The organism is Streptomyces sp. NBC_01717 (genome assembly GCF_036248255.1).
Classification (GTDB): domain Bacteria; phylum Actinomycetota; class Actinomycetes; order Streptomycetales; family Streptomycetaceae; genus Streptomyces.
On record NZ_CP109179.1, the window covers coordinates 229,316 to 286,986 of the forward strand.

At 67.5% G+C, this 57,671-nt stretch carries 15 protein-coding genes and 1 pseudogene (1 of these 16 cut by a window edge); 4 read left to right on the forward strand and 12 right to left on the reverse strand.

What is annotated here, in order from left to right; all coding sequences use genetic code 11:
- On the reverse strand, positions 1 to 35,946 hold the beginning of the coding sequence (locus OHB49_RS43115; protein WP_329167035.1) for a glycosyltransferase. It extends 54,114 nt beyond the left edge of the window; 35,946 of the gene's 90,060 nt are visible here — the first part of the coding sequence; it begins with the start codon at positions 35,944 to 35,946; the stop codon falls past the left edge of the window.
- A 331-nt stretch (positions 35,947 to 36,277) separates the two neighbouring features.
- Between OHB49_RS43115 and OHB49_RS43120 the strand changes: the two genes are divergently transcribed.
- Positions 36,278 to 36,454, forward strand: a complete 177-nt coding sequence (locus OHB49_RS43120) for a hypothetical protein (protein WP_329167037.1) — start codon at positions 36,278 to 36,280, stop codon at positions 36,452 to 36,454.
- A gap of 1,124 nt (positions 36,455 to 37,578) precedes the next feature.
- Positions 37,579 to 38,616, forward strand: coding sequence for a hypothetical protein (locus OHB49_RS43125; protein ID WP_329167038.1), 1,038 nt, complete (start codon positions 37,579 to 37,581; stop codon positions 38,614 to 38,616).
- Positions 38,617 to 38,682: 66 nt separating this feature from the next.
- Here the strand turns inward: OHB49_RS43125 and OHB49_RS43130 are convergent, their stop codons facing one another.
- The 8 genes from OHB49_RS43130 to eccD form a co-directional block, all read right to left on the reverse strand.
- A complete protein-coding gene (locus OHB49_RS43130) occupies positions 38,683 to 39,027 on the reverse strand; it encodes a hypothetical protein (RefSeq protein WP_329167039.1) in 345 nt (114 codons plus the stop codon).
- Positions 39,017 to 39,589 (reverse strand): YbaB/EbfC family nucleoid-associated protein, encoded by a 573-nt coding sequence (locus tag OHB49_RS43135; RefSeq protein ID WP_329167040.1) that lies wholly within the window; start codon positions 39,587 to 39,589, stop codon positions 39,017 to 39,019. The genes OHB49_RS43130 and OHB49_RS43135 overlap by 11 nt, the downstream gene beginning before the upstream one ends.
- A gap of 28 nt (positions 39,590 to 39,617) precedes the next feature.
- Positions 39,618 to 42,737 (reverse strand): AAWKG family protein, encoded by a 3,120-nt coding sequence (locus OHB49_RS43140; RefSeq protein ID WP_329167042.1) that lies wholly within the window; start codon positions 42,735 to 42,737, stop codon positions 39,618 to 39,620.
- Positions 42,738 to 42,799: 62 nt separating this feature from the next.
- On the reverse strand, positions 42,800 to 43,252 hold the full coding sequence (locus tag OHB49_RS43145; RefSeq protein WP_329167043.1) for a type VII secretion system-associated protein: 453 nt from the start codon (positions 43,250 to 43,252) through the stop codon (positions 42,800 to 42,802).
- A 206-nt stretch (positions 43,253 to 43,458) separates the two neighbouring features.
- Positions 43,459 to 43,779, reverse strand: coding sequence for a WXG100 family type VII secretion target (locus OHB49_RS43150; protein WP_329167045.1), 321 nt, complete (start codon positions 43,777 to 43,779; stop codon positions 43,459 to 43,461).
- A 140-nt stretch (positions 43,780 to 43,919) separates the two neighbouring features.
- The gene (locus OHB49_RS43155; protein ID WP_329167047.1) at positions 43,920 to 44,261 is read right to left on the reverse strand and encodes a WXG100 family type VII secretion target; all 342 of its coding nucleotides are present in this window, start codon (positions 44,259 to 44,261) and stop codon (positions 43,920 to 43,922) included.
- A 397-nt stretch (positions 44,262 to 44,658) separates the two neighbouring features.
- Positions 44,659 to 46,140 carry a type VII secretion protein EccB gene (gene eccB / locus OHB49_RS43160; RefSeq protein ID WP_329167048.1) on the reverse strand — a complete coding sequence of 494 codons (1,482 nt, stop codon included), beginning with the start codon at positions 46,138 to 46,140 and terminating at the stop codon, positions 44,659 to 44,661.
- Between the two features lie 14 nt (positions 46,141 to 46,154).
- The gene (gene eccD / locus OHB49_RS43165; protein WP_329167049.1) at positions 46,155 to 47,555 is read right to left on the reverse strand and encodes a type VII secretion integral membrane protein EccD; all 1,401 of its coding nucleotides are present in this window, start codon (positions 47,553 to 47,555) and stop codon (positions 46,155 to 46,157) included.
- 352 nt (positions 47,556 to 47,907) lie between these two features.
- On the opposite strand from eccD, the gene eccCa reads away from it, so the two are divergent.
- Entirely contained in the window at positions 47,908 to 51,897 is a 3,990-nt protein-coding gene (gene eccCa, locus OHB49_RS43170; protein WP_329167051.1) for a type VII secretion protein EccCa, read from the forward strand.
- 107 nt (positions 51,898 to 52,004) lie between these two features.
- Here the strand turns inward: eccCa and OHB49_RS43175 are convergent, their stop codons facing one another.
- A complete protein-coding gene (locus OHB49_RS43175; RefSeq protein ID WP_329167052.1) occupies positions 52,005 to 53,234 on the reverse strand; it encodes a S8 family serine peptidase in 1,230 nt (409 codons plus the stop codon).
- Between the two features lie 272 nt (positions 53,235 to 53,506).
- Between OHB49_RS43175 and OHB49_RS43180 the strand changes: the two genes are divergently transcribed.
- The gene (locus OHB49_RS43180; RefSeq protein WP_329167054.1) at positions 53,507 to 56,848 is read left to right on the forward strand and encodes a right-handed parallel beta-helix repeat-containing protein; all 3,342 of its coding nucleotides are present in this window, start codon (positions 53,507 to 53,509) and stop codon (positions 56,846 to 56,848) included.
- Between the two features lie 70 nt (positions 56,849 to 56,918).
- Here the strand turns inward: OHB49_RS43180 and OHB49_RS43185 are convergent.
- A pseudogene (locus tag OHB49_RS43185) lies at positions 56,919 to 57,183 on the reverse strand (zinc ribbon domain-containing protein); the annotation flags it as partial.
- Between the two features lie 147 nt (positions 57,184 to 57,330).
- Positions 57,331 to 57,570: an acyl carrier protein gene (locus tag OHB49_RS43190; protein ID WP_329167056.1), complete on the reverse strand. Its 240-nt coding sequence runs from the start codon at positions 57,568 to 57,570 to the stop codon at positions 57,331 to 57,333.
- Between the last annotated feature and the right edge of the window lie 101 nt (positions 57,571 to 57,671).

Genomic DNA, 57,671 nt, shown 5'->3' on the forward strand with positions numbered 1-57,671 from the left:
CCGAGCGGCGGCGATCACCGAGGGTTTCTCGGCCAGCGCCCGGCCGAGCGCGTCCTCGTACGAGCGGGTCAGCTCCTCCCACCGCTTGGTGCCGTAGAAGGCGCGGAACCTGGCTGCCTGTCCGGAGAAGTCATGGACGGCAGAGCGGGCAGCAGCATCAAGTGCCGTCCATTTACGCGGTTCGAACGGAACCCAGGTGGGCGTAGGATTGCCCGGCTGAGTGTATAGGAAGAGCTCCAGCTGGCCCGGAGCAAAATGGATCCCCGAGTCAGTTTCCGGGGCGTAGGCACCGTGGCTGCTGCGGTCAGCAACGGCCTGGCCCACCCGTTCGGCCCGCGCAACCTGCCCCCCCGAAGAGCAGGAATGCAGCACCAGCCGTGTAGTCGCGGGCACGCGAAGGCCATCGAGCACCCGCCCGAGGTAGTAGCCGACCTGCTCCGGGGCAACGATCTTCGTGCCGTAGCGCGACATCACCCGCATGTTGCGCTGCGAGCCGTGCGAGGTCCACAGGAACACGCTCTCGCCGAGCCAGGGCACGGGTTGCGGGCCTACCAGCGCGGAGGTCTTGTCGTCCTCGACCATGTAGGTGCTGTTCTCGAAGAACCGGGGCAAAAACTTCTTGCGTCCGACTAGCCAGTCCCGACCGTTGTGACTGGACACCCCGATCTGCCGGCCGTCTTTGTCGATAACGGGTCGGGTGATGATCTCGCGGTTCCACGCTTTGCGCGACAGTTTCGGCTTGCGCTCCCTGAGCCTAATGTGCACGTACCGGCGGCCGGTCGTGCCATCCACTCGGATCTTCCGTTCCTTGACGCGGAACTCACTCTTCTCCGGGTAGAGCGCCTGCCTCTCCCCAGGATCACGGGCGAACATGGCGATGTCCCGCGCGGTCGACTCCAGGACCTCCCACAGCACCGGATAGCCGGTCAGCTTCGTCGGGGCGAGCGCGGCGTCGAGCGCCGATCGGGCGTTGAGCGTCACCGGGTGAAGCGGTGCCCGGGTGATGGTCTGCTCAGGCTGACCCACCGCTGTGTCGCCCTCCATCGGGCCGTTCTCCATACTTACCCACCAGGTGCGGGCTAGCACCGGGGGCAGCTGCTCGACCGCCTCCATCGCCATGTCGCGGTGCTCGCGCAGCTCCTGTGCGAGCCCTTCGACCAGTTCGGCCGCTCGGTCGGCGAGTTGGGCATGCACGTCGCTCAGCCGGGCGTCGCGGTCAGGCGCGGAATCGGACACGGTCCTGGCCAAGTCACCCAGTGCCCGGAAGGTCGCGTCCCGCAGGAATAGCAGTGGTAGGGAGAAGCGCAGGTCACCGAAGTTGAATGCCTGAGCGACGAGAGAACGGGCAAGCCGACGCCGCCACAGCAAGCTCTCCGCATCACCCGTGACGGGCGCGTTGAGCAGAAGGACATCGGAACCGCTGGCCAGGTAGAGCGCGGGCACGAGCTCGACTTTGACGTTGAAAACCAACTGCTGGTCTCGGTGGCGCAGCAGCCAGGCACGCCATGCCTGCCTGCGCTGGCCCCCTGTCACCTCCGCGGGTGTGTCCGGGGACGCCTCGTCGAACTGCGGGTAGTTGTCAACGGCCCCATACAGGCCGTACAGGCTCTTGATCGTCCTAAGCGCTGAGCCGTCATGTGTGAGCTGTGGGGTGAGCCAGGTCGTTCGCTCGGCGTAGAGCCGTCGGTGCGGCTGCCACAAGTCCTGCCAAAGGTCCCCGTGCTTCCCGGTCCCGCTTGTCCGTCCAGCAATGGATGGCCGGTCGAGCGGGGCGAAGAACGCGGCGGCCCAGCCGTAGAGGCGCGAAGCGTCGATGACCTCCGGATCAGGCTCCGTTGCATCGCGCACGCCTACCCGCTGGGAAGCCTGGAGGATCTCCACGAGCGAGTAGGTGCCGGCGGGCAGTAGCCACCCGAGCAGCGCATCGCGGAACGGCATCGGGTCCTCGTCAGGAGCGATGCTCTGGTGGACCTGCAGCAGCCACTCGGCCAGCGGGGAGGACCCGTGGACGATCCGGAAGCCACGATTGCGCGTCATGACTTGGTGCCAGTCGCCGGTTCTCGGTACAAGCGTCGGCTCCAGCGGCAGGCCCTTGGTGTTCAAGCTCGGGTCGGCAGCCCACAACCGGCTGAGCGTGTTTGGCGTGGTCGGGTTGGCGTAGGCGGCTTGGTGGAAAGCGGTCATCAGCTCTGCCAGGCTCGCTCCGCCCTTGTCATCGACGAGCCGGGCCAGGGATTCGGGCGGGTTGGGGACGTTCCCAAAGAACGCGCTCGGGGCGCTCGGGCCCACCAGGCTGCTGAGGTACCGGTGCAGGTACCTGACAGCTTTCCTGGCCGCATCGATGACGGCCGGGTCCGCGGCCAGCACCTCGCCCAGGGCGTTCTCGTGTCGGCGGCTGAGCTCTTCCCAACGAGGGTCGCCGTACATGTTCGACAGCCTCGGCGGGTGACGCTCAAGCGACTCAGCTGCAGTGATCGGCGCGGTGCGCCGGGGCGCGTTCCAGTCTTCAGGGGCCGGGTAGAGCGGGGCTTCCATTCTGTCGCGGGAGTGGGCGGCAGCGCTCTCCTGGACGACGTCGGGCTGGCTGGGGAGGACGGCAGTCTCTGATGTGCCTTCAGCCGCGTTGAGTTGCGCGGGCTGCGGGCGAGCGGGAGCGGCGGAACTCTTCCCAGCCTCAGGGTCGCGGGCAGCTTCATCCCCGGGAGCGGCAGGTTCCGGGGAGGTCCGGTCACGTCCGTTCCGCGGGTGGAACACCAGCCAAGAGCTGGCTTGGCCCTCGTCATCCTCGAGGAGGTGGATCCGCCGCTGCCCGGTGTGGGGGTCCTCAAAGAAAGCGAACTCTCCAGTCGGGGCGTAAACCGCCAGGCCGGTCTCGTCAGCCACATGCTGAGCCGGCGCGGCCTGAGCGACGGAATCGACGCCCTCGTGCGTCCTGCCTGTGCTGCAGGCGATCAGGACGATGCTGTTGAAGCCACTCATCTGGCCTCTGCGCTCGGCAAGTTCGCGCCCGCGCTGCGCACCGTCGACCCGCAGAAGATTGCCGCTGACCGTGGCCAGACCAAAGCCCGTCGCGGAGCCGTGAGAGCCCACGAAGTAGGAGGAGCCCCACTGCGCGGGGAGCGGCTGCTGGCTGGAGACCTCTTCCCCGTCTGCGTTCCTGCTCCACTGGGTGTAGTGGGTCTGCTCTGCCAGATGACCGTAGGTGTTCCTTCGGATTGACCAATCCTCAGCTTTGTACGAGGCATCTCCCATCCGCCTGCCCGTGGCGTCGACGATGGGGAGGACCAGCACTTCACTGCCCCGGCCGCTGGTCTTCCCTGTCAGATGACCGTAGGTGTTCTTTTCGATGGACCAGTCCTCGGCTTTGTACGAGGCATCTCCCATCCGCCTGCCGGTGGCGTCGACGATGGGCCGGACCAGCACAGCGCTGTCCCGATGACCTCCGTCTTCGGGCTTCGAGCCGGCCGGCTCCTGGCCGGGGAGCCCGATCTGCTCCCACACATGCTCATCTGGGAACTTGCCATCGATGGCGACGTACTTGCGCAGCTCGTCCTCTGAGAGCGGGGCCACTTGCCAGTAGCGTCCCCAGTTGTCGTGGTAGTTGAGTTCCGGAGATTCCGGCGTGCCGTTCTCGGCCAGTGCGTCGAAGACCAGTTGAGCGCCGCGCATCACTTCGTGGAAGGTGTGGTGTCGCATGGCCAGCATCGAGCCGAGCAGCGCCAGGCGGACGAGACCGAGGTCCACGTCGACCCCCCACTGCTCCCGCATGGCGGCCGCCTGGAGCAGAGGCCGGTATGTCGAGCTCGACGTACCGGCGGCCACCAGTGCGCCGGAAGACTGGGCGGCCTTGTGGAAGGCACCCCCCATCGGCAATTCAAAACGCCGCGATCCCGACTTCCATGCGACAGAGTCCCCCTGGACCAGCCGCCGCTCTGCCTCGCTCAAAGGCGGCCGGACACGGTCCACCGGGATGCTCGTTAGCAGTCTCGCCTTGGCCTCGGCCAGCCGCGCCTTCTTCTGATCGTCTGGCAGGTCCGACGCCTCGATCTGCGCGTTCACCGTCCGGCGCCAACGCGTCATCTCATGTGTACGGCGCTGGCTGCGCTCGGTCTCGATTGCTCGCGGGTCCCTATGGCTGAGCCCGAGGACCTCGTGGATGAGCTCCCATCCGTTGAACAAGATCGCTATGCGCTCCCGCAGATTTCCTGCGTAGACGACCTGCTCCAACGCGTCCAAATCCCGGCCGACAGCACCGGGAATAGCAGCATCGTCAGTGCCGTACTCGTCCCGCCACTCCTCCGGCGTGCGCTCCCAGACGGCCTGGACCATCCGCCCCAAGTGCTCGTTGGCGGCCGCATGTTCCATCAAATGCCGGCCAAGGGAATTCTCAAAGCGAGCCGCTTCCTTCTCGAACAGGATGCGAGCGTTAATCCACTTTGGAACATCCTCAAAAGCAACCCCGAACCCGCCGTCAGCCGGGTTGAGATGCGCGGGCTGCGGGCGAGCAGGAGCAGAGCTGGTGGCCATCGGGAACGTGCTGTGACCGACTTCGGCGGTCTGCGTCTGCTCCTGCTCCTGCTCCTGCTCCTGCTCCTGCTCCTGGACGTCGCGGTCGGTGGGAGAGGACCGGTCCGGTGTTGCGGTCTCCGACTCAGCCTGGACGACGCGCAGGTGCAGATACGGCCGTCCGAATTCGTCGTCCTGCCGTTCGCGGCCGACTATCCGGAGCTCGGTGTCCTGCGGGAACATTCCGATACGAGGCCCGGCCTGGCCTGCCTCCAGGGCGGCGGTGATGTCCCGCACCGACAAGGAGTCCACCTGGACGAGCACCCGCTGCCCTGTGTTCGGTGTGTCGGGGTCGGAGAGGTCCGTCAGCGCCTTTCGCTGATCGGTCGTCACCTCGTGGAAGCGGGGCACGGTGATGGCGTCCAGCGCCACCGCCAGCTTCCCGTCTACTCGCATGCCCCACCACACCGGGCCGTCCAACGGCGGCATCGCCCGCACGGCTTCGGCCGCCGCATCCAGGTAGCCGGTGATTTCCTTACTCAGGTCGGCAGCGATTTCACGGGCGCGAGCGGCCACGTCCGCGCGGATTTCCTGGAGCTTCTCTTCGCGGCGGGGATCGCGCGCTGGAACCGCGTCGGCCTCATCGAGGAACCAGCGGAGCGCCGCATCACGCAGGAAGAGCTGCGGGTAGCCGGAGTTCCGCCTGTCGAACGAGGCGAAGGCCAGCTTCTCAGCCTGGTCGCGCAGTTGCACAAGGCCTTGCGTTCCGGCGGTGAACCGGTCGCTGAGCAGTGGGCGGTCCAGGCCGGTGAGCAGGCGCAGCGCGGCGATGTGGGTTTCGTCCGGGCCGTGTGTCTCCAGGGGCCCGGCCGCTGGGACCGTTTCCCGCCCAGCGGCACCGGCGAATTCCGTACCGCCTGCCGCAGGGAGTTCCGCCAGACCCTCACCGCGCAGGCCGCGGACCTGCGTGCCGGAGAGGGTGGGGCGCAGGGCTTGGAACACTTGGTCGCTGCGCGGGCCGCGGGCCCGCTCCGCGTCGAGCCGGGCGAGGGCGGTGGGTGCGTCGCCGCTGACGGTGCCGATCCGTGCCTCGTCGTCGTGGGAGTGCACGTCCTGGGTGGTGACCGGACGGTCCCACACCGGTGCCGACCGGAACGGGATTTCCTCGGCGGTGACATGGGCGTAGGTCAGTCCGGACCGCTCGTCGTGCACGAGCCTGCTGTCCGTGATCCGCAGCTGGACGCGCTCCGGGTACAGCACGGGCCGGGTGCGCGGGTTGCGGGAGAACGGCGCGAGGGAGCGCCCGCTCGATTCGCGCACCTCCCACAGCACCAGGTGGTCGTCGCCCAGTGCGGCTCCGTGTGCCAGTGCGGTGTCGAGCGCCACTGATTGGTCGGCCGTGGCCGTGTGCAGGCTCGGCAGAATGGCAGGACGCTCCGACAGCGCGGATCCGCCGGCATGGTCCTGCAGCGCCCCGGGTTCGCGGGTTGCCCACCACACAGAATCCACCACCGATGGCAGCTCCCTCACCGTGGCGACGGCTCGCTCGCGGTGGTCACGCAGTTCCTCGCGCATACCCGAGACGAGTTCGGAAGCCCTGTCCGCGAGCGTCCTCCGGATTTCCTGGAGGCGTTGGTCTCGGCCGGGCAGGCCCGCGATCTGCGCGGCTTCCGCAGCTAGGTCGGCGAAAGCCGGGTTACGCAGGAACATCAGAGGCAGGTGGTCGGTGATGCCACCGCTGCCGAACGCACGCTCGACGGCGATCCGGGCCTGGCGTCGCAGGTGTGCGAGGGCCTCCTCTTCGCTCCCAGCGGCCCGCTCCTGCAGAAGGCGCGCGTCGGCTCCACTCGCCAAGTACAGGGCCTCCAGCGCGGCGAGATCCAGGTTCGCCAGTACGGCCTCGGCCGTCGGCGCGCTCTGCGGCTGGGTGACGGAGCCGTCCCGGTGGTAAACCTGCCAGGTCGCGCTGGTGGTGCCAGAGCCTCCGTCCAAGCCCTGCGTCAGTGCGACGACCGGACGTCGCAACTCCTGGGCCAGCAGGACCGCCGTCGGGACGCCCTCCTGCCGGGCGTCGCTTTCAGTGCCCGCCAAGTTCAGGACCAACGGTCCTGTCCCGGGCAGCCCCGCATTTCTCAGCGACTGCGCCAGGAGCTTGATCTCGTTGGGGGTGGCCCGCCGCAACCTCTCCGGCACGTCCACCAGGAACGCCTTGGCGTCCCCAGCGCTCCGGACCGCCTTCGCGATCCCCGCCAGGTCCGGAAGGCCCCACGTTCCCAGGGACTCGGCAGTCGGTCGAAGGGAGACGGCGCCCTCGAAGAACGTCCCGTCGAAGGCCGGCCTGCGAACGACGTCGATAACCGCCGTCCGACGGTTATCCCCCGGTGTGGCACCGTGTTGCGGTGCGGCCCCTTCGTAACCGAGCGTGGTGGATACGATTTTGATGCTTCCTAGAAGCGGAACGGTCGGACGCAGACTGCCCGGCTCCACTCCCCTGTTCTGGACTTTCAGCCATCGCTGCAGCTCTTTTTCGAGGTATTTCTCGACGCTGCGAGCCCGCTGTTCACCGGCCTTCATGCCGGTCCGCTCTGAATTACCGAATCCGGTGATGTAGACCTCGGGCAAGCGGTAACCACTTCGGTGGTTGCGCACCGCCTCCTCGGCTATTTCTCGGGCGACGTCGAAAATTTTCATCTCGGCTTGGGGGGTGAGGGTCTTCTTCCCCTCGCCGAAACTGATGACTGACTGCCACGGCCCACTCGATACGGGCTCGAACGCGGAAGCCGTGGGGCTCTGCGACGTGACCGCGTTCGGCACGACGAGCGCGGGTGTCAAGTGGCTGAACGTTGACAGGAACGCCGACTCACCGTCGCGCGGCGAGTCCGTGGTGGGTCTCTCGCCTCGCCCGGCTGCCGAGATCGCGTCCGCGCCGGTCGGCTTGGGAAGGTTCCACCAACCGCGCAGGGCGATGAAGTAATCCTTGACTGAGTCGACGGCCTCGACGGATTCCGCAGCCGGCAACATTGTCAGGATGCGGACGCCTTCCACGATCGCTTGGAACTCCTGCGGCAGGCCGTTCACGGAGAAGAGGATCTCCTCCCGCACGATGCCGGAGACCCGGGCGGCCAGAGCGTCGAAGGCGTCGACGCCCATCGCCTCAATGATGCCCTTGGCCAGGGCGTAGGATTCACGCACTAGCTCCGTGACCTGGCCGATTTCCTGATGGAACGGGATCGCCTGGGGGACGGAGTCGTCCGGGCGGTGAACCTGCCAGGTCGGGCTGGTGGTGCCCGAGCCCCCGTCCAAGCCCTGCGTCAGTGCGATGACCGGACGTCGCAGCTCCTGGGCCAGCAGGTCCGGGCTGCTCCCCTGCCACGCGACGCTTACCGCGCCCGACAGGTTCAGGACCACCGGTCCGGTCCCGGTCAGCCCCGCATTTCTCAGCGACTGCGCCAGGAGCTTGATCTCGACGGGGAAGGGCCACCGCAACCTCTCCGGCACGTCCACCACAAACGCCCTGGCGTCCCCAACGCTCCGGACCGCCTTCGCGATCCCCGCCAGGTCCGGAAGACCCCACGTACCCGGGAACTCGGCAGTCGGTCGAAAGGAGACGGCGCCTTCGAAGAACGTCAAGTGGGCGTGCGGCTTGCGAACGACGTCGATGACCGCTTTCCGACGGAAGTCTCTCAGTTTGTCACCACGGTGTTCCGGTGCGGTCCCTTCGTAACCGAGCGTGGTGGATACGATTTTGATGCTTTTCAGAAGCGAAACGGTCGGGCGCAGGTTGCCCGGTTCCAATCTATCGTCCAGGGCCTCCAGCTTTTGCAGCAGCCATTCTTTGAGGAACTTCTCGACGCTGTGAGCCCGCTGTTCACCGGCGTTCATTCCGGTCCACTCTGAATTACCGAATCCGGTGATGTAGACCTCGGGCAAACGGTAACCACTTCGGTGGTTGCGCACCGCCTCCTCGGCTATTTCGCCGGCGATGTCGACAAGTTCCGCCCTGGCGTGAAGGTTGAGGTCCTTCCTCCTCTTGTCGAAACTGATGGCTGACTGCCACGGATGACTCGATACGGGCTCGGACGCGGAAGCCGTGGGGCTCTGCGACGTGACCGGATTCGGCACGACGGACTGCGAGGGGAGTTCGCTGCGATCCGACTGTGGCGTGGCGGGTCCGAAGGCCGCCGCCCGGTCGTCGGTGGAGCCGTGCAGATTGATGTACGGGGGGGCCAGCAGCTCGTCGAGGAAGGTACTTGTCCCGTTGGAGTCGGCCGTCGACTCGCTCTGCGGCTGGGGGAAGGAGCCGTCCGGGCGGTGAACCTGCCAGGTCCCGCTGGTAGTGCCAGAGCCTCCGTCCAAGCCCTGCGTCAGTGCGACGACCGGACGTCCCATCTCCTCGGCCAACAGGACCGCCGTCGGGACGCCCCCCTGCCCGGCGTCGCCATCGGTGCCCGGCAGGTTCAGGACCAACGGTCCTGTCCCGGGCAGCCCCGCATTTCTCAGCGACTGCGCCAGGAGCTTGATCTCGACGAGGGTGGCCCGCCGCAACTTCTCCGGCACGTCCACCAGGAACGCCTCGGCGTTCCCGACGCTCTGGACTGCCTCCTCGAGCCCCTCCAGGTCCGGAAGGTCCTGCGTTCCCTGGAACTCGGCAGTCGGTCGAAGGGAGACGGCGCCCTCGAAGAACGTCCCGTCGAAGGCCGGCCTGCGAACGACGTCGATGACCGCCGTCCGACGGTTATCCCCCGGTGTGGCACCGTGTTGCGGTGCGGCCCCTTCGTAACCGAGCGTGGTGGATACGATTTTGATGCTTTCCAGAAGCGGAATGGTCGGACGCAGGCTGGCCGGTTCCAATCCCTCGTTCAGCTCGTCCAGCCGGCGCAGCAGCTCTTCTTTGATGGTCTTCTCGACGCTGCGAGCCCGCTGTTCACCGGCCTTCATGCCGGTGAGCTGTGAATTTCCGAATCCGGTGATGTAGACCTCGAGCATCGGGGAACCGCTTCGGTGGTTGCGCACCGCCTCCTCGGCTATTTCGCCGGCGAGCTCCCGAATTTTGGCTTCGGCTTCGGAGGTGAGGTCCTTCTTCCCCTCACCAAAACCGATGACTGACTGCCACGGACGACTCGATACGGGCTCGGACTCGGAAGCCGCGGGGCTCTGCGGCGTGACCGGATTCCGCACGACGAGCGCGGGTGTCAAGTGGCTGAACGTTGACAGGAACGCCGACTGCCCGTCGCCCGCCGAGTCCGTGGTGGTCCTCTCGCGCCGCTCGGCTGCCGAGAGCGCGTCCGGGCCGGTCGGCTTGGGGAGGTTCCACAAATCGCGCAGGTCGCTGATGTAATCCTTGACGGAGTCGACGGCCTGTGCGGATTCCGCCGCCGGGAAGCTTCTCAGGATGCTGATGCTTTCCACGATCGCTTGGAACTCCTGCGGCAGGCCGTTCACGGGGAAGAGGATCTCCTCCCGCACGATGCCGGAGACCCGGTCAACCAGAGCGTCGAAGGCGTCGACGCCCATCGCCTCAATGATGCCCTTGGCCAGGCCGTAGGAGTCACGCGCTCTGTCCGTGACCTGGCCGATCTCGTGGTGGAAGGCAATCGCCGCGGCTTCCGTTCCGCTCGCGGCAGCGACTGCCTTACGCGGCCAGGAAAAAGTTACCGCGGCGTCCGCTCCAACTCCCGGCAAGTAGTTGACCATGAGCTGCCACTGCCCGGTCTGCGGGTTCTTCACCTGCCGCAGCCGGCCACCGAGCCCCAACACCGGACCATCCCAGAGGTCGGCCAACTCGTCGGCGAACGAGTCCCCCCAAACCTCGGGATCCCTGTCGCTGCCGCTCTCGATCAGCCTTTTGAATCCGAAGCCGTCCACCGCGAGGAACAGCGGAGCCTTCTTCGGCACCCGGTCTTTCTGGCTCAGCCAGTCGGCCAGCTCCTCCGGGCCGAGCAGGGTCCGTGTCTCCACCTCACCCGTCTTGTCGTAGAGCTCTACCTTGTTTCCGACGCGCCGCCCGAGGACGACGTAAGGCTTACCACCGAGTTGGGCAACCAAATTCTCGATATCGGCTTCCGATCCCGAATGGGCGTGCTCGTGCCGCAGTCGTAGATCTTCGCCAGCCTTCCGCAGTGAGACGGCACCGGCGAACTGGGAAGGATCTCCGATCGTCACCGTCTTGCGACCGTTGAGAACCGAATCGTCCACCACGGGCGGGAAAAACTGTTTGAGGACATCAGAAACGCCGCTCCGCGGCGCCAGCACTCCGAAATCCCCGTTCAGGCCACTTACGACCTTGTAGGGGCTTGCCCACACGCTCGCCTGGCCCGCGGGAATCTTCGCGGCGGCTTCTTCGGCGAACGAGGCATCGATCAGGTCTTCATTGCCGACATTACAAGACCAGAACAGGACGTTCAGCTTCTGCCCCTTGCCCTCGGCCATCCTCAGCGCCTTGGCGTAGGTCTTGGTCTTCATAACCGTATCGACCAGGTGGGCGGGGGCGAGTATGACCTCATTTGTAGCCTCTGACGAGTCGTTACTCCGAGAGTAACGGCCCTTTAGGCCGAAGGTTACATGGTCCGGTTCCCCATGCCCGCTGATAACGAGAATTGGCTTTCCAGCCAACCCTTCAGGCAGCGGATACGTGTTGTCGCCGTAGATGTTGAACTGGCCGTCGGCGGACTGATCAAAGTGATAGAGAACGCCACTCTCACTGAGGTCGAAGGTTTTGAAGAATTCCTTGAACTTCTTTTGTTCGTGGGAAGGTTTGCCGATCAGCACCAGCGCGTTGTCGCTGCCGGTCTTCGCCTCGACCAAGTCGAAGACTTCCGGCCCTGCTGCGCCGAATACCTTGCCGTCGGTCTTGACGGTGAGTGCCTCGGAGAGCTGCTGACCAGGGGCGAGCTCCCTGTTCAGCCTGAGGATCGGGAGCAACAGCTTACCCAGCGTCTCTTCCGGACGGCTGGGCACGACGACATTCTTACCCTTCCGCCACCCGGCAGCCTCGGCGACCATTTCGGTCAACCGCTGGTGGAACGGCGAGGATGTGACGTTCTCCGTGCTGCTCCACACCAGGATCTGAGAAAGGTCCGCATTATACCGACCCAGCCCAGTTCCAGCGGTGTGGCGGAACAACTTCTCGCGGATGTTCTCCTTCCGAAAAGCGGAAAGCCCCGAGTCGGGAAGCAGTTGTAGCAGTTCTTTGACGCCGTACAGGACATGGAACTTGAAGTCGTCGATGACCTGCGGATCGACAGTCCCCTCTTCCCGTCCGAGCTCTTCCTGAGTGCGAACCGAACGGTTCAGCGCGTCTGAGCGGTGAGCCTCGTTGACGGCGACTCGCATCAGTCCTTGAACGAGCGCGGCAAGCTGCTCCTGCGGAGTACGCCCCATTGCGTACTCGATTTTGTAAGCACCATCGCTGAGGGCGATGGTGGAACCGCCGGTCGTTTCAGGGGTCCGCTCATACTCAGTCACCTTGTCGGCCAGCGGCGTCAACTCGTCCAGGAGCGCTCGGAGAGTGGGATCCTTGGTCTGGCGCCGATAAGCCTCAAGGAGCGTGGTCTCGGCCGGACTCCGCCAAAAGCGTTCGATTCCCTCCAACGCGGCATCGACCGTGCCCTCGAGCTCATTGACCGCGGACATCCGCCGACTGGCGCCACGCTTGGAGATCCGCCAGTACTGAATCTGCGCTTTGACCTTTTGCAGAGCGTCTCGCTGCTGTTCCCACCGTCCGGAGACAAACTCGATTCCTGTCCCGTTCAGCCACTCCGCAACAGCCTGGTCAATTCGTTGCAACTCCATCGAACGCCGTGTCACCTTGTGGGATGAAATCTTCATCCAGTCACGTGCCAGGTTCTTCAGGTTGGAGGTGGCTTCAACAGGGCTGAGCTCTTCGCCTGTTGACGGCTTCCCGTGGAATACCCAATCCGTACCGGAGAGGTCGAAGTCGTGGGTAGAGACGTCTGTCGCAGCGGTGAGCCAGGTCGCGTGGGCTGCCTGATCCGTCTCAGGGCGCGGCGACTCCGATCCCGCCTGCGCGGCAACCGACTCCACCACCGCCGAAGCCTGATCCGTCTCACGGCGCGGCAACTCCGATCCCGCCTGCGCGGCAACCGACTCCACCACCGCCGAAGCCTGATCCGTCTCACGGCGCGGCAACTCCGATCCCGCCTGCGCGGCAACCGACTCCACCACCGCCGAAGCCTGATCCGTCTCACGGCGCGGCAACTCCGATCCCGCCTGCGCGGCAACCGACTCCACCACCGCCGAAGCCTGATCCGTGCGCAGAGCCTGAACCAGATCGGCCGTGGGCACACCGCTGGACAGCGGGGTGGCCTCGGTCAGCGTGACCTCCACGAAGGACCGACCATCCCGGCTGGCCATCACCCGGGCGCTCTCCACCTGGAACGCCATTCCCGGCGGGTAGCTCAGCTGGGGCTGGGTCGGGCGACTGGCGAACAGCGTGGTGTCACGGGCGGTGGAGCCAGCCAATCGGTAGACGCGCAGGTGGCGGGCGCCCTCGGCCGACAGATTGTCGGCGTTGATCGGACGTGCGAACGCCTGCTGCGCCTGCGGACTGGTGGTGAGGAATCGCGTCGCGTCCACGACGATCCGCGTGCCGGGGGCGGGCAGGTTCCCGGCCGGGGCCTCCCCCGGCACCAGCTCGGTCCACCACACCTCGCGGCCGGACGGCGGCAGCGTCTCCAGCGCCTGCACCGCGGCCCAGGCGTGGGCGGGGAGCATCCGCACGGTGCGGTCGGCGTGCTCGTCGAGACGTTGCCGCAGCCGCTGGGCTTCAGGATCGGGCCCGCCGAGTTCCGTGTGCGCCGCTACCTCGTCGAGCAGGCTCCGGAAGCCGGGGTCCCGTGCGAGCAGTTGTGGGAAGGTCCGAGCGTCTCCGCCGAAGATGCCCTCCGGGCTCGTTGCGGCTCTCCACGCCTGGTGAGTCCACCAGTTGGCCCAGTTCGTCAGCCACTGCCCGGTCCGCTGGTCCACACCGGATTCCGCGAGCAGTCCGTTGAAGGCGGACATGCCTGCCTCAGCGGCATCGCCCTGCAGCTGAAGCGCTGCGAAGTGACCAGCCGTCAGCCGGCTCAGCGCCGAGGTGTCCAGTCGGCCGCGCCGGGAGTAGCGTTGGTGCCAGCGCTTGATCCCGTCGAGTCGTTGCTGGATGTGCTGGGGCAGGCCGGAGGCCGGGTAGCCGTCGGGGGCGAGAAGCATGCGCCGCAGTTCGTCCGGGGAGACGGTGCCGGGGGGCAGGGACATGCCGCTGACGAGCGCGTCGTACGCCTTCATATGCGGCGGAACCAGCAGTGTGGCCCATGGGCCTTCTGGGAAGTGCCTCCTGGGATCGAAGGTGCCGTCGACCCAGGCGTACAGGACGCGGGCGTCGGCCTGGAGGGCGGCGGCCAGTTCAGGCGATACCGCATCCTCGTTGACGGCATGCAGCACCTCGAAGAGGGTGTGCGTCTGCGAGCCGAGCGCGTGCGCCAGCACGGCCCTGGCGAAGTCCGTGGTCTGTCCAGGCACTCCCAGTGTCCGGTGGACCCGAAGCAGCCAGAGCGCTTCGACCGCAGGGCGTTCGCCTAGGAGGATGCCCCGGCGGGCCATCTCGTCGCGGATGGCGTAGGTGTGCTCCGGAACGGTCTGCGGCCGGGCGGGCAGGCCGTGGGGGCGCAGTTCGGGCCTTTGCTCCCACAGGTGGCTGAGCGTATGCGGCACGTCGGGGTTCGCGTGCGCAGCCCGGATGAACGCGTCCATCAGCTCGTGGAGCGAGGCGCCCGAGAACTCGTCGAGGAGCGCGCTCAGTGCTCCCTTTGCGTCGGTCCCGAAGACCTCGGGGGAGAAGAAAGCACGGGCCGCGTCGTCAGGCCCGTATGCCTCGGCGAGCACCTGGTGCAGCCGGGACGCCGCCCGCCTGGCTTGCCGCGCCACGGCGGGGTCGGCGGCCAGCGCCATGCCGAGGGAACTCTCGTAGCCCCCGCTCAGCTCCTCCCATCCCGGCTCGGCGAAGAGGATCCCGAGGCCCGTGGAGCCGGTGGCGGGGTTGATCACGCGGTCGAGCTCGTCCAAGACCGACTGGGACTTGGCGAGCTTCTCCCGGTGCTGGTGCAGCAGGCGTTCGGCCAGCAACGCACGGTCCCCCTGCGCCCTCCGCAGGAACTCTTCATGGTGTCCCTCAGTGGCCTGGTGGCTGACGAGGAGGGCTGCGAACCGTTCGCGCAGCTTGGCTGCCCTGCCCTTGGTCTCCACGTAATTGTTGAGGGACAGGGGACCTTGAAATGACTGCAGTTCCAACTGCAACTTCGACCAGTCATCGTACAGCTGATAGGCCATTATGTCGGTGCTTAGTGAGCGCTTGCTGACGGCCATTCTGGCCGGTTCCACGGTGCCGTCAGGCAGGTAGCGGCCGTCGCCGTCCGGATTGTGCACGACGATGGGCCGCGGCCAGCCGGTCGGCTGCTCCGTGAGTCCGAGGTCGATCGGCAGCCCGGAGGCGAACTTCGCCTCGGGCCAGTACAGGCGTGAGACGAGCTTGCCCAGGCCCTCCTCGTCGAGGCCGAACGCATGCTGGGGGAAGTCCCCGCCGATCCGCGCCACCTCGCGCAACACGGACAACACGATGCCCTCGCGCACGCCCGCACCGTGGAAGACCTCCTCATCGAAGGAGACCAGGACCGACTGCCGGCCGGCCGGGGCGTCTGGGTAGGTGTTGACCCACTGGGCTCGCCCCCCGTCATGGTCGTTGCCCTCCAAGACGCTGGAGGAGCGCAAGGGCCGATCGCGGCCCGGCATCCACAGCTCGCCCAGGGTCCCCCCCTCATTCGGGTCTAGCTGGTCGTGCAGGGTCACCCAGCCGCCGAGCCGCTCCAGCTCGTCCAGGTCGAAAACGAGGGTGGTGGGACCGTACTTCGTCGGCATGGGGTCGTCGCCAACTTGGACCCGGAGGAACGCGAAGTCCGTATTACCCAGGGCCCTTTTGTCCACGTCGAAGGTAAAGCCCGACGCGAGGTGGGAATTTCCATCCCGCTGCATTTGCGCGAGGGAGACCATCACTCCGCTGTTGGCAATGGCGTGATAAGCCCGCGTGGCGTGCTTGAGCCTCAGCGGCAGGGCCACCAATCGGTCGTACAACGCCCGCCACCGAGGACGGTCAAGAAGATCCGCCACGTCGGCCCGGAGACGGTCCAGGTTCGCGTGCGACAGGTCGTGGATGAAGGCCGACCGCTCCTCGTGGGTGAGGGAGTCGATGTCCGGCCGCAGCTGGCTCCATTGGGTCCCGGTGGGCAGCAGCGCGTACGCCTTGCGGAGGCGGAAGTCGCGCGCGTGGCCGACCAACTCGCTCAGCGTCTGTGCCGAGGCCAGGCGCGGGCCGTCGTCGAGCCATACGCGGCCCGAGGCCACCTCCGCCGCAAGTCCGCGGGCAGCGGCCACTACAGGTGTGTATGCGTTGCGGAGCCAGTAGAGGCCCCCGACACCGGCGGCGTTTCGAACGAAGCCGGCCAACGCACCAGCCACCAGATTCGCCGAGTCACGGACCCCGGCGGCCAGGTCGAGCGCCGTCTCCCGAGTCTGTGCGGACTGCTCCGGGTCCGCGAGCAGCTGCTCCAGTGCGTTCAGGGCGCCTTCCAGCTCCCGGTACCGGGCCTGGACCTCGTCACCTGTCCAGATCATCCGGGCGGGGTCGGTGACCCCGGCCGCACGCACCGCGCTGTCGAGCCGGAACGCGTACGCGCGGACCTCGACAGCCGTGACGACGTCTCCGGCGCTCGCCAGCTGATCGACCAGCAGGTGGAGATCTCGCTGCGCCGACATGCGGCCGTCGATCACGTAGGGAGCGCCGAGTTGTCGCCACCGAGGCAGGTCCCGCCACTCGTCCCACGAAAGCGTGCCCGTGGGGGCATCGTCGGTGGATTGGAGCCGCTGAACCGCGCTCTGGTCGAACAGCAAGTACAGGGAGTCGATCTCGACCGAGGGGTCCAGCACGCCGAGGACGCCCTGCTCCGTGCTGTCGGGGGCAGCGGGTTCCGTGCCGAGCTGGCCCGGGTTGTCGAATTCGTCGGAGAAATCGCCGTCGTCCTCGGCATCCGACAACTCCGGAGTATCCACGGAGAAGTCCGTGGCGTCGGAGTCACTGTCCGTCCCGGAGAAATCACCTTCGTCCTCGGCATCCGACAACTCCGGAGTATCCACGGAGAGGGTCATGACACCGGAGTCGCCGGCGGCCTGTGCCCCGCCGACGAACGAGCCCTCGGGGGAAGAGGGCGCGTTCCACTGGTCGTCGGCCGGGAAGGCGAAGGGGGCCGCGGACCTCACCGTCTGGGGGACGGGAGCGGTCTCTGTGAGCCGAACGTGCTCGTACGGCCGCCCTGCCGCGTCCTGCCGCCATTCCCGCTCCATCAGCTCCAAATCGGCCGACTGCGGGAACAACACCGTCTGGTGCGCCGGATCAGCCGACAGGAACGAGACATCGCGGGCCGAGGCGTCCACCACCTCGTAGAGCACCGGATGCCCGCCGGGCTCGCCCGACAGCGGCATCTCTCCCAGGGCGACCAGTTCGTTGAGCGACCCTGTGTGGAACTGCGGCACGATGACTGCGGCGGAGTCCGCCGCGTCCTGCGACGCCCAACCGGACCACCACACCGAGGCGCCGGCCCGGGGAAGGAATGCCAACGCCTCCTCTGCCATGGCCAGATGCTCCGGGGCCTCCTCGGAGAGGTAGTCGGCCCGTCCCTCGACCATGCCTTCCAGCATGCGGTCGAGGGCGACTGCTCGCCGGGTGTGGAGGTCGGGCGAGGTGGCAGACATTCGCTGAACGGTCTGTACCAGGTCGCGGACGACGTCGTCGCGCAGCAGCGTGCGCGGGAAGCCGAACGCCCCGTCGACGTGCATGTTTTCCACGGCCTCGCGGACGACAGCTCGGGCCTCGTCTCGCAGGGCGTTCCGCCCGCGCTCCCCTGATCCGCCGGTTGCCGCGACGGTCAGCAGGCGTCGGTCCGCCCGGCCGCTCAGCAGATACAGCGCGGTGATGTGCCCGGGGGTCAACAGGTCGGTGACCGAAGCGCCCGGGTGACGCTGTGCCCACTCAGCCAGCGCCTCACGGCGATCGGCCCAGCTTTGTGCCTGCGGATCGTCCGCGGCCGGCAGGGTCGGGTTCTCGCCCAAGGTGCGGACGATGTCGTCGGGCGACTGCCCGTCTCCGGTGACGGGGGGGACGAGCCAGTCATGTCGTTCCATGTACAGCGCCTGATAGGGCGTCATGAGTGGCGCGGCGAACTGTGTGTCAGCCCAGGCGTACAGATGCGCTGCGTCCTGGAGCAGCATCGCGCGCTCTGCCGCTGGGAACCGCGCAGCCTCGTGCGAGTCGGCGAGAATCTCGTACAGGCTGTCCCTCCCCTGGGAGAGCAGCCAGGCGGTGAGCGCCGCCCTGACGGCGGGCAGCGTCCGGGCAGGGGCCAGGTCCCGGTAGATCTCCAGCAGCCGCATGGCCACGTCGGTGCGGCCGCTCACGAGCGGGAAACCGTGTCCGTCATGGAGGATCTGCTGCCAAGCGGGGCCGCGCGACGAGGTGCTTATGGGCGTCCCGTCGTGGAGCGCGGCCTCGGCGACCACGTACAGCAGTTCCCACACCTCGAGGTCGGCCGTGCGGTCGGGGGTGCCGTCAGCGGCCGTGTTCCGGCGCAGCATCTCCAGCAGGCGCTGGGCGGAGTCACTGACATCGGGATCGGCGTCCTGGGTCAGCCGGTCTTCGATGACCGGCTCGAACCTGCGGCCCAGCACGTCCACGAGGTGCCAGGCGGCCTGCACCACATTCGGGTCCGCGGCCATGTGCTCGCCGAGGTGCCGCTCGTACGTGCGGCTGAGTGGTTCCCAGTCCGGGTGGGAGTAGAAGGCACGGAAGCCGCTGGCGTACTCGGGGAAACCGGGCTCGCTGGGGCGTGCGGCGGCACGGGTCCGGTCCCGCGGGGTGAACTCGACCAGGCGGGGCAGCTCCTGCCCGGCCTCCGCGATCAGCTTGACGGACGGCCGCCCCTTTGCCAGATGGAGCACGACGCGTGTGCTGGGTGCGGTGGTCCGGTGTCCGCTCCAGTCGGCGGTCTGCTGTCCGACGGGATCCCCACCAGGCACCTCGGCGCCCGTCGAACAGGAGTACAGGAGAATCCGGGCTGCCGCCGGCAGGCCGTTGCCGTCCAGGAGCGCCTTGAGGTACTGGCCCCACTGCGGCCCGCTGACCCTCCGCGGACCGTAGCGCGATACGACTTCCACGGACTGCGGACTGCCGTGTGTGGTGGCCACGAACCAGTCGCCGTCCCGGTTCAGTGGCTGCGGAGCTCCGACTGCCTTCATCGAGCCGGCGTCCACGGGCGTCCAGCTGACTGCCTCGCGCACGCGCGCCGAGGCTTCCCCACGCCGTGTCCAGTCCCGGGCATTGAAACTGGAGACACCGATACGCCGTCCAGCCGACGGGATGTCCCGGGTGACGATCGGCCGGTTCCATGACTCGCTCGGCTGGACGAGGGGCAGCTCACTCAACTCGACCCGCAGGAAGCTGCCACCGGTCGCCGCGTCGTGGCGCAGGCGTGCCGACTCCACGCGGAACCTGGTCCTGGACGGGTAGACGACCGTGCGCAGCTCCGGAGTCCTCGACAGCGGGGAGACGTCGGGGGCTGTGGCGCGGTCCACCGACCACATCACCGGCAGACCCTGGCCTCCGACGAGGTCGTGGAACTCGCTGAGCGCGGCTTCCTGGCTGGTGGTCGCGCGGTGGAACCGGGGCAGTTCCAGTTCCGTCCCCGGCTTGGGCACGCCTTCGCCTTGCGCCGGGTCCGGTAGCCTGCTGGTCCAGTAGATCCGGGTGTGGACGGAGGGCAGCATCTCCAGGGCCTCGGCGGCCAGCTCGCCGTAGCCGATGAGTTCGTTGCTCAGCCCGTTGGTCAGCCGCTCGGCCTGGAGCGCGAGCTGTTCGACGCGGCCCCGCACCAGGCTGGTCCAGTTCCGGCGCCTCCCCTCGCGGGCAAGGGAGCGGAACGCGTCGTCCCGCAGGAACAGCAGCGGGAACTGCGGGTGTTCGTCCGCCGACGCGGCCGTCACCAGTGCGCGTGCCTCGTGTCGCAGACGCTCCCGGCTTCCGCCCCCCGCGCCGTCAGCTGCCGTGATCAGCCGCGCGTCCGGTCCGCTGACCAGGTAGATCGCCTTGGCGTAGGCGTCGTTGACGTTGTCCCGCAGGAGGGCGATGTGCTGGTGACGGCGCAGCCAGTCGGCCAACGCCGCGCGGCGCTGCCGCCATTCCCCGGCCGCCTCGGGTGACAGCTCACCCTGCCCGAAGGCTGGTGTCTGCTGCTCGGTCAGGGCGAGGATGTCCTCGATCCGCCGGCCGGGTTCCTCCGTGATCCCCGCGGTGAGCGAGGACATCCGTCGGGCGTACAGCTGAAGATGCGGCGGCATGAGGCGGGCCGCCAGGTGAGGGTCGGCGTCGCGGAGCTGGTCAGAAAAGGCCCTGCGCAGCCGGTCCCGGGGGTCCAGGACACCATCGACCCAGCCGTGGAGCCGGGCCGCGTCGACCCGCGTGGCGTCGGGCTCGACCTCGTCGCGCACGCCCGCCCGCTGGGCAGCTGTCAGGATCTCCGCCAACGAGTGCGTACCGCGCGGCAGCAGCCAGCCGAGCATGGCCTCGCGGAACAGCAGTGCATCGCCTTGGAACTTGTCACCGACTCTGAGCAGCCACTCCACGGACGTCGCTGGTCCCTGTGTCATCCTCAGGCCGCGCTCGCGCGACTCCCGCAGGAAGGACTCGCTGTGCGGTTGGGGGGTGGACGGTGCCAGAGGCCGGGCTCGGAGGTTCAGTTCCGGGTGGTCCCGCCACAGGTTGCTGAGCGTGATGCCGGACGGGCTCGGCTCGGCACCGCGCGCGAACATGTCCATCAGCGAGTACAGCGGGGCGACGGGGAGGCGGAGTCGCCATGCATCCGTCGTGGTGAAACCATGGCCCTCGAGTCTGGCGACGTCCTCAGTGAAGGGGTGGCCCGGCGGAAGGAAGTTACGCGTCACGCTGTTTGGGTCGTAGCGCTGGTCGGACAGCGCCTCTCCCAACAAGTAGCCGTGCAGTGCCGTGACCGCCTTGCGGGCTTCCTCAACCACAAGTGGGTCGGCGGCCAGCACCGTCCCAAGGTCCTTCTCGTACTGCTCAGCGACCCGATGCCACTCGCCCGAGCGGTAGAGCGCCGGGAAGCGGGGAGTGAGAGCGGGCACGGCCTCGGCCTCGGTGGGGGCGGAGTTCCAGCCCTCGGTCGGGAACTGCGGCGCCGCGGCCTCTTCGGGGGCGGTGACGGAGAACCGCGTGCGTATCGTCTGGGCAACGGGGGCGGTTTCGGCGAGCCGGACGTACTCGTACCGCCGCCCTGCCGCATCCTGCTGCCAGAGACGCTCCACCACCTCGAAGCCCGCCGGTTCCGGGAACAGCACCGCGTCAGGCCCTGGTTCAGCCGACACGAACGACACGTCACGGGCCGAGGCGTCCACCATCTCGAACACCACCGGATGCCCATCGGACGTGCCCGAGAGCGGCATCTCTTCCAATGCCGCCGACTGATTCAGCGACCCGGCGTGGAACCGCTCCACACCCACCGCACCGAACGCCGCCGCGTCCTCGGAAGCCCAACCGGACCCCCATACCGAAGCCCTCACCGGCCGCAGGAGAGCCAACGCCTCCGCCGCCATGGCCACGTGTTCCGGGGCGTCGGCGAACAACTCGTCGAGCAGGCCCTCGTCCGACCGCGCCAGGAGCTCATGGCGGATCTGGCCGAGGTGGGCATCGTGGTCCGGCGTGTGCGGTGGCACCGCCTGGGCCTCCTGGACGAGAGCGTGGAAGCGGCGGTCGCGCAGCAGTGTGCGCGGGAAGTCTGCCGGACGGCCCGCACGCACGCGGTCCACCGCCTCGCTGACGACGGCGTGGGCCTCGCGCCGCAGCGCATCCCGGGCGCGCTCCCCTGGTCCGCTGGCGACCGCTGCGGTCAGCAGTCGCCGGTCCGCTGGGCCGCTCATCAGACGCAGCGCGGCGATGTGCCCCGGCGCCAGCGGAGCAGTGGGCGAGGATCCCGGATCAGTGTCGTCCAGGGCGATCCAGTCGTGCCGCTCGGCGTACAGCGTCTGGTACGGGGTGCGCGGGCCGTGCCCGGCGGCCAGTTCGGCGTCGGCCCAGGCGTACAGGTGGGCGGCGTCCCCAAGGAGAACCGCACGCTCGACGGCGGAGGAGGCCGCCGTGTTCCGTGTCTCCTCCAGGAGTTCGTAGAGGGAGTCGTGCCCCGCCGCCAATCGCCAGGCGAAGACGGCCGTGCGGGCCGCCGTCAGCCGGTCGGCGGGAGCGTGCTGCGCGTACTGGGCGAGGATTCGCTCGGCGACGGCGGTCCGGCTGTCGGCCAGGTGGAAGCCGCGCTCATCGCGCAGGTCGCGGTAGCGGTCGCTTCCGGTCTTCGCGAGCTGCAAAGGCAAGGTCTCGCCGCGGGTGGCCTCGAGGGCGCTCGCGCGCATGAGCCCTGCCAGATCCGCGTCCTGCGGGAAACCCTCCGGGAGGAGGGCGGGCACCGCGTCCGGTCGTCCGCGCAGCACGCGGAGGATGTCACGGGCGGCGTCTATCACGGCGGGGCGGGTTGCCAGGCTCCGGCCGAGTTCTGATTCGTACCGGCGGCTCAGCTTGGCCCAGCGCGGGTCGGAGTAGTGGGAGCGGAAGCCACCCGCGTCGGGGGCCGGGGAACGGCGGGCGGCAACTGGGTCGGTCGTCGCGGCCGGTGTCGCAGACAGGCGCGGGACCGGGAGGTCCTGCCTCGCCCATCCGGACAGGTTGGCGGGCGTGGTGCGGTGCTCGGAGAAGGCGGCGAAGCCGATCATCCGGTGGTCGGCGGCCACCGTCCGGACGGTCCCCTGCTCCCCCAGCTCACGGTTCGGCGGCGGAGCGACCTCGGTGAGGACGATGTGCTCGTACGACTCGCCCGTGGCCGCGTCATGGTGGACGGTCGACGATTCGACCTGGAACACCGTGCTGCGGGGGTAGAGGAACGCGCGCTCGCCAGGGTGTTGGGATAGAGGTGAGACATCACGGGCGGAGGAGCGCCGCACGGTCCACACCACTGGGTGGCCCTCGCCCGCCTCGGCTTCGCGGGCGCCCGCGGTGCGCAGGGCGTCGAGCGCGTGCAGCGCGGCGGTGGGGTTCGCAGCGGCGCGGTGGAAGCGTGGCAGCCGGAAGTGGTCCGGGGCGGAGTCGGCACCACGCTCGCCAGCCCTACCCGGCTCCCAGGTCGCCCAGTGCACTGCGGTGTCCACGGCGGGGAGCGACTCCAGCGCTTCCTGGGCCATCGAGGCGTGTCCCCGCAGCTCATCGCGGAGTTCGTATACCAGTCGCCGGGCGCGGTCGGTCAGTTCAGCACGCCGGATGTCCTGCCATTCCTCGGCCGCCCTGCGCTCTTCGGGCGTGGCGTCCTGTGTTTCCAGGCCCACGGGCCCGAGGGCGAACTCGCGGAAGGCGTCATTCCGCAGGAACAGCAGCGGGAAACGCGGATGCTCGGCTTCCGCCTCCCGGCGGACTAGCGACAGCGCCGTGTTGTGCAGCCAGGTTGCGTCGAGGGCGCGCTCTTGATTCGACGCTCGCGACAGGAGTTCCGAGTCTGGGCCGCTGACCAGGTACAGCGCGGCGAGATGCCCCGGCTCCAGTCTGCTGGCGAGCGAGCCGGTCTCGTCATGGCGCAGCGACCAGTCGGCCAATGCCTCGCGGCGTTCCCGCGCTTCCTCGGCCGCGCGGTGCGGCAGGGGGTGCGGTCCCGCGGGCGTCCCGTCGGATGCGATCAGTTGGGCGATGTCGTCGAGGGTCTGGTCAGAGCCGGTGAGTTGGTGCCATTCGTTCGAGCGGTAGAACGCCGGGAAGCGGGAGGCGTGCTCGACGGGGTACTCGGTACTCGTCAGTTCATCGCGGGTCTGCTGGATCGGGCGTTCGACGAGGTCCCCGCGCTCCGCGTAGGCCGAGCTGCTCGTGACCGCGGAGCGGTTGGGCCCGCGGCCCTCGGCGCTATCCGCCTCATCGAAATCGGCGGCATCACGGACATCGGCGGCCGGCCAGGACTCGACGGCGGTGATCGCGTCGCGCGCGGAGTCGGCGCCTTCCTGATCGCCCGGGCTAGGGTACGCGCCCGGCTCCGGAGCGTTCCAGCCCTGAGTGGGGAACTGCTCCGCCCCGACGCTGGGATTATGAGTCCTCTGCCTCATAGCGATGATCGCGTTCTCAAGAACGCGTTCGATCTCTTGGATGCGGGCCTTCCCCCGGGCCAGGACATCCTTGCGGCTTTGAATCAGGCGGTCCGCGAGCTCGACGCGCTCTCCGACCGGGGCCGCCCTCCGGAACTGCTCGTAGGCCGCGATGGCCCTCTTCGTCTCACTGAGGAGACGGCCTAGGTCCTTCATGAAATGATCCCGCGTGGCGCGCACCGCTTGTACCATGCGGGACTTCTCACTATCGGTGGAGGCCCGGCCGATGGCGGCCACCCACCCACCAAGGGACTTCGTCCCCTTCTCGATCTGGCGCAGCGCCCCGTCGGCCATCTCCGCCGCGTCGGACGCTTCCATACCGTACGGGTCGATGGTGCCGTCCGGCAGGTATCGTCCGTCGCCGTCCGGATTGTGCACGGCGATGGGACGCGGCCAGCCCTTCGCCAACTCGCTCCCGACGAGATCGACAGGGAGTCCCGGGGCGAACTTCGCTTCCGGCCAGTACAGACTCGTCACCAACCGGCCCAGCTCTTCGTCGCTGTCCAGGTTGAGCGCCCACTCCATGAACTCGCCACCGATGCGGTCGACTTCACGCATCACCGACAGGACGATGCCCTCACGGACGTCCGGGCCGTAGAACACCTCCTCATCGAACGAGACAGTATCCTGCGTGCCGGGCCTGTCTGGATATGTGTGAACCCAAGTGGTCCGCTTCCCGTCCTCGTCGCTCGCTGGGGGTGTCAGCTCGGTGTTGCGCACCGGCGTCTCCCGTCCCGGCATCCGCAACACGCTCAGAGTCCCCCCCTCCTCAGGCATGAGCTGGTCGCGCAGGGAGACCCAGCCGCCGAGCCTCTCCAGCACGTCCAAGTCGAAAACGAGGGTGGTGGGACCGTACTCGGTCTGCATGGGGGCGTCGCCGACTTGGACCCGAGAGAACAAGAAGTCTGTATTCCCCAGAGCGGTTTTGTCCACGTCGTTAGTAAAGCCGGACGCGAGGTGGGAATTTCCATCCCGCTGCATTTGCGCGGAGGAGATCAGCACTCCGCTGTTGGCGATGGCGTGATAAGCCGGCGTGGCATGCTTGAGCCGCAACGGCAGACTCATCAGCCGCCGCTGAAGATCCTTCCATTCCCGGCGTTCAGACACGTGGGCGACGCTACTTTTCAGCGCCTCGATGTTCTTGACGGAAAGCCGTTGGATGAAGGCATGGCGCTCGCTTGGGACCATGTCGGCCAGTTCGGGGAAGCGACTCTGCCACTGTGTGCCCTGGGGAATCTGGGCGTAGCCCTTTCGAGTACGGAAATCCCGCACATGCCGCGTGAGTTCTCGCAGCGACTTCGGGGAGACCGGCAGCAGACCACCGACACCCAGATCGCGCGCGTCACCGGCACTGACCGCGCGCTCCACCGCATCGGCCAGGTTCCGAGCCGCCGCCACCGTCGGCACCAGGGCGTTGCGCAGATGGTAGGCACCGCCCAGAGCAGACGCACTGCGAATGGGGCCACGGAGCGCAACCGCCGCCACATCCGCGATATCGCGTACTTCGGCGGCTCGCTCCAGCAAAATCGCGTCCTCGACCGGAGCGGCGCCCCCGACCAGCAACTCCAACCCGTTGACCGCTGCTTCCAACTCCGCGCCGTGATCCCGGACCTCATCACCGGTCCACTGGATACGCTCACCGGTCCAGTCACCGGCCGCACGCGCCGCACCGTCCACATCGGACGCAAACCGAGCAACCCGCTTACCCCAGTCCGCGCTGATGCGGGCGAAGTGATCGACCACCGCGTCCAAGTCCAGCTGAGAGTACGCCTCTCCATCCACCCAGTAAGGCCACTTGTCCTGCTCGCTCTGGGGCAGGTTGCGCCACTCCCGCCAGTCCACGACGTTGAGAGGAACCTCGTAAACCGACGGGTATTCCATGACCCCGTCGTCGTCAACGACGAGGTAAAGCGACGGAATGTCAGGATCCGAGCCCGTCAGCTCGTCATCCATGACGTCCAATTGCCCGGGGGGCGAATTCCAGCCCTGGGTGGGGAACTGCTCCGCGCCGACGCTGGGCTTATGAGTCCTCTGTCTCAGGGCGATGATCGCGCTCGCAAGATCGCGTTCGATCTCGGGCACGCGTTCCCTCGCCCGGGCCAGGGCATCCCGGCGCTCCCGGATCAGGCGGTCCGCGAGCTCGACGCGCTCCCCGACCGAGGCCCTCCGGAACTGCTCGTAGGCCGCGATGGCCTTGTCCATCGCGATGAAGATACGGCTTAGGTCCTCCCAGACTTGCTGCCACTTCTTGTGCGCCTCGCGCTCCGCGAGGGATTTCTCACTTTCGGTGGAGGCCTGGTCGATGGCGGCCACCCACGCACCGACGTATTTCGTCCTCGTCTCGATCCTGTCCAGCAACTGGTCGGCTTTCACCGCCTTGCCGGCCGCTCCCCTGCCGTACGGGTCGATAGTGCCGTCCGGCAGGTAGCGTCCGTCGCCGTCCGGATTGTGCACGGCGATGGGACGCGGCCAGCCCTTCGCCAACTCGCTCCCGACGAGATCGACAGGGAGTCCCGGGGCGAACTTCGCTTCCGGCCAGTACAGACTCGTCACCAACCGGCCCAGCTCTTCGTCGCTGTCCAGGTTGAGCGCCCACTCCATGAACTCGCCACCGATGCGGTCGACTTCACGCATCACCGACAGGACGATGCCCTCACGGACGTCCGGGCCGTAGAACACCTCCTCATCGAACGAGACAGTATCCTGCGTGCCGGGCCTGTCTGGATATGTGTGAACCCAAGTGGTCCGCTTCCCGTCCTCGTCGCTCGCTGGGGGTGTCAGCTCGGTGTTGCGCACCGGCGTCTCCCGTCCCGGCATCCGCAACACGCTCAGAGTCCCCCCCTCCTGCGGTATGAGCTGGTCGCGCAGGGAGACCCAGCCGCCGAGCCGCTCCAGCTCGTCCAAGTCGAAAACGAGGGTGGTGGGACCGTACTCGGTCTGCATGGGGGCGTCGCCGACTTGGACCCTGGAGAACAAGAAGTCTGTATTCCCCAGAGCGGTTTTGTCCACGTCGTAAGTAAAGCCGGACGCGAGGTGGGAATTTCCATCCCGCTGCATTTGCGCGGAGGAGATCAGCACGCCACCGTTGGCGATGGCGTGATAAGCCGACGTGGCATGCTTGAGCCGCAACGGCAGACTCATCAGCCGCCGGTGAAGATCCTTCCATTCCCGGCGTTCAGACACGTGGGCGACGCTACTTTTCAGCGCCTCGATATTTTTGGCGGAAAGCCGTTGGATGAAGGCGTGGCGCTCGCTTGGGACCATGTCGGCCAGTTCGGGGAAGCGACTCTGCCACTGTGTGCCCTGGGGAATCTGGGCGTAGCCCTTTCGGGTACGGAAATCCCGCACATGCCGCGTGAGTTCTCGCAGCGACTTCGGGGAGACCGGCAGCAGACCACCGACACCCAGGTCGCGCGCGTCACCGGCGGCCGCGGCGCGCTCCACCGCATCGGCCAGGTTCCGGGCCGCCGCCACCGTCGGCACAAAGCTGTCCTTCAAGTGGTACTGGCCGCCGAAACGGGCAGCGTCCACCATGAAACCGTTCAGCGCCTGCGCCACCACATCGGCGGAACGCCGCACCTCGACCGCACGCTCGCGCGCCACCGCCTCGTCGAAGTCCCCGGCGCTCAGCAGTCGTTCCAGGCCGCCCAGCGACGCCTGAAGCTTCTGGAAGCGAGCTTGGACCTCCTCACCACTCCACAGAACCTGACTGCCGTCCCCACCGCCGGCAGCACGAGCCACACGATCCAGACGAGAAGCGAAGTCCCCAACCTCACGAGCCCACCTGGACCCATCCAGCCCCGCGAGCCGGTCCACCAACTCGTGCAGCTCCCGCTGCGACAGAACCCCGGTGTCAATCAGCACCTTCGTCGTATCCCGCGTGTCGGGATCCAGCGCCCGCCACTCCCGCCAGGGCAGGACGCCCTGCGCGGGAGCATCGCTCAACGAGCGCAGCGACATGACCTCCTTGCCATCGAACACAAGGTAGAGCGGGTTGAGTTCCTCGGCCTGACCGTCCTGGGTCGGGGGTCGCGGCGTGGGGGAGGGGAGCGGGGTCGCCTCGTCGACGGTCACTACTAGGTAACTCGAGCCCGTCGGGCTACTGAAGATGCGTTTGCCGACCACGGTGAAGTTCGTGTCCAGGAAGAGGACCAGGTTCCTGTCCGGCCGGTCGGAGAAAGGTGTGACATCGCGGCCCGTGGAGTCGCGCACATGGAGGACGACCAGATGCTGCGACTCGTCGCTGTTCGGTTTGGGCAGAAGCTGGGGCGCCTCCGCTGGGTGAGTCGTTGCTCTTTGGCCCAGCGCGAGACGAATCTTGCGCCCAGGTGTGAAAGGGTCGGCGGCGGTCCCCGGCATCCAAACCGGCAGGAAGACGTCCTTGCCCACAGGCGGCAGCGCTGCCAACGCCTCTTTCACCATGTACGCGTGGAAGGGCAGGTAACGCAGGGTGGTTTCGGCGATCTTGTCCAGGCGCCGTGTGACGGCACGGACGGAATGTCCGGGCCAGTCGGCCGTGTTTCGGGTGACGACCTGGTCCAGCTCCTCCGCGGTCTTTCTGAATTGCGGGCTCTGGACGAGAAGCCGCGGCAGCAGCTCGGCGGCGCCGCTGTACGAGCCCAGGGCACGCGCTTCCACCCGCGCAGCCGCGAGGCGCTTCCACCCCTCGAGCCAGTTGGTGAGCAGTTGGTCGGTGTCGACGTCGAAACGAGAGGTGAACTTCTCAAAGGCGTCTTCGGGTTGTTCGGTCGTGGCGTGCAGTTGCAGGGCGGCTATGTGCGCCTGCTGCAGGTGCACGGAGCCCTGCCGCCGGTGGTCGGCCTTCCACCGCTCGACGGCGATACCCACGCTTCTGGCCTGACTCGTCAGCGCGCCCGGCCACTGGTTGTCGGGCGACGCGAACACCTGCTGGAGGTCATCGGGCCCCACCGACCAGGCCTCCCGGCTTACAGCCTGGCTCATCAGCCTGTAGAAGCCCAAGTGGGGCAGAGCCAGCCCCTCACGGAGGCCTTCCGGTACGAACTCGGGCAGCCCTGCGTCGACCACGGCCTCGAAGTTCTGGTACATGTCCAGCGCGTCGCCGGAGAGGATCTCGGCAAGTGTGGGGTGCTCCGGCTGTATGGCTTGGAGCACCTCGATCATCGAGGCCGTGCCGGTTTCCAGCGAGTGGCTCATCACCGCCAGAGGGAAAGGGCCCGGGTTGCCGGCGCCGCTGACCTGGTGGTACGCGGCCAGCATCCACTTCTCGCTGTCGGCCGGTCCGGCCGACAGGGGGAATCCCCGCAGGGTCAGGCTCTGCCGTTGGTCGGCGGAGTACGGCGAGGCGGCCGGCGGGCGTGCGGGCAGGCTGGCCGGCCTCAGTTCGGGCTTGCTTTCCCAGAGGTCGGCGAGGGTGTTCGGCCGTTCGTCGGTATTGGCGTAGGCGGCACGCCGGAACGCGTCCATCAGGTCGGTCAGGGTCGCCTCGCCGCTCTCGTCGAGCAGGTGGTCGAAGGCCTGCGTCGCCTCGGCGGCGTTGCGCGGCTCGGCGTCCAGGAACACCCGGGATGCCGCCTCCGCGCCGTAATGGCTCGCCAACAGCGCATGCAGCGCGGAGACCGCCCGCCGGGCCTCTTCGATCACTGCGGGGCTGACAGCAAGCGCCCGGCCGACCACGCCTTCATACAGCAGACTCTGCCAGTTCCAGGCAGGATCGTCGTACGCCGCGTCGAAGGGCGACAGCCTCTCTCCCGAGCCGAACCCCGAAGGGTCAGCGATTATCCGCTCAACTCCCTCAAGCATCTCCTCGGCGCGCACGGCGACCTGGGCCCGCTTGTCCGCCCGCTCCTTGAGCAGTCGCTCGGCAAGCTCCCGGCGACCGCCCTCAGCGTCAGACCGGAATACGACGAGCCTGCGGAACACGTCGCCCTCGGCGCTCCAGTACTCCCGAAACATTGTCTGTAGACGGTGCCGGAACTTCTTGGCTTTCTCCCGCAGTACGTCGTCCTTGTCCGCCCTCGACGACGCGTGGAGTTCCGCGGCTTCCGTCTGGAAGCGGTTCCAGTACTTCTCCGGTCCGGGCGCCAGTTCGTCCGCATCCTTGGCGGCCTTGCTCGCTGCCATGGCCAGTGGGTCGATGGTGCCGTTGGGCAGATAGCGGCCGTCGCCGTCCGGGTTGTGCACCACGATGGGCCGGGGCCATCCGGTCGGCTGCTTGGTGAGCCCGAGGTCGATCGGCAACCCGGAGGCGAACTTCGCCTCGGGCCGGTACAGGCGTGTGACCAGCTTGCCGAGCCCTTCCTCGTCGAGGCCGAACGCATGCCGGGGGAAGTCCCCGCCGATCCGCGCCACCTCGCGCAGCACGGACAAGGCGATGCCCTCACGCACGTCCGCACCGTGGAAGACCTCCTCCTCGAAGGAGACCAGAACCCGCCGCCGGCCGGCCGGCGCATCCGGGTAGGTGTTCACCCACTGAATGCGCTGCCCGAGTCGGTTGATGCCATCCAGGACCTTGGAGGAGCGCAGAGGCCTCTCACGGTCCGGCATCCGCAGCTCGCGCATGCTGGCCCGGTCCAGCGGGTCTCCCTGGTCGTGCAGGGACACCCAGCCGCCGAGCCGTTCCAGCTCCTCGATGCCGAAGACCAGCGTGGTGGGACCGTACCGGGTCTGCATCGGGGCGTCCCCGGACTCCACCCGGAAGAACGCGAAGTCTGCGTTGCCCAACCGCTGTGCGTCAGCTTTGTTCCAGCCCGAGGCGAGGAAGGCCTCTCCCTGCCGTTCCAGAGCCGACTGGGACACCAGCACACCGCTGTTGGCGATGGCGTGAAAGGCGGGCGTGGCGTGCTTGAGCCTCAGCGGGAGATTCCGCAGCCGCTCATACAGGTCCTGCCACTGCCTGTCGCCCAGCAGGTCACCCACATCCGACCGCAGCGCCGTGACGTTGCCGCGCGACAACTCCCGCACGAACTCCGCCCTATCCGCACGCGTCAAATCATTGAGATCCGGCACGACGTGGCCCCACTGCTTCCCTTCCGGGACGCTGGCATACGCCTTGCGCCCGCGGTAGGCCCGCACATGTTCGGCGAGCGCCCCCACCGTGCTCGGGGCCACAGGCCGCAGACCATCCCGCACCAGCTCGCGGGCACTGCCGGCCGCCACGCGCTCCACCGCATCGGCCAGGTTCCGGGCCGCCGCCACCGTCGGCACAAAACTGTCCCTCAAGTGGTACTGACCGCCGAAACGGGCAGCGTCCACCATGAAACCGTTCAACGCCTGCGCCACCGCATCGGCGGAACGCCGCACCTCGCCCGCACGCTCGCGCGCCACCGCCTCGTCGAAGTCCCCGCCGCTCAGCAGTCGTTCCAGGCCGTCCAGTGACGCCTTCAGCTCCTGGAAGCGAGCTTGGACCTCCTCAGCGGTCCACAGAACCTGGCTACCGTCCCCGCCGCCGGCGGCACGAGCCACACGGTCCAGACGGGAAGCGAAGTCCCCAACCTCGCGAGCCCACCTGGACCCCTCCAGCCCCGCGAGCCGGTCCACCAACTCGTACAGCTCCCGCTGCGACAGAACCCCGGTGTCAATCAGCACCTTCGACGTACGCTGCATGCGGGGAGCAAGGGCCCGCCATTCCCGCCAGGGCAGGACGCCCCGCGCGGGAGCATCGCTCAACGAGCGCAGCGACGTGACCTCCTTGCCATCGACCAGAAGGTAGAGCGGGTTGAGTTCCTCGACTTGGCCGTCCTGGGTCGCGGCCTCGGTCGGGGGTTGCGGCGTGGGGGAGGGGAGCGGGGTCGCCTCGTCGACGATCACTTCTACGTAAGCCGAACCCGCTGGGCCCTCGACGATACTGTTGCCGACCACGGTGAATTTCATGCCCGGCGGGAAGAGGACCAGCTTCGTGTCCGGCCGGTCGGAGAAGGGCGTGACATCGCGGCCCGTGGAGTTGCGCACACGGAGGACGACCAGATGCTGCGGCCCGTCGTTGTTCGGTTCGGGTAGGAGCTGGAGCGCCGTCTCTAGGTCCGTCGTGGCTCTCTGGGCCACCTCGAAACGTTTCTCGCGCCCAGGCGGGAGAGCGGCGACGGCTGGCATCCATGTCCGGGCGGTGTTGCCTTTCATCCATGTCGGCAGGAAGACGTCCTTGCCCACAGGCGGCAGTGCTGTCAACGCCTCTTTCACCGTGTACGCGTGGACGGGCAGGAAGCGCAGGGTGGTTTCGGCGATTTGGTCCAGACGCCGTGTGATGGCACGGAGGAGATGTCCGGGCCAGTCGGCTGTGTTTTGGGTGACGACCTGGTCCAGCTCCTCCGTCGTCTTTCTGAATTGCGGGTTCTGGACGAGAAGCCGTGGCAGCAGCTCGGCGTCGCCGCTGTATGGGCCCAGGGTGCGCGCGTTCACCCGCGCAGCCGCGAGGCGCTTCCACCCCTCGAGCCAGTTGGTGAGCAGTTGGTCGGTGGCGTCGTCGAAGCGAGAGGTGAACTTCTCAAAGGCGTTTGCGGGTTGTTCGGTCGTGGCGTGCAGTTGCAGGGCGGCTATGTGTGCCTGTTGCAGGTGGACGGAGCCCTGCTGCCGGTGGTCGGCCTTCCACCGCTCGACGGCGGCAGCCACGCTGAGGGTCTGACTCGTCAGCGCGCTCGGCCACTGGTTGTCGGGCGACGCGAACACCTGCTGGAGGTCATCGGGCCCCACCGACCAGGCCTCCCGTCTGACAGCCTGACTCATCAGCCTGTAGAAGCCCAAGTGAGGCAGAGTCAACGCCTCACGGAGCCATTCAGGTACGGACTCGGGCAGCTCGGCGGCGACCACACCCTCGAACTTCTGGTACATGTCCAGCGCGTCGCCTGAGAGGATCTCGGCACGCTTATTCGTGGGGTGCACCGCCTGCATGGCTTGGAGCACCTCGATCATCGAGGCCGTGCCGGTTTCCAGCGAGTGGCCCGTCACCGCCAGATGGAAGAGGTTCGGGTTGCCGGTCACGCTCAACTGGTCGTACGCGGCCAGCAGCCACTTCTCGCTGTCGGCCGGACCGGACGACAGCGGGAATCCCCGCAGGGTCAGGCTCCGCCGCTCGTCGGCGGAGTATGGCGAGGCGGCCGGCGGGCGTGCAGCCAGGCCCTTTGGCCTCAGCTCGGGCTTGCTCTCCCACAGGTCGGCGAGGGTGTTCGCCTGCTCTTCGGTATTGGCGTAGGCGGCACGCCGGAACGCGTCCATCAGGTCGGTCAGGGTCGCCTCGCCGCTCTCGTCGAGCAGGTGGTCGAAGGCCTGCACCGCATCGGCGGCGTTGCGCGGCTCGGCGTCCAGGAACACCCGGGATGCCGCCTCCGCGCCGTAATGGCTCGCCAACAGCGCATGCAGCGCGGAGACCGCCCGTCGGGCCTCTTCGATCACTGCGGGGCTGGCAGCAAGCGCCCGGCCGACCACGCCTTCATACAGCAGACTCTGCCAGTTCCAGGCAGGATCGTTGTACGCCGCGTCGAAGGGCGACAGCCTCTCTCCCGAGCCGAACCCCGAAGGGTCAGCGATTATCCGCTCAACTTCCTCAAGTATCTCCTCGGCGCGCGCGGCGACCTGGGCCCGCTTGTCCGCCCGCTCCTTGAGCAGTCGCTCGGCAAGCTCCCGGCGACCGCCCGCAGCGTCAGACCGGAATACGACGAGCCTGTCGAACACCTTGCGGTCGGCGCTCCGGTAATCATCGAGAATTTCCTCTAGAAAGGTCCGGAACTTCTTGGCTTTCTCCCGCAGTACGTCGTCCTTGTCCGCCCTCGACGACGCGTGGAGTTCCGCGGCTTCCGTCTGGAAGCGGTTCCAGTACTTCTCCGGTCCGGGCGCCAGTTCGTCCGCATCCTTGGCGGCCTTGCTCGCTGCCATGGCCAGTGGGTCGATGGTGCCGTTGGGCAGATAGCGGCCGTCGCCGTCCGGGTTGTGCACCACGATGGGCCGGGGCCATCCGGTCGGCTGCTTGGTGAGCCCGAGGTCGATCGGCAACCCGGAGGCGAACTTCGCCTCGGGCCGGTACAGGCGTGTGACCAGCTTGCCGAGCCCTTCCTCGTCGAGGCCGAACGCATGCTGGGGGAAGTCCCCGCCGATCCGCGCCACCTCGCGCAGCACGGACAAGGCAATACCTTCACGCACGTCCGCACCGTGGAAGACCTCCGCCTCGAAGGAGACCAGAACCCGCCGCCGGCCGGCCGGCGCATCCGGGTAGGTGTTCACCCACTGAATGCGCGGCCCGAGTCGGTTGATGCCATCCAGGACCTTGGAGGAGCGCAGAGGCCTCTCACGGTCCGGCATCCGCAGCTCGCGCATGCTGGCCCGGTCCAGCGGGTCTCCCTGGTCGTGCAGGGACACCCAGCCGCCCAGTCGCTCCAGCTCCTCGATGCCGAAGACCAGCGTGGTGGGACCGTACCGGGTCTGCATCGGGGCGTCCCCGGACTCCACCCGGAAGAACGCGAAGTCTGCGTTGCCCAGTAGCTGTGCGTCAGCTTTGTTCCAGCCCGAGGCGAGGAAGGCCTCTCCCTGCCGTTCCAGAGCCGACTGGGACACCAGCACACCGCTGTTGGCAATGGCATGGAAAGCAGGGGTGGCGTGCTTGAGCCTCAGCGGTAGATTCCGCAGCCGCTCATACAGGTCCCGCCACTGCCTGTCGCCCAGCAGGTCACCCACATCCGACCGCAGCGCCGTGACGTTGCCGCGCGACAACTCCCGCACGAACTCCGCCCTATCCGCACGCGACAAATCATTGAGATCCGGCACGACGTGGCCCCACTGCTCCCCTTCCGGGACGCTGGCATACGCCTTGCGCCCGCGGTAGGCCCGCACAAGTTCGGCCAGCGCCCCCACCGTGCGCGGAGCCACAGGCCGCAGACCATCCCGGACCAGCTCGCGGGCATTACCGGCCGCCACCGCGCGCTCCACCGCGTCCGCCAGGTTCCGGGCCGCCGCCACCGTCGGCACAAAACTGTTCCTCAAGTGGTACTGGCCGCCGAAACGGGCAGCGTCCACCATGAAACCGTTCAACGCCTGCGCCACCGCATCGGCGGAACGCCGCACCTCGACCGCACGCTCGCGCGCCACCGCCTCGTCGAAGTCCCCGCCGCTCAGCAGTCGTTCCAGGACCTCTAGCGACGCCTGAAGCTTCTGGAAGCGAGCTTGGACCTCCTCACCGGTCCACAGGACCTGGCTGCCGTCCCCGCCGCCGGTGGCGCGAGCCACACGGTCCAGACGGGAAGCGAAGTCCCCAACCTCGCGAGCCCACCTGGACCCCTCCAGCCCCGCGAGCCGGTCCACCAACTCGTGCAGCTCCCGCTGCGACAGAACGCCGGTGTCAATCAGTACCTTCGTCATACGCTGCATGCGGGGACCCAGGGCCCGCCATTCCCGCCAGGGCAGGACGCCCCGCGCGGGAGCATCGCTCAACGAGCGCAGCGATGTGACCTCCTTGCCATCGACCAGAAGGTAGAGCGGGTTGAGTTCCTCGGCCTGGTTTGTTGGCGAGTTCCAGCCGTTGGACGGGAATTGCATCGTGGTGTCGGGGGCGGTCCCGCCCGCCGCGTTCCGGAGGCCCCCGGACCCGTCACCAGTCCCGGACGAGCCCTGAGGATGGAAGGTGCGCCAGGCGGTGGCGTTGCCGTCGGCGTCGTATTTCAGGTTGACACGCGCATCCTGGCCCCACTCGGTGAACGCCACCTCGCCGACGGGTGCGTTGACCGTCCACCCGGAAACGTCCGCAACGATCTGCGCATCGGCCTGCGCCCGGTCCGGGGTCGGGGACTCCGCGCCCGCGGTGCAGGACAGCAAAGTGATCTGCTTGAAGCCGGACAGCTCCTTCTTACGCGCGCGCAGCTCCCGGCCGACCTCCTCCGCACTCCACACCCGGCTGCGCCCATCCGGCCCCACGACATGGAACCCCTGCTCGTTATGGTGAAGCGCCAGGAAGAACGACTCCCCGAACCCTTGCGGAAGGTCCCGCCACTCACCGACCTTCCCCTTGACCGCGTCCTTCCGCCACTGCACATAACGGCTCTGCCCGCCAAGCTTGCCGTACACGTCCTTACGCGCCGCGCCTTCCCTGGCGTCGAAGGACATCACCCCGATACGCCGGCCGCTGGAATCAGTGATCTCCCCCGCCACCACCTCAGGAGCCTGCCACCGCGACCCAGCCCGCCCACCCATGGACGGCATACGGTCACCAGCGGAAGCGAAGACGCCGGAGAAAGACCGACCCGCCGACGCAGCCGCGGCCCGGGACTGCCCAGAACGTCCACCGGGTACGCCGTCGCGCCCCGCACCGCGCTGCCCTTGCGCGGGCAGCACACCACCCTGCGTGACACCCGCAACCGGCTCCACCACAATCCGCGGGACCGTGCTCTCCACAGACGGCCTGACCACACCCGGCACGGACTGCCGGACCGGTCGACCACCACTCGTACCCATCACCCCTGCGCCAGAGGCGGCCGGGGCGCCAGCGGTCCTGGGGTCCCCGCTCGTCGTGGGCGTCCGGGTGCCGGAGATCGTGGCAGCAGAAGATGCGGGCGTGGCGGACGGCGTCGGTGTCCCTGCCGCTGTGGCTGTGGTCGCGGTGCCGGACGTGCTGTCCTGCCAGACCCCGGTCCCCGTCCCGGACCCGGCTGCGGCTGCGGTCGGCGAGGGAGCCGAAGCGATGACCTCGCTGTCACCCGCAGGGCTCTGACCCGCAGGGCTTTGACCCGTAACGGTCGGCACGCCCGCAGCGGGACCTGCGGAGACGGCGGGGCGCACCGGGACGGTCGGGCCGCTGAGCGCCGGCATGGATTCGACCTCGCCCGCGCCACCGTCTTCCCGCCCCTGGGACACCTCCGTGTCCGCGACCGCGTCCACGCCTTGGCTGTCCTGCCGGCTTATCCGCGGTTCGCCGGTCTGGGGACCCGGCGCGGAGATCGAGCTGCCGGCGCGAGACGAATGAGCAGAACCAGCGCCTGCCGAAGTGCCAGACGTTTCCGGGGCCCCGGACAGCGTCGGCATACGCGAATCCCCCGCGCCCAGCCCGTCGTCCTGGCCGGCTCCGTGCGCTGTCTCCAACACGAGCCCGGTCTCGTCCTGCGACTGCACACCCTCGACCGTGCCGTCCTCGGCCCGAGCCCCGCTCCCCGACGCCGGACCACGCACCTCCCCGCCGGCCCCCGAGGAACCCGCACCGCGCACCTGCGCACCGGCCCCGGCAGAACCCTCCAAACCCGCCCCGCCCCGCCCCGCCCGCAGCTCACCGCCCGCCTCCGCAGCCTCGGGCAAGCCAGACCTGCTGAACACCCCGGTCGCACCAACAGCCCCATCGGCCCTCACCGCAGGCGCGCCCGCACCCTTCACAAGCCCCAAACCGGTATCCATACCGGCGTCCATACCGGTATCCATACCGGTGTCCGAGACGGACACGGAGTCGTCCTCGACATCGGTGAACGACGACGCATCGCTGACATCGCTGAAAACCGACGCCCCGTCACTGAAATCACTGACCTCACTCAGGTCACTGACAACGCTCAGGTCACTGACAACGCTCAGGTCACTGACAACGCTCAGGTTGCCGGGGAACCGTGGAGCATCCGTCAAGTCAGGGACGTCCGCACCCGGCAGGGATCCCGAAGCAGCAACCGCACCGAGTCCGACCTCCGCACCCGGAACTCCGGGGCCGTTCGGCGGAAGCAGGAGCGGGGGCAGAGAGGACAACGTAACGGCAGGCCGCACCATATCCGGCACGCCAGGACCGACACGTCCCTCGACGCCGAGCGCTTCCGGCGGCACCGTGAACCGTGCGCCCTCCCAGTCCCCGACCGCCAACGGGTGAGCGCTGTTGACCCGCACCGCATCCGGCGAGTCCAGCACACCCGGCTTGTCGACGAAAGAGTTGTCGTTCAGCGAAGGCCTCAGGAAAAACTGGTGATGCAGCCCCAGACCCGCCGCACCCACCACAATCTCCGCACTGGTGGTCAACGCACCACTGACACCAGCCATCCAAAAATCTTGCCAACTGAGCCCGGGCTTCCCGTCAAATACCCACCTTTGAAGCCCCATGGCAAACGTCTCAGCCTGACCCTCGTTCACAAAAGCGAACGGAACCTCCGAGCCCTCTTTCAGCCAGCGGTTGTCCTTGAAATGCTTCGTGACAAACTTCCCGTACACCTCGGCCAACGCACCGCCGAACAACCCGGCGAAGAACCCCACGAACGCCGACCTGCCGACGTCGACCCAGTCGAAGCCCTTCCGCTGCCGATCCGGATTGTCCGGCACCGTCATCGACAAGAACTGCGCGAAGAACGACGTGAACGCCTCCTCAAGCGCCTCCAGCACAGCCGTGAACGGCGTCGGCACAGCACGCCCCATCCGCTGCATGATCAAAATGATCTGCAAAGCAGTGCGCGCCCGCACCGCCATCGCCTCAAGCAGCGACGTCCCACCCGTGAACACCGACAACAACGCGATCAACGCCAACTCAAGATTCATGAAAGAGAACTCGATCAGAATCTCGTACTTGGCCTCGGCCAGCTTCCGCGAACGATCGACCTGCCGATCGCCCGTCTTCTCCAGCTCATCCGACATCCGGTACAGATAATTCACACCGTGGTCGTCGACGAACAGCTTCATCGCCCCGATGAACTGCTCCGCCACCGCCGGGGGCATCGAAATCCCCACCTGCGAGATCGCACCCTGCATCGCAGTCGACAACCCCCGCAGGTCATCCGCCAGCTTCTGATACGGCAACCGGCTGTCATAGCCCAGGTCCTCATTCCCCGACGCCACACTGGCGCCCACCCAAACCTCAAGAAACTGCCTGAGGCTCGGAGAGAACTCAATCGCCATATCCGTCTTTCCCTATGCTGAAAGTACTGCTGTTGCGGATGTCCATACGATGCGCCGCCCCGTCCCCAGGGCGACGCAAAAACCCGCCTAGCGTCTCTCCGTCTGCGATCCCTCGTGGTGGATGTCGTCGAGAGCCATGTTCTGCGGATTCTGAACGTATCGTGCCTGCCCGACGAACGCGTGGAGAAGGCCCCCAAATCCACTGCCGACGGAGGCGACCGCTGCACAGGCCCGTTCGAACTCGTCGCGGCACGCCGGCCCAACCTGGTTGGCGAAGTCATCGTCACAACCCTCTTCGCCCCACCAGCCGAAGAATCTCTCCGATCGTTCTTCGAACTCGGGTGCTAGCCGCTCCGCGATCACGCGGGCATCCTCCAATTTCGAGCAGCCCTGCAGGATGCCGTCGGGGTCCGCCGAGTATTCATTGCCCATGCTGTCTCGCTCCCTTCGCCTTCCTGGTGGCATTTCTCTTACCAGCGGGCGCGGGCAACGCTTCCGCTTCGTCCTCGTGGATCTCGTCGCGCAGTCGGTCCGTCGCGCTGGACGGCTTTTCCCCTTGCTCCGCTCCGTCGAGGAGCGAGCCGAAGATAGTCTCCCAGTCCACGCCCACGTGGTCGGAGAAGGACCCGTCACCGATGGCTTTGGTGAGCGGTTCGAAGGTGTCCACCACACGCCGGGCCATCTCCGCGCGGGCCTTCTCGACGGTTTGCAGGATGGCGGAGGACAGTTGGGCGGCTGCCATGTTCTTGTATTTGCCGTCAAGGAATTCCAGGCCGATCAGCGCGCCCTGCGAGCCCACCGTGACCTGCACGGACCTGTCTGTGGACCGTGTGGTGATCGTCGCCTGTCTGAGTTCCGAGTCGGCCTTCGCCACCGCTTCCTCTGTGGCCTTGATCCGGGCCATGGCGTCAGCCAGACGCTGTTCCATGGGTTCCTTCACAGCACTCTCCTCCGATTTCTTCCAACTGTCCTTGCCGGTCTGGTGCGGGCTCATCGCGCACACTGGCGCGGGAACGTTCCCGTCACCGCCCAAGCGCTTGCGGCGCACCACCCTCGTCCGTGCCCCAGACGTCCTCGTCCTCGGCCAGCCAGGTGGTGCGTTCACGGTCTCCGCTCTCGGTGGACTGGTTCTGCTGCGGCCCCATGCCTCCGGCCATCGGGGGGGCGAACGGCATACCGCTGGCCGTCGGCACGGAGCCTCGTGTTTTCACGCTGTTCTCCTGCTCCTCGAGAGTGGTGCCACGCCGGCCGGCACGGCCGACGCCGGGCTCAACCACGGTGCGGGTGCGCTCCGCGGCAGAGCCGCCCTCGCCGCCGCTCCCGCCGCCTCTGCCGGGTGGGAGGAACATCCCCGGGCTTCCGGGATATCCGCCGGGGCCGGCGGAGGCGTTGGCCGCCAGTTGGTCGTCGCGGCCCAGTGCGGACGCCAGATCATCCTGGTTGTAGAGGTTTCCACCGAGTTCCGAGCCGTAGGGCGAGTACGTCGAGGAAAGGCCGCCGGGCTGAGAAAGGCCATCGATCCGCTGACGGATGAGTTGGTTCATGTCCTTCTGGGGGGACCGCAGCCGGTCGGACTCGGACTGGATGTCGGCCATGCGCCGGTCATAGTCGGCCTTGGCCTGCTTCCGGGCCTGTTCCGCGTCCTGGCGAGCGTTGTCACGCTCGTGCTGCGCGGCGTCCTTCTGCCGCTGGTACTCCTCCTTGGCCTTCGCCTCTGCCTGGTCGGCTTTGTGGACGGCGTCCTGCTCGCGCTGGTTGATGTCATCGAGTTTGCGGTCGTACTGGGCCTTGGCTTCCTCGGCGCTGATCTTCCCGTCGGCGAGCGCCTTCTCGTACTCCTTCTTGGCTTGGGCCCGTTCACGATCGGCCTCTTGATGGGCCTGGTCCCGCTGGTCCCTGGCGTCGTCCTGGGCCTGCTCGAAGTCCTTCTTGGCCTGTGCGGCGTGCTGGTCGGCGGCCTGTTCGGCGGTGCCACGCTCGGCTCTGGCGTCGGCCAGGTCACGCTGGTACTGGGCGCGGGCATCGGTCTTGTCCCGCTCCAGGTCGAGCTTGGACTGCGTCTCCTGTTTGAGCGCCTGCTGACGAGCTGCTTCTCGATCGTGGTTAGCCTGATCGCGCGCTGCCTGCTGCTGCTGGGTGGCCTGCTGACGAGCCTGATCCTGCTCATTGCGGAGCCGCTCGCGGTCCTGTTCCTGCTGCTTGCGCGCGTCCTCACGGTCCTTGTCGCTCTGGGCGCGGGCCTCGGACTCGTGATTGCGGGCATCTGTTCGGTCTTTCTCCGCCTGAGCGCGGGCCTCCTGACGGTCCTGCTCCTGCTGCTTGCGGAGCCGTTCGCGTTCAGCGTCGTCCTTGGCCTGCTGCCGGCTCGTCTGGGACATGGCCATCGACTGCTGTTCGGTAGCCTGCTTCTTGGCCTCCGTGCGGTCCTTCTCCGCCTGTGCGCGGGCCTCGTCCTGGGCTTTCTGCTGCTCCGCGCGATCCTGGCCCACCTTCTGACGCGCTTCCGCGCGGTCCTTCTCCGCCTGTGCGCGGGCCTCGTCCTGGTCCTTCTCCGCCTGTGCGCGTGCCTCGTCCTGGTCCTTCTTCGCCTGCTCGCGATCCTTCTGTTGCTGCGCGCGATCCTGGCCCACCTGCTGACGCGCTTCCGCGCGGTCCTTCTCCGCCTGTGCGCGGGCCTCGTCCTGGTCCTTCTTCGCCTCCTGGCGATCCTCATCCGCCTGCTTGCGCGCTTCTTCGCGATCCTTCCGGACCTCTTCGCGGTCCTTGTCCGCCTGATCGCGGGCCTCATCGCGATCCTTCTTCGCCTGCTCGCGATCCTCATCCGACTGCTTGCGGGTCTCATCGCGGTCCTTCTCCGCCTGCTTGCGTTCGTTCTCCACCTGCTCCTTGTTGGCGATCTCGCTGAGGGACTGGTGGTCACGGTCGGTCAGGCTGCCCTCGAACGCCGCGGACACGTCGCGTAGCGCCTCGGTGATGCGCACGACGGATTCAGCGCCCGCCGCGCTCAGCCATTCCTGCGCGTGGTGGTCCCAGCGGCGGATGGCTTCCTCAGCGATCGCTTTCCATGTGCTGATTTCGTTAGGCCGGCCGTAGTCCTTGCCCTCGATGGTGATCATCTGCCGAAAACCCGCGGTCGAGACGAAAACCGTAGTGTCGAACATAGACTCAACGTCGACATCGGTGTGGTCGTACTGGGTGTCGAACAGCTCCAAGCGCACCTGCTGTAGGAGGTCATAGAGCCAGCGATACGGGTTTCTGGTATCGAACCAAGCAAGCCAGGTGTTGTAGAGATTCTCCGCCTCCTGGCGGAGCACGGCCTGGGCGCGGACCAGGGCCCGGGCGGGCTTCGAGGTGAGTTCGTATCCGTCGAGGGACACTTCGCTGGCGTTGCCCTCGCCCCCGTTGAGCTGCTCGGCGTAGCCCTCATAGTTCTTCCGGAGCTTGTGGACAAGGTGCTTGAAGAGGCTGGCTCCGGTGCCGCTCCAGGATTCGCTCGCCTCCCCGATATCTTTGGCGTCCCACTCCTCCATGCGCTTGGCGGCGTCCTCGAAGAAATTGACGGCTCGATCGAAGGATCTGCCCACTTCGGTGAAGGAGAGCAGATCGACGTACAAGCTGTCGTCCACGTTGAGGCCACGGTTGCTGTAGCCGTGGGTGCTGTAGGGCTGGTAAGCGATCTGGGAGAGGGCTTCCCCGGAGCCGTCGATGTACTGGTACAGGGCGCGGCTGTCCCACTTGACGTACTGGCCGTCTTTGTTATCGCGGCCTTGGTCTTTCAGGACGCCGCTCGAGAACTCGCCACCGACGAATGATTCCTCACCGCCCGGCGGATTGCTTTTGTCCTCACCAAGCCCAATGAAGGTGATGTACGCCCACCACCTGTCCAGGCGGCTCCCCGAGCCGGGTTCGGTGGGTCCGTAGGCCGCCAGGAAGAAGGGTATGACGTAGTCAGTGTTGTCGTACTGCCAACCGCCGCCGGACACGAAATTGGCGTCGAACTCGGACCCCTCATGCGGCATTCGCACGTGCATCAGCGGAATGCCTTCGTTTCCCTTGATGTCGTCGAACAGCGTCTTCCGCTCCGGCAGCACATAGCCGGTGAGCATGTCGACTGCTTTTTTCCAGTAATCGTCGTTGTTCATGCTCGGGTCAGGCATCACTGGGCTCCGCTGCGTAAGGGGGAAGACGACCCGTCCGGGCCCTGCTAGTTCTGGGTCTGGTCTTGGCCAGTACTCGAGATGTCGCTGTCGACGTCGTCGAAGATATCCAGGAACTCATCAGCGGAAATCTCGTCGAGGCTCTTCTTCTGATTTTCCGTCAGCTCTTTGATGGTTTCCCAGAGCGCATCCTCCAGATCCGCGAAGAGGACTTTGTGATCGGTGAAGATCTTGTTGATGTCCGTTGCCGTCTTTTTGACCTTCTCGTTCAGGGCGGAGCCGCCGACCAGATCGCCGTCGCCCGCCATGGGGCCGAGAATCAGCGGGCGTTTGGACATGATCGTCTTGCTGGAGATGTCACCGAGGCTGATGGTCTCCATCGACAGCCCGCTGGGATCGTCCTTGAGAAGGTTCTCCAAGGCCGCCCGGAACTCTACGACGTGCTCTTTGATGAACTCCTTCAGCCAATCGCTGTCGAGGACTGTGGTCGTGGGTGCCATGGAGGTTCCTTTCTCCTCTTCAGGCAGATGCGGATCGCCGGCCGTGGGCTCCCGGAATCAGGGATCTGCCGCTCACACGAATCGGGGGCGGGGCATGGTGCCCGCGATGAACCTGCGCTGCCGGCCTCGCCCGGCACGGCTGAGGCCGGCAGCACTGGTCTGCGAGCTTGCTCTTGTACGACTGTGGTGCGCGAACTCGGCAGCGGTCAGCGACCGCCTATCCGGATGTCGCCCCACTTCTGCGCAAGGTTCTGCTCGGTGAAGCGGTAGTTGCCGGAGATGTCGGTGAGCAGGGACGAGTGGCTGGCCAACAGGGTCTTCATGTTCTCCACGGCCTGGTCCCACTTGGCCTGGACTTCGCTGTAGACCTGCCTGTCGTCACCGACCCAGCTGTTGCGCAGCTCAGAGAGCTCCATTTCGAGGTTCGCCAAGATGCTCATGATCGCCTGTGTCTGGCTGACCATGTCCTCCGCCGCGTTCTCGGTGTGGCGGTAGTCGACGTATATGTAGCCGTCGCTCAAGTCCATCGATTTGATTCCTCAATTCACCATGTGATGCCGGTTGAGGGCAGCTGCCAGTGGGCGGGGCAGGAGCCTGTGGATGCGGGGGTTCCTTCGAGCCAACGAGGGCGGATCAGTGGCCGATCACATCTGTGGGACTAGGCCGCTCAGGGGTTGAGCTGGTCGAACACAGAGCCGGACTTGCCGATCTCGCTACTGATCGAGTCGTTCGCAGAGCCCTGCGTCATACCGTGCTCGCTCAGCGTCTGGTTGAGCTCGTCGATCATGCGGTCGAGGTTCGACAGGATGATTTCGGCGTTCTGGTCCCACTGGTCCAGCAGGCTGCCGAAGGCACCACCGTCGGCGCCTCCGTAGCCGGAGCTGAGGTTCGTCCTCGTGCTCTGGACGTCCTGCTGGCACCTCAGGACACCGCCGCGGGCCTGCTCGAGCGCCGAGATTCCATTTCGGGTCGCGCCTACTTCTGATTGCTGCATGGCCGCCACGCGCATTCTCCTCTCAAAGAAGGATTACGGCATTCAACCCCCCGAGGACTCCATCGCTGCTCGCATTCTGTGCGCGCAGCACGCCAGACCGTTTGTCCACGGGGCGGCGCCTCAGGGGGGCAACCCCGGATACTAGACAAGGAACACGGCGTCAGGCAACGCATCGACGTGTGGGAATGACCCATGAAATGACGCTCAAATGCTCAGCTGAGCAGAATTCAATTGCAAGGCCGCTCACCTGAGCATTAATGCGGACCACAGACGGGCACTTTGGACATAGAGCCCCTCCATGTCACGGTCGACAACAGCAAAGACACCGACAGTGAAGCTCAAATCTTCATCAAGTCTTCGGCCCCAAAAGCCCAGGACGGTGCCTGATTGGACGATTCTGTAAACAGACGGGCTATTTACCGGTTTTGCACCGCATGCTGAAGACATGTCCGCCCGTTGACGCGGACTCGGGGTCAAGGTCTGGCCCAGTGGGCAGCATCGCCAGCAACGGCGCGGGGAGCGCCTGCGGCCGCGTCCCCTCATAGCCCAGGGCCTTGACGGCTTCCTGCGACGGAAGCCAGTACTTCACCCCGGAGTCGGTCACCAGATAAGTGGTGTCCCCGAGGACGTTCCCGGCGGCTCCCAACGCCCGTACCAGAGCGCCCTTTCCAGCCCGCACGGTGATGGCGTCGACGTCCAGGCAGGCCGGCTCCACCTCGTCGGAGGGCGGCTGGGCAGGCAGGCCGACGACCTCTTCCGGCAGCACGAGGGTGCTGGTCCGCGGGCTGCCACCAGCTGCGTCGACCCCGGCGCAGGCGAGGGAACCGGCGGCCACGTCAACCGCCTTCGGCGGGGCCTGCGGCAGTGCTCCTGCGCCCGCCCGTTGCACAGCTGTGGCCGAGGCCAGGTGGCCGGTCAGCGCGTCGGTGCCGAGGCGGGCCACCGTGGCCGTTCCGCCTGCGTACGCTGTGGCGCGCGTCCGCGGGTCGCCGAGTACGAGCGCGGCGCCCGTGTCCGTCAGCGGGACCAACCCGTCTTGGGTGAGCAGGTGGTAGCGGGGAGCGGCTCCTGGCACATCCACCTGGAAGACCTGTCCGATCCTCGTCCTGCGCCCGCCCAGGTCGGGTCCTGCGTCTCCCCTGCCAGGCACCTCGGGAGACGCCAAGTCGGGCCCGGCGGGGAGCGCGTTCAGGAATGACGCGGAGACCTGGCGCGGTGTCACCGACCCGTAGCCCAACGCCTTGGCGGCGTCCGCCTTGTCATCCAGGCGCAGCCGCCTGCCTTGCCAGACCAGATACGCAGTTTTATCCGGGCCCAGGACCAGCACAGACTCCTTGCCGCCAAGCTCCCGTGCGCCGCCGGCGCCGCCTGGATCGGGGTTGCCAACGGCCAGTATGGTGACGGCTCTGACGGCTCCGCCGGTACCTGGTGCGAGGCCGGAGCACACAAGCCAGGGACCGCTGTTCACATCGCCCGCACTTGGCAGGGTGTCGGGGGCGCCCGGGATGCCGACGGGTGAGCCGTGGGGCTCTCCCCGGAGCGAGTTGTCGCCCACCGTCGTGGTCTTCAGGTTCCCGTCGGCCAGCAGCAGCGCGGAGGCGTAATTGCGTACCGGGCGCAGACGGCCGTTCAGGTACACGAAGCGGGTGCCGGTCTCCTTGCTGACGATCAGGTCGCCGGAGGTGCGCCACGAGGTGTTACCGCCGGGCTTGAGGAGTCCGAAGACGAAGGCACCCGCGCACAGGATCAAAGCGATGATCACGCTGAGGGAGGTGGCTCGGTTGGTCCGACCCGAGGGGCTTTCCGGGGCGTCGGGCTCGGCCCGCAGCATGGCCGAGGCCAGTCGCCCCATGACGAACATGTGCGCCTGTACCTGGTCGCGCTTGTTTTGCATGTTCCAGCCTCCGATCAGCCGTTGAGGCCGCGCAGGGCGCCGTAGACGCCGAGCGACCAGAGCGTGAGCGGCAGCATGCTGAACGCCGCGATGGAGTGCAGCACCTCGGCCGCGCGTCCCCAGTACGGCACGAGTCGCCGACCGGGCACCGTCCACGAGGCGATGGCGATGGACGCCGTCAGGCCGAGCAGACTAGCGGTGAAGATCAGCCGGTCGGCGGCGCCGAAGCCGAGCGCCGAGACGAACAGCAGCAGGGCGGCGCCCCATGCCCCCGCCGCGGTGAGCGCGATGCGCTGCAAGGCATTGCCGAGGCCCCGGCTGTGCAGGAGCAGCAGGAGGGAAAGCGCGATCATGGTGCAGATCTCTGCGAGTCCAGGGCGGGAGGCCATGGCCGCCAGGCAGGGCACGCAGATCAGGCCGACGCTTCCATAGAAGGCGGTCATCCAGCCGTCTGCGAGGATGGAACGGCGCTCGACCTCGTTGGTGGGGTAGGGGTCGATACCCTCCTGCAGTTGCTGGGCGTTGGTGGGCAGCGGAGGCATCCTCATCCCGGAGAGCCGAAACGACAACGACGGCACGAAACCGCCCAGGAGCACCGCCGCCAACGCCACCACGCTCGCGGCCTGTTCGGGTCCGAGTCCCCCGACGATGATCACCACAGCGCCGAGCGCACCACCCGCGGCGATCGTGGCGACACCTAGGAACAACGCTGGGTACAGGCCGACGGCGGCCAGGGCGAGCACCGCCCCGCCCGCAACGGCTGCCGCCGCGGCCAGCAGTCTGGCGCCGAGCACGGCATCGCCGTGCGGACCGCTCAACTCACCTCCGGGCAGCAGCCAGCCGGCCAGCGCGAAATAGGGGGCGACCATGAAGCCGATGGCCGCGCCCGCTGCCGTGTCCCCGACGGCCCGGCTCGCCGAGCCCGCCCCTGCGACGAGCAGCAGCCCAGCTAGGCCTGCGGCTAGGGCTCGCAGCGATGGCGATGGGCCGGGCAGGGCGAGAACAACGAGGCCGAGGGCGAGCACGGAGACGAACAGACCCCGCAGCAGTCGGCGGCTGGCCTCGGCACTCCAGCCGTACGGACGCCCCCGCATGCTGGTGGATATGCCGTCGACCAGATCGTCCAGGTGCACTTCGGGCAGCGCATCGGTGCGCGACCTGAGAAAGAGCACGTCACCGTCGCGCATCCCGAGGGAGTCCAGGGTACTCTCAGGATCGAGCGGCGGGCCGCCGAGGCGCTGGAGGATCCAACCTTCATGCTCCAACCCGGCTTCTTCCAGGTCGTCTCCCCCGTAGCTGATCACAGTGGGCAACAGATCGGCGACGGGCACGTCGGCGGGCACAGCCAGGTCGATCGTCTTTGCGGGGGCGCGGACGGTGAGGCGGCACAGGCTTGTCGCCTGTTTGTCAGTCATGAGCTTGGTTCTGCTTCCTGACAGGACCGCATGCGCGGTGGCTGGAATGTCGGAGCGTGTATGCCGATCGGCTCCACGACTTACGAGCCTGGATCGCAAACGGGTACGCGGCAAAGAGTTTTACGCTTCTCCGCGGCGGTTGACAACCTGAGCGGAAAAGATTTCAGGATGCTTTCCTGGAAGCCGCAGGCACGGTATTGCGGACCCGGTTCCGGTGCTGCGGCTCGGCAATTCCAGCCTGCCGTGATTTTTGTGCCGCTTTTCGGACGACAGCCGCAGAGCTCATCACACGCTCGCCATGTGGCCGTTTTCCACAGGGAATTATTCAGACCTCGTCGAGGAGGCTAATTCGTTGAGTGTGATCCTGTTCCGGCGGCCCGCGCGCCGGCACGGCCCGCAGATGCCGTCGGGGGAGGTCAGCCTCCAGGAGCCGCCCACCCTGCCGGAGGTCGTCCCCGACAGCTCCGCAGTCTGGACCTATCTGCCCATGGCGCTGATGTCGGTGTCCATGATGATGATGTTCATGCGGCCCGGGATGTCCAGGTCGAGCGGCGGGCTCATGTACATCGCCATCGGCTTGATGGTGCTGGCCTCCGCAGGCATGATGCTGGGTCAGGTCATGCGCCGCAGCGGCGAGCGCAAGCAGCGACTCAAGGGTGAGCGCCGTGACTACCTTCGCTATCTGGCGCAGACCCGGCGCAAGGTGCGGGCCGCCGTCACCGAGCAGCAAAAAGCCCTGTCCTGGCGGCATCCGGCACCTGAGGCGCTGGGCAGCTTGGCACGCAGTACCCGGTTGTGGGAACGGCGCCCGTCAGACGAGGACTTCCTCGAGGTCCGGGTCGGCGTCGGCGACCAGCGGCTCGCCATGACACTGACCCCGCTGTCAACCAAACCCGTGGAGGACCTCGAGCCACTGTCGGCGCACGCGCTGCGAAGCTTCATCCGGGCGTACTCCAACGTTCCGGAGCAGCCGATCGCGGTCTACCTCAAGGCGTGGTCGAAGGTTCTCCTCCGGGGCGACGAAGAGCAGATCCGTGGTGTGATCCGCGCGCTGCTCGCCCAGCTCGCCGTATTCCACTCCCCCGACGACGTGTGGATCGCGCTGTGCGTCTCCGACGAGCAGCGTGCGGAGTGGGAGTGGGCCAAGTGGCTGCCGCACAGCCTGCACCGGCACGAGCAGGACGGGGCCGGGCCGACCCGCCTGATCGCCTCGGCATTCGGTGAGTTGGAGAACCTCCTGGGGGCCGAGTTCCAGGAGCGCCCCGCGTGCGACCCGGAGGCCGTTCCCGGCCGCGAGGAGCCCTTCATGGTCGTCGTGGTGGACGGTTGCACCATCCCCGACGGTCACCGCTTCGACGGGCTGGGCTTCCGCAACGCGGTCGTCCTCGACCTGACCGGGGCCCTGTCGTGGAAGCCTGGCCGTACCACGCTTCGCCTGGAACTCAAGGACAACCGCCTGTCATTGGTGCGCACCGATCGCGATCGCAAAGAGGAGACGACCGTGCTGGGCGCGCCCGACCGGCTGGGCCCGGTCGGCTCCGAGGCCGTCGCCCGCCTGATCGCCCCGTACCGGATGGGGCTGGGCGGCGAGGTGGGCGAGCCGTTCTCCGCCGATGTGCAGCTCACGACACTGCTGGGCATCCCTGACCTGTACCGGCATGAGCCGTCCTCGCTGTGGAAGCGGTTTACCGGCAGCGGCCGGCTGCGGGTCCCCATTGCCGTCAGCGGCGATGGCGCCCCGATCGAGCTGGACATCAAGGAATCGGCCCAGGGCGGCACGGGTCCGCACGGCATGCTCATCGGAGCCACCGGTTCCGGCAAGAGCGAGCTGCTGCGCACCCTGGTCCTGGCGCTGGCCCTCACCCACTCCTCGGAGACGCTCAACTTCGTCCTCGTCGACTTCAAGGGCGGGGCGACCTTCCTGGGTTTGGACGAGCTTCCGCACACCTCGGCGGTCATCACCAACCTCGCCGACGAAGTGGCGCTGGTCTCCCGGATGCAGGATGCCCTGCACGGGGAACTGATGCGCCGCCAGGAGCTGTTGCGCTCTGCAGGGAACTACGTCTCGGCGGTGGAGTACGAGAAGGCACGGCAGACGGGCACACCACTCCAGCCCCTGCCCAGCCTGTTCGTGGTCGTGGACGAGTTCAGCGAACTGCTCTCCATGCACCGCGACTTCATGGACCTGTTCGTGATGATCGGCCGCCTGGGACGCAGCCTCGGCGTGCACCTGCTGCTGGCCTCGCAGCGCCTGGACGAAGGCCGGATCCACCAGCTAGAGAGCCACCTTTCGTACCGAATCGGTCTACGCACCTTCTCGGCGATGGAGAGCCGCGGCGTGCTCGGGGTGACTGACGCCTACGAGCTGCCCGCCCAGCCCGGCAGCGGCTTCCTCAAAAGCGGGGTGGACGCGCTCACCCGCTTCCGAGCCGCCTATGTTTCGGGCCCCTACGTGAAGCGGCGAAGTGCTGTCGTGCAGGCCCAGGTGGCCAGCCAGATCGTGCCGTGGACGTCCGGCTGGGTCGTCCCGCGAGCGCCCGCCGCGGACCCGGAGCTGGGTGAGAGCCAGGAAGCCCCGGAGCCGGAGGCCGAGGAAGCAGAGAGCGGCGAGACGCTGCTGTCGGTGGCTGTGGAGCGGTTGCGTGGCTCCGGCCCGCCCGCGCACCAAGTCTGGCTGCCGCCGCTGGATGTGCCACCCACGCTGGACCAGTTGCTGCCGCCGCTCGCACCCCACCCGCGCTTCGGGCTCACCACGGCCGACTGGCCGTCACGGGGCAGGCTCACCGTCCCCGTGGGCATCGTGGACCGGCCCTTCGACCAGCTCCGCGACCTGCTGACGGTGGACCTCTCCAGCTCCGGCGGCCACGTGGCCATCGCGGGCGGTCCGCAAAGCGGCAAGAGCACCCTGTTGCGGACCCTGATCACCGCGCTCGCTCTGACCCACACTCCGCGCGAGGTGCAGTTCTACTGCCTGGACTTCGGCGGCGGTACCTTGGCCGGACTGAGCGGCCTGCCGCACATGGGCGGTGTGGCTGCGCGTGTGGACTCCGAGCGGGTGGGTCGCACGGTCGCCGAGGTAAACGCGGTGCTGAGCGGCCGGGAGCGGTTCTTCCTGGAGCATGGCGTCGACTCCATGGCCACCTATCGCAAGCGCCGGGCGGAAGGGGAGTTCCCGGACGAGCCGCACGGCGACGTGTTCCTCGTGATCGACGGCTGGTCGACAGTGCGCCAGGACTTCGACACGCACATCCCGACGTTCAACGCGCTCGCCGCGCGGGGCCTCAACTACGGGGTGCACCTGATCGTCACCACTGCGCGGTGGGTGGAGCTGTCGGCGTCCGTCCGCGACCAGGCGGGCACCCGACTCGAGTTGCGCATGGGCGATTCGATGGACTCACACATCGACTCGCGGAAGGCTGCCGCCGTGCCGCGCAGCCCGGGCCGTGGGCTGACGGGTGAAAGGCTGCACTACCTCGCGGCGCTGCCGAGGATCGACGGAGTGGAGGACTCCGACGATTTGGCGGACGGTGTCGCTGGCCTCGTCTCTGCGGTCAGCGAGAGCTGGACCGGCCCCAGCGCACCGCCTGTGCGGATGCTGCCCAGTCGGGTGGAGGTGAGCGAACTGCCCACCCCGGAGGGTGATCTGCGGATCGCGATCGGGCTGGAGGAGAACGAGTTGGCGCCGGTGTGGCACGACTTCTCCGAGAACCCGCACATGATCGTGGTGGGCGACACCGAGTGCGGCAAGACCAACCTGCTGAAGGTGCTCGCCAAGGGCATCACCGACTCGTACACCCCGGCAGAGGCCCGCATCATGACCGTCGACTACCGGCGCCAGCTGGTGGAGGCAGTGCCCGAGGAGTACCGGCTGGGGCATGCTGTGTCGCTGGACGTGCTCCAGGAGCTGGTGAACGGCGTGGCGCGCGCGGTCAAGCAGCGGGTGCCAGACGCCGACGTCAGCCCCTCGCGGATGAAGCTGTGCGACTGGTGGACCGGTCCGCGGCTGTTCATTCTGGTGGACGACTACGACATGGTCGGCACCGGCCCGCTGGCGCAGCCTTTCATGCCGCTCCTGGACCATCTGGCGCTCGGGTACGAGGTTGGCCTCCATATCGTCGTGGCGCGCTCCTCGGCGGGGGCCGGGCGCGGTCTGAACGAGTCGCTGTTGCGGCGGCTCCAGGAGGTCAACACTCCCGCCCTGCTGATGTCCTGCCCGCCCTCAGAGGGCTACCTCTTCGGCAATGTCAAGGGCCGCACACTTATCCCTGGTCGGGCGGTACGTATCGCCCGCCGCAAGAGCGTGCAGGTGCAGACGGCGTTGGCGGAGGGCGAGGCCACATGACGCCGTATGGCAGGCCCACGTCCGTGGCCGGGATGGAACCGTTCGCAGCGGCGCCCTGCCCGGCCGTCAGGGTGTTCGAGGATCCGTTCTCGGCTCCGTGCGCACGTCTAGCGCCCCGGCGGGAGCCAGCCTCTGGCCCGGCCAAGTGGGATGACCACGCCGGCGGCGCCGACCAGCAGCACCACGGCCAGGCAGACCGCGGCGATGGCCAGCCCCCGAGTGCGGGGCCGGTTGTCGGGGGGCGCCGGCATGCGGGCCGCCGGGGGTTTGGCTGCCTTGATGGCGCTCTGGGAACGGGCTGCCGGCAGGACTGTGGACATGGCCGCGTACGGATCAAGCCGGGGGATGTCAGACGGGTAGGACGCCTCCAGCAGCTGGCGCCTGACCTGCTCGGCAGTCATCTCGGGGTGGTAGGCGCGTACAAGGGCGGCAGCGCCGGCCGCGCAGGCGGCGGCCAGCGAGGCGCCGGAGCCGATGTAGTGCCCGGAGCCGCGCGGGCCGACGCTGACCATGCCGCCACCGGGCGCCGCGAGTTCCGGCCGGTAGGCGGGCGGGGCCTTCTCCTGCCGTACGCCACTGGGCCCGAAGTCCACCACGGAGAGCACGTCGGGCAGGGCCGCGGGCCAGTACGGGCCGCGCGGCAGCTCGCCGTTGGGGCCCAGCTCCTCCCGCGGCACGGCGTCCGGGGCCGCCGGCGCGACCACCAGAGCGTCCTCACGGACGGCGTACGCGACGGCCGAGGCCAGCTCCGCTCGGCCCGTGCGCAGAGTCGCGCCGACGTAGATCACCTCAGCTCCGCGCTTGGCGGAGGCACGTATCCCCTGGGCGACACGCTGCACGCTGGGCGCACCGCGGTCGTCTGTGCCGCTCACGGCAAGGATGCGGGCCTGCGGGGCGAGCCCGACCACCCCCTTGCCCTTCTCTGGCGCGGCGGCGATGAGCCCGGCGGCGAAACTGCCGTGGCCCGGGCAGTCGGTGCCCGCACCGCCGAGGGCGGTCACCCGGCCGGACAGCGCGGGTACGCCGGAACCCACTCCGGTGTCCACCAGCGCGACGGTCACGCCCTCGCCCTCGGAGAGCTGATGCGCCCGGTGCAGGCCGAGTGCGCTCCCGGACCAGGTCGCCGCCGTAGCGGTCTTCTGAGACGCCACGGTGCAAGGTTGTCCGGCCCCGAGGCGAACGGGCAGCGGGGGCAGGCTGATCGCTCCCGGATCCGCCGAGGTCTGGAATGCCGTGTCCGCGGTCTGGTCGGCGACGGCCGGGCCGGACGCGGCGGGGAGCACGGCGGAGGCAGCCACGGCGATAGTAATAAGTCGGTGTATCAGATGGCTTGTCATGACGCGCATGATAAGCGCGCTCCGGCGGTCGTGTATGCACAAGCGGAGCACTCCAGTTCACTACGCGAGGCCGATCGACGCGTCATGCCTGTTCGCGTGCGCGCCGCAGCCCGGCAGTCGGGTGAAACAACTACGGTCCCGAAGCTCCCCCGCAGTGTGCGGGCGTGGTCCGGAAAGAAGCTGCGGAGCGTCGGAGACTCGCTCCGCTTCACCGCCTGCCCCGCGTATCCGGGCGGCGGATCTCAGCACGACATCGAGGAGGGTTGAGGCGCGTGTCACGGCAGTTGCTCATGGTCGGCCCAGACCGGTCGGACGGTTTCCAGACGATCGGTGAGGCACTGGCGCAGGCGCGCACCGGAGCGGTGATCCGGGTCAAGCCCGGACGCTACCCCGAGAGCCTGGTCATCAGGACCCGGGTCACCATCGTCGCCGACGGCGACCGGGGAAGCGTCGAGATCTGCCCGCGCCGTGAGGGCGCGATCAACCTCCTGGCAGACGCGGTGATGCTCACCGATCTCGTCCTGCGCGGTCACGACAAGGAGATCCCGGTTGTAGACGTGGCGAGAGGACAGGTGGCCCTGGACGGATGCACCGTCACCGGCTCGGGGTGGGCAGCCGTCCTGATGCGCGGCTCGGGCTCGCTGGCCGCCCGCGGCTGCCGGATCAGCAATCCCGGTGGGGCCGGCATCGTGGACACCTCGCAGGCGGAGAGCTCCATCGAGGACTGCCACTTCGAGAACCTCGGCACCTCCGCCGTGGTGATCGGGGAACAGGCCCGGCCCACCGTGCGCGGCTGCCGTGTGCGCGGCGCCCGCGGCAACGGCATCCTGGCCAACGGCGAGGCCCGGGGCACGGTAGAGGAGTGCGACATCTCCGGCACGGACAAGCCTGCCATCGCCCTCGAGGGACACAGCTCCACCCGGGTGCTGCGCACCACCGTCCGCGACGCGTCCGTTGGCCTGTTCATCACCAGCATCGCCCGCCCGGAGATTGAGGACTGCGAGTTCACCTCGATCTCCGGCAGCGCCGTCGTGATCTCCGGCGGCGCCGATCCGCTGCTGGTCAACTGCCGTACGCGCAAGCCGAAGCACAGCGGGCTGCTGGTCCTGGACCGCTCCCGCGGCACACTGGAGGGCTGCGAGTTCACCAGCTCCGCCGAGCCCGCGATCCGCGTCGCCGAGGGCAGCTCCCCCATCCTGATCGACACAGTGGTACGCGACTGCCGCTGCGAGTCCGCTGCCGTGCTGCTCGCGGACGACAGCGCGGCGGAGTTCGACCGGCTGCAGGTCGTGGACGCTGCCGGAGTCGGCATCTCCATCCAATCCAGCGCAAACCCGCTGCTGCGCCGCGCGATCGTCAGCGGCTCCGGCGGGAACGGCGTGGAAATCTCGGCCGACGGCCGGGGACGTCTGGAGCACTGCGAGATCGAGTCGGCGGGCGGCGCCGCGCTGCACATCGCGGACGAGGCAGACCCGTTCGTCTCCGACACGGTGCTGCGCTCGGCCGCAAAAGCAGGCCTCATGGTCGCGGAGTACGGCTTGGGAACGTTGAGAGACTGTCTGATCGAGTCCAGCGCCGATTCCGGCGTGGCCGTCCAGGCACATGGCGAGATTACCCTCGAACGGGTGCGGGTGCAGGGTGCCAAGGCCCACGGCGTCCATGTAATGCGTGGCGGCCGTGCCGCCCTGACCGGCTGCGAGATCACCGGCAGCACGGGCGACGGTATCCGAGTCGACAGCGAACACGAGGTGTCCCTCAAGGGTTGCGTTGTACGCGACAACAAGGGTGCCGGGCTCAAGCAGAGCCGCTCCAGCGAGCAACTGGCGGTCTCGTCCCTGAACAGCGTGGACAACGGCGCCGAAGACGCCTGGGGTGAGAACGCCAGGGGCGCCGTGGGCGGCTCCGGCAGCGGTGTCAGCGTCGCCAAGGCCGAGCCTGAAGGGCCGCTTGCCGAGCTGGAGGCGCTGATCGGCCTAGAGAACGTCAAACACCAGGTCCGTACTCTGGTCAACCTCAACCAGCTCGCTCAGCGCAGGATCAGGCTCGGCATGCCCGTCGCGTCGATGAGCCGCCATCTGATCTTCGCGGGCCCTCCTGGCACTGGCAAGACCACGGTCGCCCGGCTCTATGGCAGCATCCTGGCGGAACTCGGCGTGCTGCGCACCGGTCACCTCGTCGAGGTAGCGCGCGCCGACCTTGTTGCCCAGGTCATCGGCGGCACGGCTATCAAGACCACGGAGGCGTTCAACAGCGCCCTCGGCGGTGTCCTATTCATCGACGAGGCCTACACCCTGACCCCGGAGGGCGCCTCGTCCAACGACTTCGGACGGGAGTCGGTGGACACCCTGCTCAAGCTGATGGAGGACCACCGCGACGACGTGGTCGTGGTCGCAGCCGGCTACTCGGAGCAGATGGAGTCCTTCCTGTCCGCCAATCCCGGCCTTGCCTCACGCTTCACCCGCACGGTCGAATTCGCCAACTACTCAGTAGAAGAGCTGGTGACGATCACCGAGTCCATGTGCGCCAGCCACGAGTACAAGCTGGAGCCGCTGACACGCGAGGCTCTGGCATTGCACTTCGACGGGATGACACGGAACGCGACGTTCGGCAACGGCCGCGCCGCCCGAGGTATGTTCGAGGAAATGATCGACCGGCAGTCGTTCCGGCTCGCCGCTATGCCAGACCCCAGCGAGAGCGACCTGTCGCTGCTCCTGCCCGAGGACGTAGGCGATACCGTAGCCGCGAGCGTCCGCGGCGCCGCGGAACAGACGGACGACGCTGACAGCCCCCTGGCCAGGCTGGAAGCAATGATTGGCCTCAGCTCGGTCAAGCGCGAGGTAACAGACCTGGTCAATCTGCTCTCCAACGCCCGCCAGCGGGTCGCAGCCGGCCTGCCCGCCCCCAAGATCAGCAACCACCTGGTGTTCACCGGACCGCCCGGAACCGGCAAAACCACCGTGGCGCGGCTCTACGCCGAACTGCTGCACTCCCTGGGCGTGCTGCGCCGCCCCCAGCTGGTGGAGGTCGCCCGCACCGATCTGGTCGGGCAGTACATCGGCCAGACGGCGCAGTTGACGAAAGAGGTCTTCAACAGCGCCATGGGCGGTGTGCTGTTCATCGACGAGGCGTACACCCTCACCCCCGGCGGATCGTCCAACGACTTCGGCCGCGAGGCCGTGGACACCCTGCTCAAGCTGATGGAGGACCACCGCGACGACACCGTGGTCATCGTGGCCGGCTACACCGAGGAGATGGCGCGATTCCTCGACTCCAACCCGGGCCTCGCATCCCGGTTCTCCCGCTTCGTGGAGTTCGAGAACTATTCCACCGAGGAGTTGGTCACCATCGTCACCGGGCATGCTGCCGCCTCCGGGTACGAGTGCGCTCCCGAGACGCTCACCGCGCTGCACAGCCACATCGGCGCCCTGCCACGTGACCGCTCGTTCGGGAACGCACGGCTCGCCCGCAAGCTCCTGGAAAACATGATCACCCGCCAGGCGGGCCGACTCGGCGGCCTGGACGCCCCCAGCGTAGAGGACCTCAAGCTGCTCCTGCCAGCAGACCTGCCAGCCAGCAGCTCGATCGGTCAACGGCTGGAAGTCCAGTCAACTTGACCGGCCGTGAACGACCGGGCTTGGAGGTAGGGCACCGCTGACAGTGGTGTGGCCTACTCCGTCCAGGCACCTAGGAAGGTGCTGGGGCGCGTGACTCACACCCCGCGATCCACACAGCCTCGCCGCGTTGGGCGTGTTATGGGAAGCATTCCGGTCGGCGTGGGCAACGACCCCGCACTTCTGGCAGATGAAGAGGGCCTGGTCGACCCGGTTCTTCCTCTCGATGCGATGGCACTCGGCCATTCCTGGCTGGTGTACGCCGGATCGACGTACACCAGCGGGACGCCTGCCCGGCGTGCCCTGAACTCAAGGAAGGTTTCCAGTTGGTGGAAGGCAGCTCGCAACCTCTGCGAGGCCGAGACAATGCTGAAGTTCGCTTCCGAAGGGGCCGCCTCCGTGTGCGCGCAGTCCGGGAGGGCCCCCTCGGCGCCACACCGAACCTGACTTCCGCGCTTGGCTCCCACCAGGTTGGCTGCCGGTCGTCATTCGACAGCGCCCTTCTTGCGCGCAATCAACGCTGCGGTCTGGGCTAGCGTGCGGACGCCGTCCACGTCGGAGCCAAATCTGATGCCGTGCGCCTGCTCCAGCATCAGGGCGAACTCCACGCGGTCCAGCGAGTCCATGCCCAGGTCGTCCAGGCTCGCATCCGGCGTGAGCTGCTCTTCGGCGGCATGGAACCGCTGAGTCAGGATCTGTCGCATTCCATCAAAAATGTCGCTCATGGGATGCTCCATGTAGTAGGTCGGGTCGCATCGATCGCATAGAGCTACACGCATGAGACGGTCAGTCGAGGTCATTCGAATTGCGACGCTCTGCTGGCGCG

Coding starts and splice junctions, on each gene's coding strand:
- OHB49_RS43130 (WP_329167039.1), bottom strand. CDS start 39,027: ATGGGCAATGAATACTCGGCGGACCCCGACGGCATCCTGCAGGGCTGC.
- OHB49_RS43135 (WP_329167040.1), bottom strand. CDS start 39,589: ATGAGCCCGCACCAGACCGGCAAGGACAGTTGGAAGAAATCGGAGGAG.
- OHB49_RS43140 (WP_329167042.1), bottom strand. CDS start 42,737: ATGAACAACGACGATTACTGGAAAAAAGCAGTCGACATGCTCACCGGC.
- OHB49_RS43145 (WP_329167043.1), bottom strand. CDS start 43,252: ATGGCACCCACGACCACAGTCCTCGACAGCGATTGGCTGAAGGAGTTC.
- OHB49_RS43150 (WP_329167045.1), bottom strand. CDS start 43,779: ATGGACTTGAGCGACGGCTACATATACGTCGACTACCGCCACACCGAG.
- OHB49_RS43155 (WP_329167047.1), bottom strand. CDS start 44,261: ATGCGCGTGGCGGCCATGCAGCAATCAGAAGTAGGCGCGACCCGAAAT.
- eccB (WP_329167048.1), bottom strand. CDS start 46,140: ATGCAAAACAAGCGCGACCAGGTACAGGCGCACATGTTCGTCATGGGG.
- eccD (WP_329167049.1), bottom strand. CDS start 47,555: ATGACTGACAAACAGGCGACAAGCCTGTGCCGCCTCACCGTCCGCGCC.
- OHB49_RS43175 (WP_329167052.1), bottom strand. CDS start 53,234: ATGACAAGCCATCTGATACACCGACTTATTACTATCGCCGTGGCTGCC.
- OHB49_RS43190 (WP_329167056.1), bottom strand. CDS start 57,570: ATGAGCGACATTTTTGATGGAATGCGACAGATCCTGACTCAGCGGTTC.